The sequence below is a fragment of the Sphingomonas lutea genome, from assembly GCF_014396785.1.
GTDB lineage: Bacteria > Pseudomonadota > Alphaproteobacteria > Sphingomonadales > Sphingomonadaceae > Sphingomicrobium > Sphingomicrobium luteum.
In genome coordinates, this window is the sequence record NZ_CP060718.1 from 1453594 (window position 1) to 1508359 (window position 54766).

General features: G+C 64.6%; 59 protein-coding genes, 2 tRNA genes and 3 pseudogenes (2 of these 64 running past the window's edge). 30 read left to right on the forward strand and 34 right to left on the reverse strand.

Translation table 11 applies throughout. The features are described 5' to 3' along the window. Together H9L13_RS07490 and H9L13_RS07495 are read left to right on the forward strand one after the other, a co-directional pair. Positions 1 to 714: the 3' portion of a methyl-accepting chemotaxis protein gene (locus H9L13_RS07490; protein ID WP_187537148.1), read on the forward strand. It extends 684 nt beyond the left edge of the window; only the last 714 of its 1398 coding nucleotides appear in the window; its start codon lies beyond the left edge, outside the window; the stop codon is at positions 712 to 714. Positions 715 to 823: 109 nt separating this feature from the next. Continuing rightward, entirely contained in the window at positions 824 to 1495 is a 672-nt protein-coding gene (locus H9L13_RS07495) for a DUF6975 family protein (RefSeq protein ID WP_187537149.1), read from the forward strand. On the opposite strand, the gene H9L13_RS07500 is transcribed toward H9L13_RS07495, so the two are convergent. Next, positions 1492 to 1800 carry a PspC domain-containing protein gene (locus H9L13_RS07500; RefSeq protein WP_187537150.1) on the reverse strand — a complete coding sequence of 103 codons (309 nt, stop codon included), beginning with the start codon at positions 1798 to 1800 and terminating at the stop codon, positions 1492 to 1494. The genes H9L13_RS07495 and H9L13_RS07500 overlap by 4 nt on opposite strands. Before the next feature lie 263 nt (positions 1801 to 2063). Here H9L13_RS07500 and panD point away from each other — a divergent pair, with 263 nt between their 5' ends. The 3 genes from panD (at position 2064) to H9L13_RS07515 (ending at position 4683) form a co-directional block, all read left to right on the forward strand. After that, the gene (gene panD, locus H9L13_RS07505) at positions 2064 to 2486 is read left to right on the forward strand and encodes an aspartate 1-decarboxylase (RefSeq protein WP_235091312.1); all 423 of its coding nucleotides are present in this window, start codon (positions 2064 to 2066) and stop codon (positions 2484 to 2486) included. Further along, the gene (locus H9L13_RS07510) at positions 2464 to 3375 is read left to right on the forward strand and encodes a S1C family serine protease (RefSeq protein WP_244954799.1); all 912 of its coding nucleotides are present in this window, start codon (positions 2464 to 2466) and stop codon (positions 3373 to 3375) included. Before panD ends, H9L13_RS07510 begins: the two co-directional genes overlap by 23 nt. A 291-nt stretch (positions 3376 to 3666) precedes the next feature. Then, positions 3667 to 4683 carry a hypothetical protein gene (locus H9L13_RS07515; protein WP_187537152.1) on the forward strand — a complete coding sequence of 339 codons (1017 nt, stop codon included), beginning with the start codon at positions 3667 to 3669 and terminating at the stop codon, positions 4681 to 4683. 6 nt (positions 4684 to 4689) lie between these two features. Here the strand turns inward: H9L13_RS07515 and H9L13_RS07520 are convergent, their stop codons facing one another. Next, positions 4690 to 4977 carry a hypothetical protein gene (locus H9L13_RS07520; protein WP_187537153.1) on the reverse strand — a complete coding sequence of 96 codons (288 nt, stop codon included), beginning with the start codon at positions 4975 to 4977 and terminating at the stop codon, positions 4690 to 4692. 258 nt (positions 4978 to 5235) lie between these two features. Here H9L13_RS07520 and H9L13_RS12755 point away from each other — a divergent pair. Both H9L13_RS12755 and H9L13_RS07530 read left to right on the forward strand, forming a co-directional pair. Further along, positions 5236 to 5439 (forward strand): annotated as a pseudogene (locus H9L13_RS12755) (cold-shock protein); the annotation flags it as partial. 68 nt (positions 5440 to 5507) lie between these two features. Then, positions 5508 to 5732 (forward strand): hypothetical protein, encoded by a 225-nt coding sequence (locus tag H9L13_RS07530; protein WP_187537155.1) that lies wholly within the window; start codon positions 5508 to 5510, stop codon positions 5730 to 5732. 16 nt (positions 5733 to 5748) lie between these two features. Here the strand turns inward: H9L13_RS07530 and H9L13_RS07535 are convergent, their stop codons facing one another. Continuing rightward, positions 5749 to 6348, reverse strand: coding sequence for a hypothetical protein (locus H9L13_RS07535; protein WP_187537156.1), 600 nt, complete (start codon positions 6346 to 6348; stop codon positions 5749 to 5751). Positions 6349 to 6881: 533 nt separating this feature from the next. Here H9L13_RS07535 and H9L13_RS07540 point away from each other — a divergent pair. Next, positions 6882 to 7634, forward strand: coding sequence for a hypothetical protein (locus tag H9L13_RS07540; RefSeq protein WP_187537157.1), 753 nt, complete (start codon positions 6882 to 6884; stop codon positions 7632 to 7634). A gap of 161 nt (positions 7635 to 7795) precedes the next feature. Here H9L13_RS07540 and H9L13_RS07545 read toward each other — a convergent pair whose 3' ends face one another. From H9L13_RS07545 to H9L13_RS07560, 4 genes are all read right to left on the reverse strand, one after another. Continuing rightward, on the reverse strand, positions 7796 to 8005 hold the full coding sequence (locus tag H9L13_RS07545; RefSeq protein ID WP_187537158.1) for a dodecin: 210 nt from the start codon (positions 8003 to 8005) through the stop codon (positions 7796 to 7798). A 158-nt stretch (positions 8006 to 8163) separates the two neighbouring features. Then, positions 8164 to 9084, reverse strand: a complete 921-nt coding sequence (locus H9L13_RS07550) for a hypothetical protein (protein WP_187537159.1) — start codon at positions 9082 to 9084, stop codon at positions 8164 to 8166. Between the two features lie 58 nt (positions 9085 to 9142). Further along, positions 9143 to 9841 (reverse strand): CPBP family intramembrane glutamic endopeptidase, encoded by a 699-nt coding sequence (locus H9L13_RS07555; protein WP_187537160.1) that lies wholly within the window; start codon positions 9839 to 9841, stop codon positions 9143 to 9145. 40 nt (positions 9842 to 9881) lie between these two features. After that, positions 9882 to 10244, reverse strand: coding sequence for a DoxX family protein (locus H9L13_RS07560; protein ID WP_187537161.1), 363 nt, complete (start codon positions 10242 to 10244; stop codon positions 9882 to 9884). A 106-nt stretch (positions 10245 to 10350) separates the two neighbouring features. Here H9L13_RS07560 and H9L13_RS07565 point away from each other — a divergent pair, with 106 nt between their 5' ends. Beyond that, positions 10351 to 10872: a PadR family transcriptional regulator gene (locus tag H9L13_RS07565; protein WP_187537162.1), complete on the forward strand. Its 522-nt coding sequence runs from the start codon at positions 10351 to 10353 to the stop codon at positions 10870 to 10872. A 48-nt stretch (positions 10873 to 10920) separates the two neighbouring features. Here the strand turns inward: H9L13_RS07565 and rpoD are convergent, their stop codons facing one another. The 4 genes from rpoD to H9L13_RS07585 form a co-directional block, all read right to left on the reverse strand. Beyond that, positions 10921 to 12966: an RNA polymerase sigma factor RpoD gene (rpoD, locus tag H9L13_RS07570; protein WP_187537163.1), complete on the reverse strand. Its 2046-nt coding sequence runs from the start codon at positions 12964 to 12966 to the stop codon at positions 10921 to 10923. A 28-nt stretch (positions 12967 to 12994) separates the two neighbouring features. Beyond that, positions 12995 to 14830, reverse strand: a complete 1836-nt coding sequence (gene dnaG / locus H9L13_RS07575) for a DNA primase (RefSeq protein ID WP_187537164.1) — start codon at positions 14828 to 14830, stop codon at positions 12995 to 12997. Next, positions 14827 to 15255, reverse strand: a complete 429-nt coding sequence (locus H9L13_RS07580) for a GIY-YIG nuclease family protein (protein ID WP_187537165.1) — start codon at positions 15253 to 15255, stop codon at positions 14827 to 14829. Before H9L13_RS07580 ends, dnaG begins: the two co-directional genes overlap by 4 nt. Before the next feature lie 155 nt (positions 15256 to 15410). After that, a complete protein-coding gene (locus H9L13_RS07585; protein WP_187537166.1) occupies positions 15411 to 15866 on the reverse strand; it encodes a GatB/YqeY domain-containing protein in 456 nt (151 codons plus the stop codon). 140 nt (positions 15867 to 16006) lie between these two features. Between H9L13_RS07585 and carA the strand changes: the two genes are divergently transcribed. Together carA and H9L13_RS07595 are read left to right on the forward strand one after the other, a co-directional pair. Further along, positions 16007 to 17278, forward strand: coding sequence for a glutamine-hydrolyzing carbamoyl-phosphate synthase small subunit (gene carA, locus H9L13_RS07590; protein ID WP_187537167.1), 1272 nt, complete (start codon positions 16007 to 16009; stop codon positions 17276 to 17278). After that, entirely contained in the window at positions 17275 to 17547 is a 273-nt protein-coding gene (locus tag H9L13_RS07595) for a hypothetical protein (protein ID WP_187537168.1), read from the forward strand. The genes carA and H9L13_RS07595 overlap by 4 nt, the downstream gene beginning before the upstream one ends. Positions 17548 to 17597: 50 nt before the next feature. Here H9L13_RS07595 and H9L13_RS07600 read toward each other — a convergent pair whose 3' ends face one another. Next, complete coding sequence (locus H9L13_RS07600) at positions 17598 to 17918, reverse strand: endonuclease domain-containing protein (protein ID WP_235090758.1); 321 nt, start codon at positions 17916 to 17918, stop codon at positions 17598 to 17600. A gap of 118 nt (positions 17919 to 18036) precedes the next feature. Here H9L13_RS07600 and carB point away from each other — a divergent pair, with 118 nt between their 5' ends. The 3 genes from carB (at position 18037) to H9L13_RS07615 (ending at position 22663) form a co-directional block, all read left to right on the forward strand. Next, positions 18037 to 21399 carry a carbamoyl-phosphate synthase large subunit gene (gene carB / locus H9L13_RS07605; protein ID WP_187537170.1) on the forward strand — a complete coding sequence of 1121 codons (3363 nt, stop codon included), beginning with the start codon at positions 18037 to 18039 and terminating at the stop codon, positions 21397 to 21399. A gap of 75 nt (positions 21400 to 21474) precedes the next feature. Continuing rightward, positions 21475 to 21951, forward strand: a complete 477-nt coding sequence (greA, locus tag H9L13_RS07610; protein ID WP_187537171.1) for a transcription elongation factor GreA — start codon at positions 21475 to 21477, stop codon at positions 21949 to 21951. Positions 21952 to 22033: 82 nt separating this feature from the next. Next, a complete protein-coding gene (locus H9L13_RS07615; RefSeq protein WP_187537172.1) occupies positions 22034 to 22663 on the forward strand; it encodes a rhomboid family intramembrane serine protease in 630 nt (209 codons plus the stop codon). On the opposite strand, the gene H9L13_RS07620 is transcribed toward H9L13_RS07615, so the two are convergent. The 6 genes from H9L13_RS07620 to H9L13_RS07645 form a co-directional block, all read right to left on the reverse strand. Further along, the gene (locus tag H9L13_RS07620) at positions 22660 to 22893 is read right to left on the reverse strand and encodes a DUF4170 domain-containing protein (protein ID WP_187537173.1); all 234 of its coding nucleotides are present in this window, start codon (positions 22891 to 22893) and stop codon (positions 22660 to 22662) included. The genes H9L13_RS07615 and H9L13_RS07620 overlap by 4 nt on opposite strands. A gap of 42 nt (positions 22894 to 22935) precedes the next feature. After that, on the reverse strand, positions 22936 to 23118 hold the full coding sequence (locus H9L13_RS07625) for a hypothetical protein (protein WP_187537174.1): 183 nt from the start codon (positions 23116 to 23118) through the stop codon (positions 22936 to 22938). Between the two features lie 62 nt (positions 23119 to 23180). Next, positions 23181 to 23366 carry a hypothetical protein gene (locus H9L13_RS07630; RefSeq protein WP_187537175.1) on the reverse strand — a complete coding sequence of 62 codons (186 nt, stop codon included), beginning with the start codon at positions 23364 to 23366 and terminating at the stop codon, positions 23181 to 23183. Beyond that, positions 23363 to 23731, reverse strand: a complete 369-nt coding sequence (locus tag H9L13_RS07635; RefSeq protein WP_187537176.1) for a DUF3618 domain-containing protein — start codon at positions 23729 to 23731, stop codon at positions 23363 to 23365. The genes H9L13_RS07630 and H9L13_RS07635 overlap by 4 nt, the downstream gene beginning before the upstream one ends. Beyond that, positions 23728 to 24072: a phage holin family protein gene (locus H9L13_RS07640; RefSeq protein ID WP_187537177.1), complete on the reverse strand. Its 345-nt coding sequence runs from the start codon at positions 24070 to 24072 to the stop codon at positions 23728 to 23730. Before H9L13_RS07640 ends, H9L13_RS07635 begins: the two co-directional genes overlap by 4 nt. Next, positions 24072 to 24629 carry a hypothetical protein gene (locus H9L13_RS07645; protein WP_187537178.1) on the reverse strand — a complete coding sequence of 186 codons (558 nt, stop codon included), beginning with the start codon at positions 24627 to 24629 and terminating at the stop codon, positions 24072 to 24074. Before H9L13_RS07645 ends, H9L13_RS07640 begins: the two co-directional genes overlap by 1 nt. Positions 24630 to 24774: 145 nt before the next feature. On the opposite strand from H9L13_RS07645, the gene eno reads away from it, so the two are divergent. The 5 genes from eno (at position 24775) to H9L13_RS07670 (ending at position 29747) form a co-directional block, all read left to right on the forward strand. Next, entirely contained in the window at positions 24775 to 26088 is a 1314-nt protein-coding gene (gene eno, locus H9L13_RS07650) for a phosphopyruvate hydratase (protein ID WP_187537179.1), read from the forward strand. Positions 26089 to 26171: 83 nt separating this feature from the next. Continuing rightward, a complete protein-coding gene (locus H9L13_RS07655) occupies positions 26172 to 26483 on the forward strand; it encodes an FtsB family cell division protein (protein ID WP_187537180.1) in 312 nt (103 codons plus the stop codon). Between the two features lie 78 nt (positions 26484 to 26561). Then, positions 26562 to 27608 carry a pyruvate dehydrogenase (acetyl-transferring) E1 component subunit alpha gene (gene pdhA / locus H9L13_RS07660; protein WP_187537181.1) on the forward strand — a complete coding sequence of 349 codons (1047 nt, stop codon included), beginning with the start codon at positions 26562 to 26564 and terminating at the stop codon, positions 27606 to 27608. Then, positions 27608 to 29074 carry a pyruvate dehydrogenase complex E1 component subunit beta gene (locus H9L13_RS07665; RefSeq protein WP_187537182.1) on the forward strand — a complete coding sequence of 489 codons (1467 nt, stop codon included), beginning with the start codon at positions 27608 to 27610 and terminating at the stop codon, positions 29072 to 29074. Before pdhA ends, H9L13_RS07665 begins: the two co-directional genes overlap by 1 nt. Before the next feature lie 40 nt (positions 29075 to 29114). Further along, positions 29115 to 29747 (forward strand): hypothetical protein, encoded by a 633-nt coding sequence (locus H9L13_RS07670; RefSeq protein ID WP_223176438.1) that lies wholly within the window; start codon positions 29115 to 29117, stop codon positions 29745 to 29747. A gap of 1 nt (position 29748) precedes the next feature. Here the strand turns inward: H9L13_RS07670 and H9L13_RS07675 are convergent, their stop codons facing one another. Both H9L13_RS07675 and H9L13_RS07680 read right to left on the reverse strand, forming a co-directional pair. Continuing rightward, positions 29749 to 30672 carry a hypothetical protein gene (locus H9L13_RS07675; RefSeq protein WP_187537184.1) on the reverse strand — a complete coding sequence of 308 codons (924 nt, stop codon included), beginning with the start codon at positions 30670 to 30672 and terminating at the stop codon, positions 29749 to 29751. Then, positions 30672 to 31598 carry a hypothetical protein gene (locus H9L13_RS07680; RefSeq protein ID WP_187537185.1) on the reverse strand — a complete coding sequence of 309 codons (927 nt, stop codon included), beginning with the start codon at positions 31596 to 31598 and terminating at the stop codon, positions 30672 to 30674. The genes H9L13_RS07675 and H9L13_RS07680 overlap by 1 nt, the downstream gene beginning before the upstream one ends. A gap of 201 nt (positions 31599 to 31799) precedes the next feature. On the opposite strand from H9L13_RS07680, the gene H9L13_RS07685 reads away from it, so the two are divergent. After that, the gene (locus H9L13_RS07685; RefSeq protein WP_187537186.1) at positions 31800 to 32237 is read left to right on the forward strand and encodes an EF-hand domain-containing protein; all 438 of its coding nucleotides are present in this window, start codon (positions 31800 to 31802) and stop codon (positions 32235 to 32237) included. A gap of 46 nt (positions 32238 to 32283) precedes the next feature. Then, on the forward strand, positions 32284 to 32700 hold the full coding sequence (locus tag H9L13_RS07690; protein WP_187537187.1) for a BLUF domain-containing protein: 417 nt from the start codon (positions 32284 to 32286) through the stop codon (positions 32698 to 32700). Here H9L13_RS07690 and trmFO read toward each other — a convergent pair. Then, positions 32697 to 34052 carry a methylenetetrahydrofolate--tRNA-(uracil(54)-C(5))-methyltransferase (FADH(2)-oxidizing) TrmFO gene (gene trmFO / locus H9L13_RS07695; RefSeq protein ID WP_187537188.1) on the reverse strand — a complete coding sequence of 452 codons (1356 nt, stop codon included), beginning with the start codon at positions 34050 to 34052 and terminating at the stop codon, positions 32697 to 32699. The genes H9L13_RS07690 and trmFO overlap by 4 nt on opposite strands. 40 nt (positions 34053 to 34092) lie before the next feature. Here trmFO and H9L13_RS07700 point away from each other — a divergent pair, with 40 nt between their 5' ends. The 4 genes from H9L13_RS07700 to H9L13_RS07715 all read left to right on the forward strand — a co-directional run bounded on the left by H9L13_RS07700 (position 34093) and on the right by H9L13_RS07715 (position 35690). After that, entirely contained in the window at positions 34093 to 34482 is a 390-nt protein-coding gene (locus H9L13_RS07700; protein ID WP_187537189.1) for a VOC family protein, read from the forward strand. Next, complete coding sequence (locus tag H9L13_RS07705) at positions 34479 to 34910, forward strand: DUF488 domain-containing protein (RefSeq protein WP_187537190.1); 432 nt, start codon at positions 34479 to 34481, stop codon at positions 34908 to 34910. The genes H9L13_RS07700 and H9L13_RS07705 overlap by 4 nt, the downstream gene beginning before the upstream one ends. Before the next feature lie 85 nt (positions 34911 to 34995). Continuing rightward, the gene (locus tag H9L13_RS07710; RefSeq protein ID WP_187537191.1) at positions 34996 to 35508 is read left to right on the forward strand and encodes a hypothetical protein; all 513 of its coding nucleotides are present in this window, start codon (positions 34996 to 34998) and stop codon (positions 35506 to 35508) included. Next, positions 35457 to 35690: a hypothetical protein gene (locus tag H9L13_RS07715; protein WP_187537192.1), complete on the forward strand. Its 234-nt coding sequence runs from the start codon at positions 35457 to 35459 to the stop codon at positions 35688 to 35690. Before H9L13_RS07710 ends, H9L13_RS07715 begins: the two co-directional genes overlap by 52 nt. Here the strand turns inward: H9L13_RS07715 and H9L13_RS07720 are convergent. Next, on the reverse strand, positions 35687 to 36154 hold the full coding sequence (locus tag H9L13_RS07720) for a host attachment family protein (protein WP_187537193.1): 468 nt from the start codon (positions 36152 to 36154) through the stop codon (positions 35687 to 35689). The genes H9L13_RS07715 and H9L13_RS07720 overlap by 4 nt on opposite strands. Positions 36155 to 36236: 82 nt before the next feature. After that, positions 36237 to 38968 (reverse strand): annotated as a pseudogene (gene gyrA / locus H9L13_RS07725) (DNA gyrase subunit A). 332 nt (positions 38969 to 39300) lie between these two features. Between gyrA and H9L13_RS07730 the strand changes: the two are divergent. From H9L13_RS07730 to H9L13_RS07740, 3 genes are all read left to right on the forward strand, one after another. Beyond that, a complete protein-coding gene (locus H9L13_RS07730) occupies positions 39301 to 40500 on the forward strand; it encodes a tetratricopeptide repeat protein (RefSeq protein ID WP_187537194.1) in 1200 nt (399 codons plus the stop codon). A 182-nt stretch (positions 40501 to 40682) separates the two neighbouring features. Then, positions 40683 to 42245 carry a sensor histidine kinase gene (locus H9L13_RS07735; RefSeq protein ID WP_187537195.1) on the forward strand — a complete coding sequence of 521 codons (1563 nt, stop codon included), beginning with the start codon at positions 40683 to 40685 and terminating at the stop codon, positions 42243 to 42245. 45 nt (positions 42246 to 42290) lie between these two features. Further along, positions 42291 to 42365 (forward strand) — tRNA-Ile (locus tag H9L13_RS07740). A 682-nt stretch (positions 42366 to 43047) separates the two neighbouring features. Here the strand turns inward: H9L13_RS07740 and H9L13_RS07745 are convergent. The 4 genes from H9L13_RS07745 to H9L13_RS07760 form a co-directional block, all read right to left on the reverse strand. Next, a complete protein-coding gene (locus H9L13_RS07745; protein WP_187537196.1) occupies positions 43048 to 43848 on the reverse strand; it encodes a hypothetical protein in 801 nt (266 codons plus the stop codon). Positions 43849 to 43910: 62 nt separating this feature from the next. Beyond that, positions 43911 to 45728 carry an ATP-binding protein gene (locus H9L13_RS07750; RefSeq protein WP_187537197.1) on the reverse strand — a complete coding sequence of 606 codons (1818 nt, stop codon included), beginning with the start codon at positions 45726 to 45728 and terminating at the stop codon, positions 43911 to 43913. A gap of 125 nt (positions 45729 to 45853) precedes the next feature. Continuing rightward, positions 45854 to 46168, reverse strand: coding sequence for a hypothetical protein (locus H9L13_RS07755; protein ID WP_187537198.1), 315 nt, complete (start codon positions 46166 to 46168; stop codon positions 45854 to 45856). A gap of 122 nt (positions 46169 to 46290) precedes the next feature. Further along, entirely contained in the window at positions 46291 to 47214 is a 924-nt protein-coding gene (locus H9L13_RS07760) for an SMP-30/gluconolactonase/LRE family protein (protein ID WP_187537199.1), read from the reverse strand. A 439-nt stretch (positions 47215 to 47653) separates the two neighbouring features. On the opposite strand from H9L13_RS07760, the gene H9L13_RS07765 reads away from it, so the two are divergent. Continuing rightward, positions 47654 to 48463, forward strand: a complete 810-nt coding sequence (locus H9L13_RS07765; RefSeq protein WP_244954837.1) for a YDG/SRA domain-containing protein — start codon at positions 47654 to 47656, stop codon at positions 48461 to 48463. A 280-nt stretch (positions 48464 to 48743) separates the two neighbouring features. Here the strand turns inward: H9L13_RS07765 and H9L13_RS07770 are convergent, their stop codons facing one another. From H9L13_RS07770 to H9L13_RS07780, 3 genes are all read right to left on the reverse strand, one after another. After that, positions 48744 to 49244 carry a hypothetical protein gene (locus tag H9L13_RS07770; RefSeq protein WP_187537201.1) on the reverse strand — a complete coding sequence of 167 codons (501 nt, stop codon included), beginning with the start codon at positions 49242 to 49244 and terminating at the stop codon, positions 48744 to 48746. Further along, positions 49244 to 49519 carry a helix-turn-helix transcriptional regulator gene (locus H9L13_RS13060; protein WP_408022107.1) on the reverse strand — a complete coding sequence of 92 codons (276 nt, stop codon included), beginning with the start codon at positions 49517 to 49519 and terminating at the stop codon, positions 49244 to 49246. Before H9L13_RS13060 ends, H9L13_RS07770 begins: the two co-directional genes overlap by 1 nt. Before the next feature lie 96 nt (positions 49520 to 49615). After that, the gene (locus tag H9L13_RS07780) at positions 49616 to 50839 is read right to left on the reverse strand and encodes a tyrosine-type recombinase/integrase (protein WP_187537203.1); all 1224 of its coding nucleotides are present in this window, start codon (positions 50837 to 50839) and stop codon (positions 49616 to 49618) included. Between the two features lie 122 nt (positions 50840 to 50961). Between H9L13_RS07780 and H9L13_RS07785 the strand changes: the two genes are divergently transcribed. Continuing rightward, positions 50962 to 51038: transfer RNA gene (locus H9L13_RS07785), tRNA-Pro, on the forward strand. 54 nt (positions 51039 to 51092) lie between these two features. Here the strand turns inward: H9L13_RS07785 and H9L13_RS07790 are convergent. From H9L13_RS07790 to H9L13_RS07805, 4 genes and pseudogenes are all read right to left on the reverse strand, one after another. Next, positions 51093 to 51344, reverse strand: coding sequence for a hypothetical protein (locus H9L13_RS07790; protein WP_187537204.1), 252 nt, complete (start codon positions 51342 to 51344; stop codon positions 51093 to 51095). A gap of 28 nt (positions 51345 to 51372) precedes the next feature. Then, a pseudogene (locus tag H9L13_RS07795) lies at positions 51373 to 52751 on the reverse strand (M28 family peptidase). A gap of 35 nt (positions 52752 to 52786) precedes the next feature. Further along, complete coding sequence (locus tag H9L13_RS07800; protein WP_187537205.1) at positions 52787 to 53857, reverse strand: PA0069 family radical SAM protein; 1071 nt, start codon at positions 53855 to 53857, stop codon at positions 52787 to 52789. Positions 53858 to 53899: 42 nt separating this feature from the next. Further along, positions 53900 to 54766 carry the 3' portion of a lytic transglycosylase domain-containing protein gene (locus tag H9L13_RS07805; protein ID WP_187537206.1) on the reverse strand. 405 nt of this gene lie beyond the right edge of the window, so the window shows 867 of its 1272 coding nt (coding positions 406–1272); its start codon lies off the right edge, out of view; it ends in the stop codon at positions 53900 to 53902.

The window sequence follows — 54766 nt, forward strand, 5'->3', positions numbered from 1 at the left end:
CGCCAGACCGAAGGCATCGCCCATTCGACCAGCATGATCCAGACCAGCGTCGACCGGGTGAAAGCAGGGCTGACCGATTTTGCCGGCGATGCACGGGCCAATGGCGCCGAACTGTCATCGGCGGAAAAGCGCCTGGCGCACCTCGAGATGCTGTCCAACACCATGCTCGACACGCTTGCCAATTCGGGCGCGGAAATCGACGACACGCCCTTCATTCTCAAGGCGCAGGAGGCCGCACGCCAAATCATGGCGACGGTCGATCGCGCCATCGACGAAGGCGATGTCACCGTCGATGACGTGTTCGACCGCGATTATCAGCTCGTCGAGGGCAGTAACCCCGTCCAGTATGATGTCCGCTTCAACGCCGCCGCCGATCGTTACGTCCGCCCCATCCTTGATCGGATCAAGATGTCCGACGGGCGGATCATCGGGTCGGCCATCGGGGACATGAACGGTTATCTGCCGACGCACCTTAGCGAACGCAGCCACCCGCAGGGCCCGGACCCCGTGTGGAACGATGAGCATTGCCGCAACCGGCGGATCCTGATCGACGACACCACGCGGGCCGCGCTGGAAAGCGACCGTCCGGCGACCTTAGCGACCTACCGCATGGAGCTGGGCGACAAATTCATCCCGGTGAAGAATGTGTTCGTCCCCTTGTGGTTCAAGGGCCGGCGCTGGGGAAATTACGAGCTCGCCTACCGCGACGACTGATTGCACGGCCGCGCAAAAAATGTCGCGGACATAAACCTCGTCTTTACGCCCTTGCTTTAGGGCGGGGTGCTTAGACCACGGGCAAGTCCCGGACTTTTAGAGGGGAAGCATGGCGGCCAATCGTTCGCTCGATCCGAAATCGGTCGGCCTCGCGGAAGCCCAGCTTGCGCGAGTGGCAACCGAAGGTTGTGCGCGTCACCCCCACCTCAAAACTCTTCTTGAAGCGGTCGGGCCGAATTGCGGCCGCGACCTTGCCGACGCCGTGCACCTTCTGTGTCACCTGCACGGACGCTATCCGGGATTGATCGAAGTCGCGCTGCAACGCGCACCCTCGTCTGCGGCGCAGGCCTGGCTGCAGCAAGCCAGTGACGGCTTTGAACGCGAACGACTTTACCTGGTTCGCCTCACCGCTAGCGTCGGCCCACTGCCGAGCACCCCGGGTGCGGCCGAAACCGAAGCCAGTCTTTCATCCGCCCGCAACGCGCTGGAGACACTGGCGACATCCGAACGGATGGGTTGCGCGCTGGGCGCGGCAACCGCGCTGGTTGGCGACTGGTGGCCGATCCGCCGAATGCTTGATCGGGCTGCGTCGCGCGCGGGCCTCGACTGCCCGGCTCCATCGCTGCCTAATGAAGCCTCGATCGTCGAGGTCATTCACCGCGCGTCCGAGACCCCGGCGAGCGAACGTGCTCTGGCCTTTGGCGGGGAGCAATTGCTGCTTCAGCACCGCGGCTTGTTCGACTTGCTCGAAGCCCGCACCGAAGCCCGCTCGGGCTATTAGGCCGCGATCGACAGGTCGTCCTGCTTGGCGGGATCGTTCGCGGGCACGATTTGCGAAGTGGCTTGTGCATCGGCCGATACGACGCCGCTCTTGGCTTTCGGGAACAGCAGGCGCGACGCAAGGACCGCAACGCCGAGGCCGAAATAGACGGCAATCGCGATCATCGGGCTGAACAGCACCGACGCCGCGAACGGGATACGCAGCCAGTTCGGATTGAAACCGAAGTCCTCACCGATCGCCTCGAACACGCCCAGAATCGTATGAGCGCGGAAAGGAAGGGCGGTCTGGTCGTCGTGCGCTTGCATGTCTTACTCCATTGGCGAAGCCTGTGCCGACAAGATCAGCAAGACCCATGCCAAAAACGAAGACCCTGTCTTCTCAGCACCTTGGTGCGTTAGTCCCAGTGGCGCCTTGGGACATTTTGCCAAGGCGCGCCCCGCAAAGTTGGGACTTTCCACCGCATGCTGCAAGTGCGATATTGCATCGCAGCACTTGAACAGTGCCTATTCATCGACAATCTGCTAGAGCGCGCGCCGCCTTGCGTGCCCTCAAGGAGCAGAACCCCGTGATGCGGATCATGATGAAGTCCAAGATCCACCGCGCGACGGTGACTCAGGCCGACCTTGATTATGTCGGGTCGGTCACGATCGATGCCGACCTGTTGGACGCCGCCGATCTCTACGAGGGCGAGCAGGTGGCCATCGTCGACAATACAAATGGCGCGAGGATCGAGACCTATGTCATCGCTGGTCCGCGGGGCAGCGGCATCATCGGTATCAATGGCGCTGCGGCGCATTTGGTCCACCCCGGCGACCTCGTCATCATCATGAGCTACGCGATGATGGACGATGCGCAGGCGCGGGCTTTGGATCCAACCGTGGTCCATGTTGACGAGCGCAACCGGGTGGTGAAGATCGGCAACGACGCGGCCGAACCGGTGCCGGGGCAGGCGAACCAGCGTCGCGGGGATGCGGTCGAGGCGGCGGCTTAAACGCAGTTCGGAACGCAGACTGCAAGCACGGCGTATTGAAGCCATGCAAGCAACTCGCCGAAACTCGTTCTTTCTCCTTATCGCCATCCTCATGGCCGCAGTGATTGGCGGCATCGTCGCGCGCCTCCTACCCATCGCGGGTTCCACGCCGCCATTGCCGGCGGCCGGACAACCCCTGACGGGCACGACGGACTTGCCCGCGCTGGTGAAGCGAACCGCCTCGGCCGTCGTCAACATCGCGGTGTTGCAGCCTTCGCCTGCGGAGCAGAACCCACTGCTGCGCGATCCCTTTTTTCGCCAGTATCTTGGCGTTCCCGACAGCGCTTTGCGGCCGGCAATTTCCGCCGGGTCGGGCGTGATCGTCGATTCCGAGCGGGGCCTGGTGGTCACCAACTTCCACGTTGTGCAGAATGCGCGGGCGGTCGAGATCGGGCTGACGGACGGGCGCCAGCTGGCGGCGGAGCCGGTGGCATTTGCGCCGAACTTAGACCTCGCCATCCTGCGTATTCGCGGACGCAACCTGGCGGCGTTGCCGCTGGGGGACAGCGCACAGCTTCAGGTCGGCCAGCCCGTCGTCGCGATTGGCAATCCGTTCGGGCTTGGGCAGACGGTCACGGCGGGGATCGTTAGCGCCACCGACCGCGCGGTCGGCGAGGGCGACGAGCGCCGCTTCATCCAGACCGATGCGCCGATCAATCCCGGTAATTCCGGTGGACCACTGATCGACTCGGCAGGCCGGATCATCGGCATCAATTCCGCGCTGTTCAGCCCTAATCCGCGCAGCCAGGGCAATGTCGGGATCGGCTTTGCGATTCCCAGCGACGTGGTGAAGCGGGTCGTCGCCCAAGCTGCCCGAGCCCCGCAAGGCGGCGGCGCGGCAGCGAATTGACCTCAGGAAGGGATGGCTGCGTGGAAGCCCCGCCTGCTGGGGAGGGAGGGGGGTGAGGCGGGGCTTCGATCGCAAGATGGTGCAGCGCCACCCGAGCTCGCTAAAGATGGAGCGACGCTGCGAAGCCATGATTAACCGCGCGCTTGTTAGCGGTGGATGAGGGAATATGGTTGATGCCGCCTTTCCCTTGAAAAGCCAGCAGGTGCGAAGCCCCGGGGTAATCGGCCTTAACTTTCGTCAATAAAGCAAATCTGCTAGTATCCGCGAGTGCCGACCTCAGTGGAGGTGGTGATGCGTCGAATTTCCATCATCCTCATCGTGGCGTTGCTATGTTCCGCCAGCGAATGCGGGCGACGAACTGTGGTTCGGAACCAGAGCGTGACCCTGGAGCCGTCATTCGTTAGGGATTACTATCCATCGGTTGAGATTTTCCCGGCCAACTCGACATATTGGCCGTGCGGCCCGTTCTTCCCGACATTCGATACGTCGGGAACCGGGAAGGTCCCCGGACTGCTGGTCGGGTATACACGCTCGTACAAATCGGGGACGCAGCCGTTTCCCTGCGACAGGCAAAATAACGGCATCTACTGGTTCGGTGTCCAGTTTGACCTTTCCGCCCTGAAGCGCGATCCGCCGCCGTTCATTGTTTCAGCGCGACTGAGCTTCGACAAGATCCGCCTCAGCGGCGATGCCGAATGCGAGGACAAGGTTTACGCAGCAACCGCGCCTCTTCCGGTGGATTTGAAGTCAATTCCGTTGGCCGAGGAAGTTTTCGAGCTTCCGGTTCCCTTGTTGAGCAGCGCCGGGTGCAAAGGCAGTCGCTGCACGATGGAAGTGCGCGGGCAAGTCGACCTGTTTGTGCGCGAACTGATGCCCAATCACGGCTTCGTCTTCAATCCCGTCAACACCAGCTTGTACGTCAAGGAGAACAAGAGCTGTGTGAATGAGTATCGCAACCTCCGGCTCGAGGTCGACACGGCCTTCGGCGTCCTGGCACCGGTGCCGATCCGCAAACCGGGTGTGCCGATCGTCATCCCGGATCTTAAAGCGCCGCCCACCACTGCGAAGATCGTCCTCACAGTTCGTAAGATCGATGCGCCCACCGGTCGGCAGTACCAGTTGGAATGGACTGGCGCCCCGCCCGGCACGCCGCTCGATCTTTACCGCAACGGAGCGAGGTTCGCGACGGTGGGATCGGGGGTCGCCTTCCTTGACGCGGGTGCGGCAGGATCGGGGCCGGTTACTTATCAGGTCTGCGTGAGCGGTGCGAAAACGACCTGTTCGGACGTCGTGCCTGCCCCCTTGTGACGCTGGTCAGTCCCGCCGCGAGGTTTCGCCGCCGCAGGTCAGTTCCGTGACCGCGCCGGCGCCTGGCGGCACCTGCTCGAACGTCGGAACTTGGCCGCGAGCAACGATGCGACCGCTGCCGATCCCCGTTGGCGAGGGCGTTTCGAGCTGGACGACGCAGTAATCGCCGGCCGCCACGCCGTGGGCAATGCGCTGATCCCAAGGGTAGCGCGTCGGATCGACTTGGCCCGGTCCCGGGGTCCAGCAAGCGCCAAGAAGCAGCGGAACCAGGAACGCCGAATAGCGGATCGTCATCTTCCTTTGCATCGTCTTCCGTCGCACTTCGCAAAATCTATCCCGCAATAGTCCGAAAAGACTTAAGGAATGCCAGCGCGGGCGGATGTGGGCTGACATCCGGCAGGAGGGGTGGCGGGATGACGCCAAAAGGCGCATAGTGGGGCGGCTACTAGTCGCAAACGACGGTCTTTGGTGCTTTGCGGCTCCTCATTCCTTCTCTTGTCACTCCTAGCGGGAAGCGGGCGCACTCGGCGCTCGCCACGAAAGGAATGAAGTATGCCCATCGGCACCGTGAAATTTTTCAACGACAGCAAGGGTTACGGCTTTATCGCGCCGGAAACCGGGGGCAACGATGCCTTCGTACACATCAGCGCGGTCGAGAAGAGCGGCATGCGCACGCTGCGCGAGAACCAGCGCGTCAGCTACGAGCTGCAGGAAGACCGCCGCGGCAAGATGGCCGCGGTGAACCTGCAGGACGCCAGTGACACGGTGCCGGTCGACCAGGCCGCGGGCGAGCAGGCGGAGGCTGGCGACCAGCCGGCCGCCGAATGAGCGCGGGCGCCCCGATCGCCCGGGGCTCCAACCTCGACTTCTTCCTCGCCCGAGCCGCGCAGGCGCGGGCCGAGGGCGAAGCGACGACCTTGATCCACGTGCGCGAACGGTGCGAGCGATCGGCTGCGGCATGGCAGGCGCTGGCCGACAAGGCCAAGCGCAGCGAACGGCTTCGCTTGGAAGAGGCGCAGCGCAAGGCAGAAGCGGGATTGGTCAGCTAGGACGCCGGGCGCCCGGCTAGTTGACCCGCTGCGCGACGCCGCGGCGGATGGCTTCTTCGACGAGGGCGCGGAATTGCGGCTTGGCCAGCTCGGCCAGGCGCGACTGCTCGCGGCCAAGCTCGGCCTGGCGCGCGCCGAGCGCGGCCTGCTGCTTGCCCAGTTCCGACTGGCGGGCGCCGAGCGCGCTCATCTCCCGGCCCAGTTCGGCCATCTGGCGCGGCGTCGAATCGGCCATGCGTGCGCCGAGCTGGCCCTGCTGCCCGCCGAGCGCGCCCTGGCGCCGGCCAAGCTCGCCCTGCTGGTCGCCAAGCGCGCCCTGGCGGCGGCCAAGCTCCATCTGCGGGGCCATGATCGCCTGCGCGCGGGCGAGGATCGCGGGGTCGCGGATCACGAAGGACTGGCCGTCCTGCCGGACGTAGAGCATCGGCCCGCCACTGGCGCGATGCTTCCGCGCGGCATAGAAATCGTCGAGGTCGCCGCTGGCCATGCTGCTGTTGCTGCCGTCGGTGAAGAGCACGTAGCTCATCCGGTCGGAGTCGCCGCCGTCGTGCTCAGGATTGGCGTGCAGCGCCGCGACCGGCGTGGTGGCGAGAAGAAGCAGGACAATCCAACGCATAAGCACCTCCGTAGTACGAAGCGGCATAGCTACAAATGTAGCGTAGCGCAAGCCCCAGAGGCTAGGCGAAGCGGAGCGCGAGCGAGCGCCGCATGGCCGATAGAGGGCGCGCGCCGGCCAGCCTGCCGCGCCAGCGGACAGGACTGACGTCACGGGATTCACTCCCGTGACGCCCCGCGACGGCGCCGAAAAACCGCCCCCGAACCCCCAAAACGCCGCGGAAGGTCACAAAAGGTCGCACTCGCTACGCGCGCGAGCGAACGACCCTCGCCCCGCCGGGCTGATACTGCGATCGGCCAAACTTCCCAACCTTCGCGCGCCTACGTGCGCGCGCACGGACAGCCTGCGAAGGTTCGCAATCTTCCCGTTGACGAAGGCGCACAGGGCGGATCGGCGCGGCGACTGTGTTTGGATGAAGCTGCATCGCGCATCTTAAGTCACAATTGGCGCGCTGTAGGAAAGGCATTTCCCCCGATCCCTTGCGCTCGGGCGCCGATTGCGGGATTCTCGGCAGCCGTCAGGGGGGCAGTCTGATGCGGCTCAACTTGCGGCCGGCCAAGGGCTGGCGGGCGTTTGCCGGGGAAGTGGGCGTGATCGTGCTCGGCGTGGTCATCGCGCTCGCCGCGCAGGAAGCGGTCGAGGCGGTCAACGAGCGTCGCGAGGCGGCCGAGACGCGCGCGACGCTGACCGCCGAAATCCGCGAGAGCCTGGCGGTGCTCGAACTGCGCCGCGCGGCACAGCCGTGCATCGACCGGCGGCTCGGCGAGCTGCGGGCGATCGTCAACGATTGGGGCCGCACGGGTACCTTCACGACCCCGCGCTGGGTCAGCCAGGCGACCTGGTTCGCGTTCGACACCGCGCGGTTCGAGGCGGCGCAGTCTGCCGGCCAGCTCGCGCTGCTGCCGAGCGAGGAGCAATATCGCTTCGGCTTCATCACCACCAATTTGCAGACCTTCCGCGACATCCAGCAGCGCGAGGCCGACGCCTGGGCGCAGCTGCGCATGCTGCAAAGCGGTCCCGACGTACTGTCGGCAAGCGACCGCACCGCGGTGCGCGTCGCGCTGCAGGAAGCCGCGATGCTCAACCATTTCGCGCAGATCCGCGTCGGCCAGACGCTACCCGAAGCGGCCGCGTTCGGCTGGCGCCCCGACATGCGGCGGGTGCGGCAGCGCATGGGGCTGGCGTATAAAGGCGGCCGGTTCCACCCGTCGGTGTGCATCGGCATCAATACGCCGGCGGACCAGGCGCATCGCGAAGCGGGGTTGATTTATGAACTGCCGGAATGACTTGAGCGCCCGAGCGTAAGGGAAACTTTGCGCAAGCAAAGGCGAGCTTACGTCGAAGAGAGCGCGAAAGCCGGCCAGCCTGCCGTCCTGAGCCAGTCGAAGGGCGGACAGGACTGACGTCACGAGATTTACTCCCGTGACGGCCACCACCACCCACGCCGCTATTCCTTGACGGTGAAGCCGACCTTGATGGTCACCTGATAATGCGAGACCTTGCCGCCCTCGACGTGGCCGCGTGTCTCGAGCACCTCGAACCAGCGGATGTTGTCGACCGTCGAGGAGGCGCGGGCGATCGCGCTTTGGATCGCGTCCTCCATGCTTGTCGGCGACGAGCCGACCAGCTCGACGATCTTGTAGACGTGGTCGGTCATAGCGCGAATTCCCGAGACGAAGTGAAGCGGATGCTCAGCATACTCTCGCTTGGGAGAAGAGTGAATGAGCGTCGGACGGCCTGCGCCAAAGGCGACAGTACCGACGTCGCGAAGGCCGGCGACGCTTCGCGTCGGCGTCGCTGCGGTCGAGCGCTCGGCTACAAACACTCGCCCGCACCCCGCCTAAGATCCGTCCCAGCGTAGCAGGGCGGGCCGAGCGCGGCGTCGAGGGCGGGGCGATGGATCATCAGGTGGCTTGCGCCGAAGACGACGAGGACGCTCTCGCGCTTGTTGAGATGCGCGACGATCAGTTCGTGCAGGTAGGCGGCACGTTCACGCGAGATGGCGGCGGCGATGCGGTTGCTGCCAAACTTACCGTCGGCGAGCGGCCCCGCCTCCTCCGTGACGAAATCGGCGCCGATTGGCCTGCCGTTGATCCGGGCGTACCAGGCCGACCAGGATTCAAAGTCGGGCAGAATGGTCGCCGGCAGCTGCAGCGTCGCGCGGTCGCGATCCAGCGCGACATCGATCAGCGGGCGGAGGCGCGGATCGCCGGCCTGGTGGATCTTCTTCTCACGGATCCACTGCGGGATGTTGCGCAGCGCGTAGAAGCCGAGCAGGTCCTCGACCGCGACGCCGCTGAGGACGAGCCGCGCCTTGACCGCCAGGTCGTGCGCCTCTCCGCCCCACAGCTTCGCACCTTGAGCCTGGGCGCCGATCGCGGTCGGGTACAGCTCACCCGCCTCGACGAAGCCGTCGGCGCGCGGGCCGTTGTCGGCAACATATTGCAGTGTGCGCGCCGGGTTGGGCCCGCGGGCGGTCGGGAAGCCCTCGGCGATCACGGTGTCGAAGCGGAAATGCGCGAAGGCGTCGGCGATCAGTTTGAAGGTCGGGCTGCCGGTGCGGTTGGCGTGCTGGGCAGCGAGGAAAACGAGATGCTCGTCGCCGACCTTGTAGACGGCGGCGAACGCGCCTTCCGGTTGCTGCGCCCGCAGTGCGGTGGTCCAGGGGGCGAGCCTGGCGGGCGCAGGCGCGAGCGGTTGGGCGGCGGCCGCGAAGAGGGCGCTGAGGGCGGGCAAGACTGGATGCATGGTCATCACTCCTTCCGCCGATAATCCTACGGCTGCGCGGCGCGGGTCATCGTGCCAGCGCGAGCCAGGGTTGAGCAACCGCGACTATGAGGATGTGGCCCAGTACCGCGGGGAGCAAGCTGCCGCGCCCGCTTCTCACAGCCCAGGCGTAGAAGCTGCCGAGGATGAAGGTGCCGAACAGGGGCGACACAGCCGCCCACCCGTGCCCGGCGTAGCCGATATGGATCGCGGCGAACAGCAGGCCCGAGAATAGGATCTGCGCAAGTCCAGGGATGTTGGCGCGCGCAAGGCGGAACAGGACGTAGCCGCGAAAGAACATCTCCTGGCTCCAGCCGTCGGCCGCGGGGATGAGCGAGAGAAGCAGGTTGAGCGACGAGGCCTCGGCGACGCGCTGCGGCTGGGGGAGGACGACGAAGAGAACGGTGCCGAGGTGGATCATCGTCGCGGCGAAGGCGATGCTCCATGCCTTGAGCGGCGCCGGCGCGAAGGTCCTGCCGATCGCCCGCCGCAGGTCGATCGAGCGCAAGAGGTACGCGCCCGCAAGGACGAGCAGCAGCTGGGTTGTTGCCCCGACCAGGAACCCGCTGCCAACCTTCCGTTCCGCCGCCGACCAGCTGTCGGAAAAGAGCATCGAAAGGTCGAGGTAACGGACCGCGGCGAGGCTGATCGCAATGTAGGCGCACGCCGCAATCGCGGTTTCGGCCAGCGCGCGGAGACCGTCACGTGCGCGGGGGCGGGGATCCAAGGGCGGCGCGGTAGGATCGGGGTGTCGTGGCAGCGGAGCTTCAGGCATCGGCCGCCTCGACAGGCGGCGGGCAGGACGCACGGGCGACATAAGCGGCCAGCACGGCGAGCACCATAGCGGGCAGCGCCCGTCCGGGCGGTTCGCTACGCAAGTGGAGTATGGTCGCGACGAGCATCATCATTGCCAGCAGCGCGGCCCCGAAGACCCGCGTTCGCGGGTGCAGGACAAGCATCGCGGCGCCGACCAGTTCACAAGCCCCGGTGACGGTGATGAACCAGACCGGGAGCGCGAGCGAGGCAAATTGCGCTGTGAACATCGCTGGGTTCACCAGCTTGGCCATGCCTGCCGCGCCGAAGATGAGGGCGAGCAGCATGCGGGCCGAACGTGATATGAATCTAGTCACTACGACCTCCTAAGGAGATTGCGCGGTATTACATAATAGAATACCGGTCAACAGGATGGACGCGTGAAGGATGGGTAGCGAGACCTAAGGCATGCAGCAGCCACGAATGATCGTCTTGTCGTTGATCGGCACCGGACTGCGCTACGGGTTCGAGATGGAGGAGTTTGCTCAGCGCACCAACATGCGGCGCTGGGCGAAGATCGGCATGTCCACCATCTACAAAGCGCTGGGTGACCTCGAGCGGGACGGCGCAATCAGGGTCGAGATCGAGGACAGCGACAAGGGACCGGCGCGCAAGGCCTTCACGTTGACGGCCGCGGGGCGGACGCAAATGATCGCCTTGATCGGCGAAGCCCTGGCGTCGGCCAAGCCAGTCTATTCCGAACGAATTGCGGGCTTGGTGTTCGCGCCGCTGATGGGCGCGGAACGCGCGCAGAAGGCAATCATGGCGTCGATCGAGGTGATCGAGGCGGCTGACGTCTCTCTGGGCAAGAGCGCTGGCGCGCCCGGCATGGACAAAATCGGGCTCGCGGTGGTCGGCTATTATCGCGCGGTTTATGCCGCCGAACGGGTGGCGATGGAGCGCGTGATCGAGATCATCAACGAGGATTTCTCAAGCAAACCCTGACTTGTCGGTCGCGTTGACGGACATCTCCCGACCAAGCCCGGCGGCTCGTTACTGGTCCAAGAAGCTCCGCATCTTCCGTGACCGACTCGGATGCTTCAGCTTCCGCAGAGCCTTAGCCTCAATCTGCCGAATCCGCTCGCGCGTCACCGAGAACTGCTGCCCGACCTCCTCCAGCGTATGATCGGTGTTCATCCCGATCCCGAAGCGCATGCGCAGCACGCGCTCCTCGCGCGGGGTTAGTGACGCCAGCACGCGCGTGACGGTTTCCTTGAGGTTGCTCTGGATCGCGGCGTCGACCGGGATGACGGCGTTCTTGTCCTCGATGAAATCGCCCAGGTGGCTGTCTTCCTCGTCGCCGATGGGGGTTTCGAGGCTGATCGGCTCCTTGGCGATTTTCATCACCTTGCGGACCTTCTCGAGCGGCATGCTCAAGCGCTCGGCGAGCTCCTCCGGGGTCGCTTCGCGGCCGGTTTCGTGGAGGAACTGGCGGCCGGTGCGGACCAGCTTGTTGATCGTTTCGATCATGTGCACCGGGATGCGGATGGTGCGCGCCTGGTCGGCGATCGAGCGGGTGATCGCCTGGCGGATCCACCAGGTGGCGTAGGTGCTGAATTTGTAGCCGCGGCGATATTCGAACTTATCGACCGCCTTCATCAGGCCGATATTGCCTTCCTGGATGAGGTCGAGGAACTGCAGGCCGCGGTTGGTGTATTTCTTGGCGATGGAGATGACGAGGCGGAGATTCGCTTCGACCATTTCCTTCTTGGCGATGCGCGCTTCGCGTTCGCCCTTTTGCACCATGTTGACGATGCGCCGGAACTCCCCGAGCGAAGTGCCGGTGGACTGCGCGATTTCCGAAATCTGGGCGCGGATGCGCTCGACGCTGTCGCTTTCGGCGGCGGCGAAGGCGGCCCATTTCTTGTCCTGCGCCGACGCCTGGGCAAGCCAGGTCTCGTCAAGTTCCCGCCCGACATAGGATTCGAGGAAGGACTTGCGCGGCACGCGGTGGCGTTCGGCAAGGCGCAGCATCTGGCCGCCGAGCGCGGTCAGCTTGCGGTTGTAGCTGTACAGCTGCTCGACCAGATATTCGATCTTGCTGCCGTGGAACTGGACGCTCTCCACCTCCGCGGTGAGCTGTTCGCGCAGCTTCTGGTACTTCTTCTCCTCGGCCGCCGGGAAGTCCGCGACGGCGGCGAACGCCTCCATGCGCACCGCCTGGATCTTGGAGAATTTCTTGAACAGCGAGGTGATGGTCGCGAACTTCTCGAGCGCGGCGGGCTTGAGCGTCTCTTCCATCTGGGCGAGCGACAAGGTGTTGTCCTCGTCCTCTTCCTCGGCCTGCGGCTTGGTGCGCCGGTCGACCATGTCCTCGTCGTCTTCGTTCTTGCCCTCTTCGGGCTCGTCCTCGACCTCTTCCTCTTCCTTGATCGAGGGGCCGGCGACCTTCTCGCTGATCTCGCCCTCGCCCTCGGCGCCTTCCTCCTCGGTCGCGGCGATCTGCTCCGCGGTCGGGCCCTTGGACAGCATCGCTTCGAGATCGAGGATCTCGCGCAGCTGCATGGTGCCGGCGTTGAGGTTGTTCGACCATTCGATGATCGCGTTGAAGGTGATCGGGCTTTCGCACAGGCCCCAGATCATCGTGTCGCGGCCGGCCTCGATGCGCTTGGCGATGGCGATCTCGCCCTCGCGGCTGAGCAGCTCGACCGCGCCCATTTCGCGCAGGTACATGCGCACCGGATCGTCGGTGCGGTCGACGGCTTCCTTCTTGACCGCCGCCGCCGGGCGGGCGCCGCCGTCGTCGAGCGGGTCGACCTCGTCCTCGAGCGGGCTTTCGGGCTCCTTGTCCTCGTCCTCGTCGTCGCCGCTGTCTTCATTTTCGACGACGGTCACGCCGCGCTCGGACAGGCGCGACATGATGTCCTCGATCATCTCATTCTGGTCGGCGGGGATGGCCGCGTTGATCTCGTCGATCGTGATCGTCCCGCGCTTTTCGGCGCGGGCCATCATCTTCTTGATCGACGCATCGTTGAGGTCGATGAGCGGCGCGTCGCCGTCTTCGCCGGTGTCGATGTCCTGTGCTTCGTTCTTCGCCATGGGTTCCCGTATTCTCTTTGGCCGCCGCTTAGTCGGTGCCGGCGAGGGACGCCAGCCTCTGTCTCAAACCGTTCCGCGCAATGATCAGGCGCTGCTGTTCCTCCAGGGCCTCGGCGGTGAAATCCCGCTTCAGCCGTTCGGTTGCATCGTCGAGCGCCCGGTCCACTTCCTCGCGCGCCGAGATGATCTCCACCGCAGCCGCGAGATCGCTTCGGGCACGCGCGGGATCGCTGTCGCGGCGGGTGAAGGAAAAGCCCAAAGCGCGAGGGGCTTTCGCTCCCGTTGCTCCAGCGTCATTCAAGATAGTGTCCAGCGCGTCGCGATCAAGCGCGCCACCGGAGAAGGCGGCATTGACGAGGGCATCGCGCATCAGCGCGGTGCCCGGCTCCGTGATCGGCAGCTGGGCGAGTTGTTCGCAATGGGCGGGCAGTTCTTCGGGGAAGTAAGCGAAGCCAAGGACCAGGGCGCGGGCGGTGGGTGCATCGATGCCGTCGGCGGCGATGGCGCGCGCCCGGCTTCCCACCGGCGGCTGCGGCGGGGTGTAGCGGCCCGGCTTGAACGACGAGCGCGGGGCGAAGGGGCGGGGACCGGACGACCCCTCGGGACGGCGCAGCGCATAGAAGCGCTTGAGCCAATCCTCGCGATAGAGGCGCGACAGGTCGGGATGGCCGATGGTCGCCGCATGGGCGACGAGGCGCTGCTTGAGGCTCGCCCAGGCTTCGGGCGTGGAAAGCGGCTCGGCCTCCAGCTCGTGCCGCCACAGCCGAGCGTCGAGCGGCTCGGGCGCGGCGAGGAGGGCTTCGAACGCCTCACGGCCGCCGCCATTCACGACATCGTCGGGGTCCTGGCCCGCGGGGAGCTCGACGAAGCGCAGGGTGCGCTCGGGGCCGATGTGGGGGAGGGCGCGCAAGGCGGCGCGGATCGCGGCCTTGCGCCCCGCGCTGTCGCCGTCGAAGCAGAGGATCGGCGCGGGGTCGAGCCGCCACATGCGCTCGAGCTGCGCCTCGGTCACCGCAGTCCCGTTGGGGGCGACGACCTCGGCGATCCCGGCGCGGTCGAGCGCGATGACGTCCATATAGCCTTCGACGACGATCAGCCGCCGCGCGGTGCGGCTGGCGGGCCCGGCGCGGTCGATATTGTAGAGCGTGCGCCCCTTGTCGAAGAGCGGCGTGTCGGGCGAGTTGAGATATTTGGGCTCGCCGTCGCCCATGATGCGGCCGCCAAACGCAATCACCCGACCGCGCGGATCGCGGATCGGGATCATCAGGCGATTGCGGAAGCGATCGTAACTCGCCCGGTCGCCATCCTCGGGCTGGATGAGCATGCCGGTCTCGACCAGCTTGTCCTCGCCGAGATGGGCAAGCGCGCTCTTGAGCTTGCCCCGGCCATCGGGCGCGAAGCCGATGCCGAAGCGCGCCACGGTCTCCGGGCCGATGCCGCGCTTCTGCAAATAGTCGCGCACGGGGGCGCCATCGATGCCCTGCAATTGCTCGGCGAACCATCTGGCGACGTCGCCCATGACATCGGTTAGCGACGTCGTGCGCTCGGCGCGTTCCTGGGCGCGAGGGTCGGGCGCGGGCACGTCGAGCCCGGCCTTCTGCGCCAGCTCCTTGACCGCATCCATGAACATCATGCCGCGATTGTCGGTCAGGAAGCGGATCGCATCGCCGTGCGCGCCGCAGCCGAAGCAATGGTAGAAGCCCTTGTCGTCGTTGACGGTGAAGCTGGGCGTCTTCTCATTGTGGAACGGGCAACAGGCCTTCCACTCGCGGCCGGCGCGGGTGAGCTTGACGGTGGGGGCGATGATTGCGCTCAGCGTCGTGCGTGCGCGCAGTTCGTCGAGCCAGGCGGGGGAGAGGGTCACTTGAGCCCCCGCCCGCTTGCGGGAGCGGGTTGGTCAGTCGCTTGTGAGGGCGTGTCTCGACTGCGCTTTGCTCCGCTCGACACGAGCGGATTTTTTGTGATGCCCCGCCCATCTCCGTTTGTCCCGAGCGAAGTCGAGGGACGTTCCTTGGGTGGCTTGGCAAAGTAAGAGAGCGCAGCCCAGTCGCCCCGGATTAAGGCCTCCTTCTTGGCGCGTGACCAAGGTTTGATGCGCCGTTCGGCATCGAGCGCTTCGGCGCGGGTGGTGAATTCCTGCGACCACACGAGTTCGACCGGGAGGCGTCGCGAGGTGAAATCGCAGAATCCTCCGGTTTGATGCTCTGCGATGCGGCGTTCAAGATTGTCGGTATGTCCGGTGTAGTACCGACCATCGCTGCATCGAAGGATATACGCCCAAAAGGCCAAGCCTGCGTCCTTGCACTCGTCCCTCGACTTCGCTCGGGACGAACGGTTGAGTGTGGCACTGCGCGTCCTTCGACTTCGCTCAGGACGAACGAACTTTGTGGCTTGGCATTGCGAATCGGGGGTCAGCAAGCGCGACGGGCGACTTATCCACAGTCTCAGCGGGTGAGCGCCGCCTTCACCAGCGCACTCGCCCGCGCGGGTTCGATCGCGCCGCCGAGGCGCTCCTTCACCAGCGCCATGACGCGGCCCATGTCCTTCATCGAACTTGCGCCGGTCTCGCTGACAATCGCCTTGATGGCCGCTTCAGCTTCGGCGTCGCTCATTTGCGCGGGCAGGAAGCGTTCTATGACTGCAATCTCCGCCTCCTCGACTGCGGCGCGGTCTTCGCGGCCGTTGGTGCGGTAGATGTCGGCGCTTTCGCGGCGCTGCTTGACCATTTTCTGGAGGACTTCGGTGACCAGCACATCGTCGTCGTCGGGCGCCTTGCCGGTGCGCGCTTCGATATCGCGGTTCTTGATCGCCGCCTGGACCAGGCGCAGCGTGCCCGTCGTGTCCTTGTCGCCGCCTTTCATCGCGGTCACCAACGCAGCCTTGATATCGTCGCGGATCATCGCTTCATCTCTTCGCGGAAACGACCAGCCCTAGCGGGGCATTTTCGGCCTGACCAGCCGTTGACCCGGCGGGCCAAAGCGCATAGCGGCAACGCCTTAGCGACATCGTTGAAAATCCACACGGAAGGCTTTCCCCGCCCATGGCCGACTCACGACCCCTGTCCGCGGGATTGGCGCCCGCGTCCCAGCCCGAGGGCGCGACGGGAGTCATCGTGTTCGCCGACGGGCGCGTGGTGTGGGGCCACGGCTTCGGCGCGGAAGGCGAAGCGGTGGGCGAGCTGTGCTTCAATACAGCGATGACGGGCTATCAAGAGGTCATGACCGACCCGTCCTACGCCAAGCAGGTCATCGCCTTCACCTTCCCGCACATCGGCAATGTCGGCGCCAATGACGAGGATGTCGAAGCGGCCGAGGCGCATGCGCTGGGCGCGATCGTGCGCGAGCCGGTGACCCAGCCGAGCAATTACCGCGCCAACTATGGCTTTGCCGACTGGATGCGGAAGTGGGGGCGGATCGGCATCTGCGGGGTCGATACGCGCGCGCTGACCAAGCTGGTGCGGCGCGAAGGCCCGCCGAACATCGCCATCGCGCACCGGGCGGATGGGGTGTTCGATGTGGCGGCGCTGCAGAAGATGGCGGCGGACTGGCCGGGGCTCGAGGGCATGGACCTGGCCAAGGAGGTCAGCCGGTTGCAGGTCGAGCGCTGGACCGGCGGGAAGTGGGCTTGGGGGCAGGGGTATGAAGTCGGTCCCTCGACTTCGCTCGGGACAGGTCCCTCGACTTCGCTCGGGAAGAGCGGAGAGGGGGGCAGGGAATCAAAACCGCTTGTGCCGAGCGACGTCGAGGCACGCATCCCCCACGTCGTCGCCATCGATTATGGCTCCAAGCGCAACATTTTCCGCAACTTGGCCGAAGCCGGCGCGCGCGTCACCGTTGTCCCCGCGCAGGCGACGTTCGACGAAATCATGGCGCACGAGCCCGACGGCTTTTTCCTCTCGAACGGGCCGGGCGATCCGGCGGCGACGGGCGAATATGCAGTGCCGGTGATCAAGCAATTGCTGGAGACCAAGAAGCCCCTGTTCGGCATCTGCCTTGGCCATCAGATGCTCGCGCTGGCGGTTGGCGGCATGACGTCAAAGATGTTCCAGGGCCACCGCGGCGCCAACCACCCGGTCAAGCGGTTGTCCGACGGCCGCGTCGAGATCACCAGCATGAACCACGGCTTCGCGGTGCTGCGCGAGGGGTTGCCGGAGAATGTCCGCGAAACGCACGTCAGCCTGTTCGACGACAGCAATTGCGGGATCGAGCTGACCGACCGGCCGGCGTTCAGCGTGCAGTATCATCCTGAGGCGAGCCCGGGGCCGCAGGACAGTTTTTACCTGTTCGAGAAGTTCGTTGGGGCGATGAAATGAGGGCGGTCGCGTGCATGGGCGCGCTTGCCCTCTCCGCCTGCGCGACGACCGCGCGGCTGCACAGCCAGGACGAGCTCAACCTCATCGGGCAGCGCTGCGGGGTGCAGCTCGGCGAGATTTTCCAGGACGAGAGCGAGAAACGGCTGCTGTTCCTGTTCAAGCCCGGCGCGACGCGCGAGCAGCGCGGCTGCGTCAGCCGCTGGGCCCGCCGCAACGGCCTCAAGACCGTATTCGTCGACAATATCGCATTTCCGGAGACGGGGTCGTGAGGGGCGGCGCAAAAGCTCCCTCTCCCCTTTGCGGGAGAGGGTGGCCCGCGTCAGCGGGACGGGTGAGGGGGCGTGGTCTCCAACGCCAACTCCAGAATTGTCCAAACGCCTTCAAGATTTTGAAGAATATCGTCGTTCCAGAAACGAACGATGCGAAAGCCCAGACTTTCGAGGATGGCGGTGCGACGCGCGTCCCGCTCTGGAATATGCTGCCCGCCATCAACCTCGACGATGAGGCGCCGCTCAGCACAGAGAAAGTCGACAATGTAGCCTCCAATCTCGACCTGCTTGCGAAATTTCAGCCCATGGAATTGGCGGCTGCGGAGAGCGCTCCAAAGCTTGTTCTCAGCTTCCGTCGCGTTCTTGCGCAAGGCCCGCGATCTGCTCGTCAGAAAATGGTGCCTCGCCACGACGCCCCCTCACCCCGGCGCTCCGCGCCGACCCTCTCCCGCTGTGGGGAGAGGGTAATATTCGAGCATCGCCAAATCCATGCCCAAACGTACTGACATTTCCTCGATCCTCATCATCGGCGCGGGTCCGATCGTCATCGGGCAGGCGGCCGAGTTTGATTATTCGGGGAGCCAGGCGGTCAAGGCGCTGAAGGCCGAGGGTTATCGGGTGATCGTCGTCAATTCGAACCCGGCGACGATCATGACCGATCCCGAGCTCGCCGACGCGACCTATGTCGAGCCGATTACGCCGGCGATTGTCGCCAAGATTTGCGAGAAGGAGCGGCCGGACGCTTTGCTGCCGACGATGGGCGGGCAGACCGCGCTCAATACCGCGCTCGCACTTTACAAGGACGGGACTTTGGACAAGCTTGGGATCGAGCTGATCGGGGCCAATGCCGACGCCATCGAAAAGGCCGAAGACCGGCTCAAATTCCGCGACGCGATGGACAAGATCGGGCTCGAAAGCCCGCGCTCGGCGATTGCCCACAGCCTGGCCGAGGCGCTCGACGCGCTCGAGCATATCGGATTGCCGGCGATCATCCGCCCCAGTTTCACGCTTGGTGGCACGGGCGGGGGCATTGCCTACAACCGCGACGAATTCGTCCAGATCGTCTCGGGCGGGATCGAGGCCAGCCCGACCGACGAGGTGCTGATCGAGGAATCGGTGCTCGGCTGGAAGGAATATGAGATGGAAGTCGTGCGCGACCGCGCCGACAACGCCATCATCATCTGCTCGATCGAGAATGTCGACCCGATGGGGGTGCATACCGGCGACAGCATCACCGTTGCCCCGGCGCTGACGCTGACCGACAAGGAATATCAGCGCATGCGCTCGGCGAGCATCGCGGTGCTGCGCGAAATCGGTGTCGAAACAGGCGGTTCCAACGTCCAGTTCGCAGTCGATCCCAAGACCGGGCGGATGGTGGTGATCGAGATGAACCCGCGCGTGTCGCGGTCGTCGGCGCTGGCGTCCAAGGCCACGGGCTTCCCGATCGCCAAGGTCGCGGCGCGGCTGGCGGTGGGGTATACGCTCGACGAGATCGCCAACGACATCACCGGCGGCGCGACCCCGGCAAGCTTCGAACCGACGATCGATTATGTCGTGACCAAGATCCCGCGCTTCGCCTTCGAGAAGTTCCGCGGGGCGGAAGCGTTGCTCAGCACGTCGATGAAGTCGGTGGGCGAAGTGATGGCGATCGGGCGGAGCTTCGCCGAGAGCCTGCAAAAGGCGCTGCGCGGGCTGGAGATCGGGCTGACCGGGCTCGACCGGGTGCGCGAGCTGGAAAGTGCCGACCCGGCGACGATCGAGAGCCAGCTGGCGCGGGCGACGCCCGACCGGCTGCTGATCGCCGCCGAAGCGCTGCGCCAGGGTTTTACCGTGCAGCGGATCCACGACATCGCCGGGTTCGACCCATGGTTCCTCGAGCGGCTGCGCGAGATCGTCGAGGCGGAAGAGGAAGTGCGCGTGAGCGGGCTTCCGCGCGATGAGATGGGGATGCGGCGCTTAAAGGCGATGGGCTTTTCGGATGCGCGGCTGGCGCAGCTCGCGCTGCGGTCTGCGCATGTCGACCGCGAGATGAGCGAAGCGGTCGCCGCGGGCGGATCGGGCGTGGTGCACAGCGCGCTTCGGGCAATGACCGGGGGCGTGACCGAGGCCGAAGTGCGCAAGGCGCGGCTGAAGCTCGGCATCCGCCCGGTGTTCAAGAGGATCGACAGCTGCGCGGCGGAGTTCGATGCGGCGACGCCCTACCTTTATTCGACCTACGAGGCGCCGCTGTTCGGGGCGCCCGAGGACGAGGCCGACGTCAGCGACCGGCGCAAGGTGATGATCCTTGGTGGCGGGCCCAACCGGATCGGGCAGGGGATCGAGTTCGATTATTGCTGCTGCCACGCCGCCTTCGCACTCGGCCGCGACCGTGAGGGGCAGCAGGGCGCGGGCTTCGAAGTCATCATGGTCAATTGCAATCCGGAGACAGTGTCGACCGACCCGGAGACCAGCGACCGCCTTTATTTCGAGCCGCTGACCGCCGAGGACGTGCTCGAAATCGTCGCGCGCGAGCAGGAGAGCGGCGAATTGCTGGGCGTGATCGTCCAGCTGGGCGGGCAAACCCCGCTCAAGCTGGCGGCGGAGCTGCAGGCGGCGGGCGTGCCGATCCTCGGCACCAGCCCCGACAGCATCGACCTCGCCGAGGATCGCGAGCGCTTCGCGGCGCTCGTGTCGCGCCTCGGGCTCAAGCAGCCTGCCAATGGGCTCGCGCGCAGCCGCGAGGAAGCGCTGACCGTGGCGGAGCGGATTGGCTATCCGGTGCTTCTGCGGCCGTCTTACGTACTCGGCGGGCGGGGGATGGAGATCGTCGACGGGCCGCAGCAGCTCGAACATTATATCGCGACCGCAGTGCAGGTGTCGGGCCGTTCCCCGGTGCTGATCGACCGTTATTTGCGCGACGCGATCGAGGTCGATGTCGATGCGATCTGCGACGGCGCCGAGGTCGCGGTGTGCGGCGTGCTGCAGCATATCGAGGAAGCCGGCGTCCATTCGGGCGACAGCGCCTGCGCGATCCCGCCACACAGCCTTGATGCCGCGGTGGTCGCCGAGATCGAGCGCCAGACGCGCGAGCTGGCGCTGGCGCTCAAGGTCAAGGGGCTGATGAACATCCAGTTCGCGGTCCAGGGCACGGAAGTGTTCCTGATCGAGGTCAATCCGCGCGCCAGCCGGACCGTGCCGTTCGTCGCCAAGGCGACCGGCAACCCGATTGCCAAGATCGCGGCCCGAGTGATGGCCGGCGAAACCTTGAGCAATCTCGGCAGCCTCGCCCATGCGCTCGATTATGTCGCGGTCAAGGAATCGGTGTTCCCGTTCGCGCGCTTCCCGGGCACCGATCCGGTGCTTGGACCGGAAATGAAGAGTACCGGCGAAGTCATGGGAATCGATCGCACTTTCGACATCGCCTTCGCCAAGGCGCTGATCGGGGCGGGGATGGGCCTGCCGCAGAGCGGGACGGTGTTCGTGTCGGTCAAGGACGCCGACAAGGACAATATCGTGCCCGCGGTTGAAAAGCTGCTCGAGCTCGGCTTCGCGATCATTGCCACCAGCGGGACGGCGGCGCATTTGCAGGGCAAGGGCTTGCCGGTGGTGACGGTCAACAAGGTCGCGCAGGGGCGGCCGCACATCGTCGACCGCTTGCTCGACGGCGACGTCGCTTTGGTGTTCAATACGACCGAGGGGTGGCAGTCGTTGAAGGACAGCCATTCGATCCGCGCCACTGCGCTGAACAAGAAAGTGCCCTATTTCACCACTGCGGCGGCAAGCTACGCCGCGGCCCATTCGATCGAGGCGGTGCGCGGCCATACGCTTGAAGTCGCGTCGCTCCAGTCCTATTATTCCGCCTCCGCGACCTGAGCCTCCAGCACAATTTGGTTTTTCAGAGCGGGCCGCTTGGCCCGCCGCGGCAGGTTTTTGAAAAGGGTTTTGACGATGGCGAGTGCCGAAAAAGTCCCGATGCTCGAGGAGGGGCACCGCAAGCTCAGCGACGAGCTCAAGCGTTTGAAGGCCGAGCGCCCCGAGATCGTCGAGGCGATCGAGGTCGCGCGCGCGCACGGCGACCTCAGCGAGAATGCCGAATATCACGCCGCCAAGGAGCGCCAGGGCCAGGTCGAGGCGACGATCGCCGACCTCGAGGACAAGCTTAGCCGCGCGATGGTCATCGACCCCAAGACGCTGTCGGGCGACAAGGTGGTGTTCGGGGCGACCGTCACCCTGCTCGACGAGGATGAGAAGAAGGTGAAGTACCAGCTGGTCGGGTTGGCCGAAGCCGACGCCAACCAGGGCCGCATCAGCTACAATTCGCCGCTCGGCCGCGCGCTGATCGGGCGCCAGGTGGGCGAGGATGTCGAAGTGACGACGCCGTCCGGCGACCGCTACTACCAGATCAAGAAGATCGAGTTCGTCTGATCGTGAATTCCCAACCGCTGGTATCGAGCGAAGTCGAGACACGTCCCTCGACTACGCTCGGGACGAACGGAAAGGTGGAGAGATGAACCCTGCGTTCCGAACGGCGACCGTCGCCTTGTCGGTGCTGATCGCGCTGGCCTGGCTGATCGCGTCGGTCGCGGTTCCGCATGACCGTGCGGCCCTGGCGCTGGGCTTCATCCCGGCGCGCTTGAGCGGCGCGGAAGTGCCGTGGACCGCGCTGCCCGCCGTCCTGACGCCGCTGAGCGCGACGTTCGTTCACGCCGGGTTGCTGCACATCGGCTTCAACCTGTTGATGCTCATCTTCTGCGGGCTGCAGATCGAGCGCGTGCTGGGCAAGACGGGGCTGATCGTCCTGTTTGTCGTCGGCGCCTATGCCGCCGCGCTGGCGCAATGGCTGCCCGACCGTATGGGCGTGGTGCCGATGATCGGTGCGAGCGGCGCTGTGAGCGCGGTGATCGGCGCTTATTCGCTGAGCTTCGGCCGAGCCAAGAGGATCACCGACAACCCGCGCCTCAACCGTTGGATCAACGTCGCCTGGCTGATGGCGGCCTGGGTCATGCTCCAAATGGCGATGGGTTTTCTCGCGGGCGCGCAGGGGTATTTGCTTGCTACCCCCGCGCACATCGGCGGCTTCCTGGCCGGGCTGCTGCTCCAGCGCCCGCTGCTGTTGTGGCGCTACCGGTCGGCCTAAACGGCCGGAACGGTGCTCGCATCCCCTTCGGGCTCGAGTAGCCGATGGAGGTGGACCACGACATATTTCATTTCAGCATCGTCGACGGTGCGTTGCGCCTTGCCGCGCCACGCATCTTCGGCGGCGGCGTAGCTGTCATAGACGCCGACGAGGTCGATGCTCGACAGATCGAAATCCAGGCCGCGCGGATCCTTCACGCGGCCGCCGAAAACGAGATGAAGCTTGCTCATGAACGCGCCGCTAGCAGGCTTTGACGATCATGCGAACCGGGGTCAGCGCTTGTCGCGCGCCGCGTCGAGCGCCGATTGAGCCGAGGCCTTGGCGGCGTCGGTCATGCCCTGGAACAAAGAGCGGATCGTGTCCTCGCCCTTCTCCCGCGTCAGGCCGAGGTCGTTGAGCTGCTGCGTGCCGGTGTCGCGCGCGGCCTGGTAAGCCGCCTTGGCGCTGCTTTTCACGCGGCGCGCGGTCGGGCGGACGAGGCGCGTCTCGCTTTCGGTGCGGGGCAGGAGCGCGGCGATCAGTGCGCCCGCGGCAATGCCCCGGCAAGCGCGATCAGCGGGGCTTGGCCGAGGGTGTCGGCAGCGCGGCGACCGGCGCCGGACACGCTGTCACGCGCGCTGGCGTAGGTGTCGATGGCGCGCTGGCGGGCGGTTCCGCCGCGGCTCTGCTGTTCGGCGGGGTTGGACGTGCGGTTGTCGGTCATGGGACGTTCTCCGTATCCTTGGGGGTCTTCGAATTCTTCTTCGCGGTCGTATTCCTGGCTTTTCTTTCCGCGCGCTTCGAGGAAACGCCGCCGGCGAGCTTTTGGGCCAGGTTGATCAGCGGTTCGCGCGCCAGGAACAATGTCAGCGCGGCGACCAGTCCGCCGGCCGCGACGGGCCGAGCGCGGACGGCATCGACCGCTTCCTCGGCAAGGTCGGCGCCCTTGATCTTGGCCCCTTCCCACGCGCCCCGGGCGAGCGTCTTGGGACTCAGCCGATCCTGCAGCTCGGTCGCCGTGCCCATCAGGCGGGCGCGGCTGCGCTCGGCCTCGATCCGCGCGGCGGCGATGGCGGGCGTGTCCTTCACAGGTCGCGCTTCAGCCGATGCACGGCGTACCAGGCGAGGGCGCCGGCAAGCGCGCTGAAGATGAGGAACGCCACCAGTCCGGCGAGGATCGGCCCGAACGCCCAATAGAGCGCGGCGAAGACGCCCACCGCCAGCGCGGTGATGGCGGCTTGGACCAGCGCAAACGCCGCGCCGAACAGCCCCGCGGGCAAAGCCAGCGCGCGTGCCTTGGCCGCGGCGACGGCCTTGGCGACGCCAAGTTCGGCGCGCGCATAGGCCTTGCCGCCCTCGATCAGGTCGTGGACGACCTCACCGACCGGGCGCTCGGGCGGTTGCTGCTGCGGGTCAGCCGGCTTGAGCATCAAGCCTCGTTATCGGTCCCGTCGTCGGCGCCGAGCCCGCTCTTCACCAGGCGGGCGACGACGAAGCCGACGACCGCCGCGCCGGCAAGCGCGATGCCGGGGCTGTTGCGAACGAAATTGCGCGTGTCCTCGATCAATTCGTCCGGATCCTTGGACGCCAGGCTGTTCGCGGCACTTTCGATCGAACCGGCGGCGCGGCGGGCGTAATCGCCATATTCTGCGCCCAGCCGCTCTTCGATCCCGTCGGCGGTGTCGCCGACCATGCGCGACACATTGGCAAGCGCTTCGGCGGTGCGCTCGAGGCCCTGCGTGACGAGGCCGCGCGCCTTCTCACCAGCCTGGTTGCCGATGCGCCCGCGGCCGTCCCGCAAGCGCTCCGACAGCGAACCATGCTGCGCCGCGCCGGTGGTCGGCGCCAGCTCGTCGGCGTCGCTTGCCACTTCGGTATCGCCGGGGGTCGGCGTTTCGGTGGTCGAACCGCCGATGATCACGGTGTCGGTGCCTTCGGGCAAAGTGCCAGTGTCCTTGGGCAAAGTGCCGGTGTTTTCGTCTGCCATCGCGAGTCTCCTTGTTCGCCCTATCAACCCGTCTTCGTCGGCCTTCGTTCCGGGCCGCGAAGGCGAAAGTTGCACGCTTGAGCGCCGCGCTTATACGGCCTTGGCTCACCCGCCATATGATTACGCCGGCTCAAGAAAGAAGACCATGACCGCGATTATCGACGTCCATGCCCGCCAGATCCTCGACAGCCGGGGCAACCCCACGGTCGAGGTCGACGTCACGCTTGAAGACGGCAGCATGGGCCGCGCGGCAGTGCCCTCGGGCGCTTCGACCGGGGCGCACGAAGCGGTCGAGCTGCGCGACGGCGACAAGGGCAAATGGGGCGGGAAGGGCGTCGGCAAGGCGATCCAGGCCGCGAACGGCGAGATTGCCGAAGCGATCATCGGCCTCGATGCCGAGGACCAGCAGGCGATCGACGCGGAAATGATCGCGCTCGACGGCAGCGCGAACAAGGCGCGGCTTGGCGCGAACGCGATCCTCGGCGTCAGCCTGGCGACCGCGAGGGCTGCGGCCGAAGCGCTGGGTCTGCCGCTCTACCGCTACGTCGGCGGGATCGACGCGACCTTGCTGCCGGTGCCGATGATGAACATCCTCAATGGCGGCGCGCATGCCGACAATGGGATCGATTTCCAGGAATTCATGATCGTGCCGGTGGGGGCGCACGACTTCGCCGAGGCGCTGCGCTGCGGCGCGGAGATCTTCCATGCGCTGAAGAGCGCGCTCCACGCCAAGGGCTTGTCGACGGCGGTGGGCGATGAAGGCGGCTTTGCGCCCGACATCGGTTCCGCGCGCCAAGCGCTCGACCTGATCGGCGAGGCCGTGGGCGAGGCCGGCTACACGCTAGGCGACGACGTCCTGTTCGCGCTCGATCCGGCGGCGAGCGAATTCTTCGCGGACGGGGAATATCGCCTGGGACAGAAGAACGGCCGGACAGGCGGCGACGCGCGCAACCTCAGCCCGGAGCAAATGGCCGAATTCTGGACCGAGCTCGCCCGCGATTATCCGATCGCCTCGATCGAGGACGGCATGGCCGAGGACGATATGGCGGGCTGGAAGGCAATGACCGAGCGGCTTGGCGGCCGCATCCAGCTGGTCGGCGACGATCTGTTCGTGACCAACGAGAAGCGCCTGCGCCAGGGGATCGAGGACGGCATCGCCAATTCGATCCTGGTCAAGGTCAACCAGATCGGCACGCTGAGCGAGACAATTGCGGCGGTGCGCCTGGCGCAATCGTCAGGCTACACCGCGGTGATGTCGCACCGCTCGGGCGAGACCGAGGATTCGACCATTGCCGACCTAGCGGTTGCGCTGTCATGCGGTCAGATCAAAACCGGCAGCCTCGCCCGCGCCGACCGCACGGCGAAGTACAACCAGCTGCTGCGGATCGAGGAAGAGCTGGGCGACGCGGCGCGCTATCCGGGGCGGGCGGCGATCAAGGCGTATCGGCCGGAATTATAATCCACATCCTTATCCCCGATTTATCAACCGCTTCATCCAAATAGCTCTTGCCTTGACGACTCCTCTGTGATTCTCTCGAATCGATGGGGGGAGCGACGCGTAGCCTTGGTCTTATTCGCCGGTCGGCGCTGCCGGCGCTGGCGCTGATCGTCGTCGGCACCTTTGCCGGCCATGCGGTCGCGGGGCAGAATGGGTTGCTCGCGTGGGGCGGCTATCATCGTGCGCTCAAGGAACGCCAGGCTGAGCTTGCCGACCTTGAGGCGCAGCGGGCGCAGATGCGGCACCGCTCGGCACTGCTCGACCCGCGCAAGGCCGATCCCGACATCGCCGACGAACTGGTGCGCAAGGACCTTGGGCTGGTGCGCCCCGACGAAGTGATCATCCCGCTCGAATAGGTGCCAAGCGGTTGCCGCTTGGCCGCAGCTTTCTTATAGGGGCGGCCCGCTTCTGAAAGCTCTTCGAAAGGCTTGCCCTTGGCGCGTTCCGCGAAGAAATCCGCCGTTGCTTCGACCCCGTCCACCAACGCGCGGCCGCCCGAGCCCAAGCGCTACGAGGCGACCAAGGACGAACTGCTCCAATTCTATCGCGAAATGCTGCTCATCCGCCGCTTCGAGGAGCGCGCGGGACAGCTGTACGGGCTGGGGCTGATCGGCGGCTTCTGTCACCTCTACATCGGCCAGGAAGCGGTCGGCGTCGGCCTGCAGAGCGCGATGACGGTCGGCAAGGACAGCGTCATCACCGGCTATCGCGACCACGGCCACATGCTCGCCTACGGCATCGACCCCAAGGTCATCATGGCCGAGCTGACGGGGCGCGCCGCGGGCATTTCGAAGGGCAAGGGCGGGTCGATGCACATGTTCAGCGTCGAGCATGGCTTTTACGGCGGCCACGGCATTGTCGGCGCGCAGGCGGCCCTCGGTGCGGGCCTCGCCTTCAAGCATAGATATGCCGAAGATGGCGGGGTGTGCCTGACCTACATGGGCGACGGCGCCGTCAACCAGGGCCAGGTGTTCGAAAGCTTCAACATGGCGAAGCTGTGGGACCTGCCGGTCATCTTCGCGATCGAGAATAACCAATATGCGATGGGCACGAGCCTGAAGCGCGCGCACAGCGAGCCCGACTTGTTTCGGAAGGGCGAGAGCTTCCGCATCCCGGGCCTCCGCGTCGACGGGCAGGACGTGCTCGCCGTGCGCGGCGCGGCCGAGGTTGCGCTGGAGTGGACGCGCAGCGGCAACGGACCGATCGTCCTCGAGCTGATGACCTATCGCTATCGCGGCCATTCGATGTCCGACCCTGCCAAGTACCGCACGCGCGAGGAAGTGCAGGATTATCGCGAGCACAAGGACCCGATCGACCATGCCTCGCGCGACCTCCAGGCGATGGGCGTCAAGGAAGACGAGCTGAAAGCGATCGACAAGGAAATCAAGGACATCGTCGTGGCTGCTGCTAAGTTTGCTGAAGAGGCGCCGGAGCCCGAGGCGGCTGAGCTCGCAACCGACGTGCTGGTGGAGAGCTACTGATGGGGATCGAGCTCAAGATGCCGGCGCTGTCGCCGACGATGGAAGAAGGCACGCTCGCCAAGTGGCTGGTCAAGGAAGGCGATAGTGTGTCCTCGGGCGACATCCTCGCCGAGATCGAGACCGACAAGGCGACGATGGAGTTCGAGGCGGTCGACGAAGGCACGATCTCGAAGATCCTGGTTCCCGAGGGGACCGACGGGGTGAAGGTCGGCCAGCCGATCGCGATTCTGGCTGGTGAAGGGGAAGAGGCGGATAATTCTCAACCCGTCCAGGCTGAGCCTGTCGAAGCCCTGTCCTCGCCTCCGTCCGAAGAGAAGGGCAGCCCTTCGACAAGCTCAGGGCAGTCGGCGGGGGGTGTGACTCAACCTGCTTCCCAGCAGGCCGAGGCGACGCCGACCCCGCACAAGATGGAGACCGCGGCGCGCGACCTGGTCGAGGATGCGGCGGAAAATCCGACGGCGCCCGAAGTGCCCGAAGGTACGGCGCTGGTCAGCACCACGGTGCGCGAGGCGCTGCGCGATGCCATGGCCGAGGAGATGCGCAAGGACGAGCGCGTCTTCGTGATGGGCGAGGAAGTCGCCGAATATCAGGGCGCCTACAAGGTCACGCAGGGGCTGCTGCAGGAGTTTGGCGCGAAGCGCGTGGTCGACACGCCGATCACCGAATATGGCTTTGCCGGGCTCGGCGCGGGCGCGGCGATGGGCGGATTGAAGCCGATCGTCGAGTTCATGACCTTCAACTTCGCGATGCAGGCGATCGACCACATCATCAATTCGGCGGCGAAGACGAACTACATGTCGGGCGGGCAGATGCGCTGCCCGATCGTGTTCCGCGGCCCCAATGGCGCAGCGGCGCGCGTCGCGGCGCAGCACAGCCAGAATTACGCGCCCTGGTACGCCAGCGTGCCGGGCTTGGTAGTGATCGCGCCCTATAGCGCGGCCGACGCCAAGGGCCTGCTCAAAGCCGCGATCCGCAGCGACGATCCGGTCGTCTTCCTCGAAAATGAACTGCTCTACGGCCAGCATTTCGACGTGCCCGAGCTTGACGATTACGTGCTTCCGATCGGCAAGGCGCGGGTCGTTCGTCCGGGCAAGGACGTGACCATCGTCAGCTACTCGATCGGCGTCGGCGTCGCGCTGGAAGCCGCGCAGGACTTGATGGGCGAGGGGATCAACGCCGAGGTCATCGACCTGCGGACGCTGCGCCCGCTCGACAAGGCGACGGTGCTGGCCAGCCTCAAGCGCACCAACCGCATGGTGGTCGTCGAGGAAGGGTGGCCGACCTGCTCGATCGCCAGCGAGATCATCGCCATCTGCATGACCGAGGGCTTCGACGATCTCGACGCGCCGGTGATGCGCGTGACCGACGCCGACGTGCCGCTGCCCTATGCCGCGAACCTCGAGAAGCTGGCGCTGATCAAGTCCGCCGACGTCGTCGCGGCGGTGAAGGCCGTCTGCTACCGCTGACGTGGGCCTCAGCCCCGACAAAAGGCTGGCCTTCGCCTATGTGCCCGCGCGTCACCGCGGCCCGATCGAGGCCGTGTTCGCGATCGACGGCGCAATGGGCGACGTGCTTCGCTCGACGTCCGATCCAATGCTCGGCCGGATTCGGCTCGCCTGGTGGCGCGAGCGGCTCGAGGACCTCGATCAGGGCAAAGCCACGCCAGGTGAGCCGCGGCTCGAGGCTGTCGCGCACGCGCTGATACCTCGCGGCGTTCGCGGGCACGACCTGGCGGCGCTCGAGGATGGCTGGCTGCGGTTGCTCGATGACTTTCCGTGGGACGCGGGCACTGCCGAGGCGATCTGGTTTCGCGGGCGGCTGCTATTCGCGCTCGGCGCGCAAATGCTCGGCCGCACAAACGACGAAATCGAAGGCGCGGGCGGGTTGTGGGCACTGGTCGATGCGGCGCGCCATTGCAGCGACGCGCCGTCGCGCGACATGCTTGTGAGCCAAGCGCGGACATTTGCGCGGGGGCTGGGCGGCGTGCGCTTTCCCGTTGCCCTGCGTCCGCTGTCGATGCTGGCAGCGCTGGCCGCGCGCGATTGTCGCGCGCCGGGGCATTTCGAGCGCGAAGGGACGGCACGGCGCGCCGCGGCGCTGCTGCGTCATCGCGTGACGGGGCGAATTCCGCGCGCTTGAACTAGTTGGCGGCGGTTTCCTTGATCATCTGCCCGACCAATGTGCGCTGCTGCTGATCGGCCTTGCGGTCGAGCGTGATCTTGTACAGCCCCTTGAGGAACGCCTCGTCCCTACCGCTCAGCGCCTTGGGCGCCGCTGCCGGCTTGAACAGCGACAGGATCGAACCGTCCGGGGCCGCGCCGTTGCGAATCTCGGCAAGTCCGACCAGCGCGGCATAATCGATGATCGAGGCGAGCGATGCGCCGCTTGCGCGTTCGACATCGACCACGACCGTCGCCGAAGTGATCCCGCGCACCGTCAACGTGCTCACCAGGCTGCTGTTATATTGCGCGATCACGCTGGTGCGGTCGTTGATCGGAGGGTCGGCGCGATTGCCGCTGGCATCGGCGAAGGCGGCGCCGGGCGGGCTGAGCGGAACCGAGCCCGCGCCGTCGCTCGACTGGGTGCTGATGTTGTACCACCAGCGCACCGGCTGATCGCCGTTCTTGATGCGGTCCGCCTCGCTTGCGGACACGCGCGCGACGGGTGACAAATCCATCTTCGAGATCTTCCGCGCGACGGCCTTTCCGTCATCGGTGAAGGCGATGATGAGGTTGCCCCGGCAGCCTTCGCGGGCAAGCGGCACGCTGGCTCCCGTTGCAATATCGCGGATGCGCCGTTCAACCAATTTGGCGTGTTCGGGCCGGATGCCGATCACGTGGGGGCAGACGCCGCCGATCCACCGTGCCGCCTGCGTATGGCCGTTGGCGACGCCCAATTGGCGGATATAGGCCTGTGCCTGCCGCTCGGCCTGCTTGCGCGTTTCGCCGGTGACGACGATTTCGCCGTCGGGCACCTGGGTCAATGTCGCGGCGGCGGCGGTGGGCAAGAAGAACGCCGCGGTCGCGGCGAGGACGATGACGTTTCTCACATGCAGCCCTTTCATTACTGCGCCCGGCGGGCCTCGGCTTCGAGATCGGTCTTGAGGATGCGGTTGACGAGCGTGCGCCGCTGCTGCTCGGCGCGGCGGTCGAGGTGAATTCGGTAGAGCCCGGTAAGCATCGCGACGTCGCGCTTGCTAAGCTCGCTGACCGGCGCCTGCGGATCGAACATCGACAGGATCGACCGCTGCGGCGATGCACCGAATTTGATTTCGGCAAGGCCGACGAGCGCGGCATAATCGGTAATCGCGCGCAGGCTGTTGCCCTTGGCGCGCAGGACATCGACGATCACCGTCGCATGCTTGATCGTGCGCACCGATTGCGACGCGATGTGGCTGGACCCTTTGACGTTGAGAAGACCGTCGTCCCCGTAGCGGATGGCTGGGCCTTCGGGCTGGCCGCTGACGGCCGTTAGCAAGGCGGGATTGACGACGTCGGACGATCCCATGCCTTCGCGCGAGCGTACGTCGGTCTGATAGAACCAGCGGATCGGCGCCGCGCCCGTCCGGATCTCCTGCGCGACCGAGGCCGGCATGCCGCGAAGCAGCGCGCTGCCTTTCTGGGTCATCCGGGCAACGACCGCTTCGGGCCCATCGGTGAAGACGACGAGGAGGTTGGCGGCGCAATCCTCGCGGCCCAGCGGCGCGCCGACCTGGCGAACGAGTTCGCGGATCTGCCGGCGGACGATCACTTCCTTGTCGGGTGCAAGGCCAATTGCCTTGGGGCAGATCGGGTCGACCCAGCGCGCCGTCGGCCGCTCCCCCGCCGCAATGCCCACTTCGTTGACGTAGATTTGCGCCTGCTTCTGCGCTTCCTTCATGGTTTCGCCGACAACCACGATTTCGTCTTCGCGATTGGGTTGCGTGACGGTCGCCGCGACGGCGGCGCAGCTCCACCATGCAAGCGGCGCGGCCAGAAGATACAATCGCATGACGCCTCCTACGCGGGGAGAGCCGGTGGCGCGTGCGTCCAGCATTCCCCTGATCGTCCAAGACAAGGCCGCCGGCACTTCCCGTAACGAACGTTCGCGGACCCGCGCACAACGTCGCCTATCGCGCCCCGCGTTGACAAGCGGCATCCGACCGAAGAGCATTGCCCGCGCCGAATCTCCCATTCCTTGGGGGTTTCCCGAATGTTGCGTTTTCTTGCCGGGGCCGCGTCCTGCTTCCTGATGATGACCGGCGCCTTCCTGATCTGGCAGTCCCATGCGCAGGAGGCGCCGAGCCTGCCGCAGGCGCCACCGGTCACCGACGTTCCGTCGATGTCGACCGCACCTGCCCCACTGCAAGCGCCCGAGGCCACGCCGAAAAGCCGTGAGGAGCGACGCTTCTCGCGCGCCGACAAGGACAAGAACGGCCGGATCGAACGCGAGGAGCAGATGGCGCCGCGCCGCAAGGCTTTCGCCAAGCTCGACAAGAACGGCAACGGCACCTTGTCGTTCGACGAATGGGCGGTGAAGAGCATCGACAAATTCGCCGGCGCCGACCGCGACCGATCCGGCTGGCTGACACCGGCGGAGTTCGCGACCACGGCGCCTAAGCCGCCCAAGAAGAAACGGTGCGCGTGTTGAGGCGGCTTCGTTTGCTTCCGTCCCAATGCGTGATAACAGGGGCGAAATGAGCCTGAAATCACTGACTTACACCAGCCTGGCAAGGCTCGACTTGGATGCCGACGATCTCGAGAACATCCATCGCAGCGCGCGCGATTCGAATGTCATCGAGGGCATCACGGGCTTGTTGATCTTCAATGGCACGCACTTCCTCCAGATCGTCGAGGGCGCCCCACACGCGATCGACGACTTGGTCGAGCGCTTGCGCCGCGACCCGCGGCATAGCGCGATCGAGATCAGGGAAGAGCGCGAGATCGAGGAGCGCTGCTTCCCCGATTGGTCGATGGAGCTGGTGCGGGTCAGCGGAAGCTATCTGGAGGCGAAGGAGACGATCTCCGACCGCTTGCCGGAGGCCATTGCCCAACCGGTGCGCGAGCGGTTGATCCGGATGACCGAGGCGATTTCCGGGACCGTCAGCCTCTAGGCCGGCTCGGCGACCTTCGACCCTTCTTTCCATGCCGCAAAGGCTGCCCTAGCGCGGCTCGTGTACATCTTCTTACGGTCGCCTTTCTTGGCACGGGGCCCTTCCAGCGGGGGCATGAGGCCAAAATTGACGTTCATCGGCTGGAAGGTCTCGGCGTCGGCGCCGCCGGTGATGTGCCCGAGGAGGGCGCCCATCGCAGTCTCGACCGGCGGCGGGGCAAGCGTCTCGCCGCGGAGCTCGGCGGCGGCGAAGCGGGCGGCGAGGATGCCGACTGCAGCGCTTTCGACATAGCCTTCGCAACCCGTGATCTGCCCGGCGAAGCGGATGTTCGGTTTCGACTTCAATCGCAGTTGCGCATCGAGCAGGCGGGGCGAGTTGATGAAGCTGTTGCGATGGATGCCGCCTAATCGCGCGAACTCGGCGTTTTCGAGGCCCGGGATGGTACGGAAGATGCGCACCTGCTCGCCATGCTTCAGCTTGGTCTGGAAGCCGACCATGTTCCACAAGGTGCCGAGCGCATTGTCCTGGCGAAGTTGGACGCAAGCGTAGGGCCAGCGACCGTTCGGATGATCTGGGGTCGCGGTGTGCGGATTGTCGAGGCCGACGCCCTTCATCGGGCCGAATCGCAAGGTCTCGACCCCGCGCTCGGCCATGACCTCGATCGGCATGCAGCCTTCGAAGTAGGGCGTGTCCTTTTCCCACTCCTTGAATTCGGTTTTCTCACCCGCGTTAAGCGCGGCGACGAACGCCTGATATTGTTCGCGGTCGAGTGGGCAATTGACGTAATCCTTGCCGCCCTTGTCCCAGCGCGCGGCCATCCACGCGACGTCCATGTCGATGCTGTCCTTGTGGACGATCGGCGCGATGGCGTCGAAGAAGGCGAGGGCGTCCTGGCCCGTTTCCGCTGCAATCGCCGCGGCGAGGCCCGAGCCGGTGAGCGGGCCGGTGGCGATGATCGTCGGATGGACGGGGAGCGCGTCGATACGCTCTCGGACGACAGTGATGTTGGGATGGCTTTCGACCGCCTGCGTGACTTCCGCGGCGAAGGCGTCGCGGTCGACCGCGAGCGCCGAGCCGGCGGGAACGCGATGCTTGTCCGCCGCGCGCATGATGAGCGAGCCCATGTCGCGCATTTCGCGATGCAGGAGGCCAACCGCATTTTTCTCGGCATCGTCAGAGCGGAAGCTGTTCGAGCAGACCATTTCGGCGAGGCGGTCGGTGTCGTGCGCGGGGGTCGTATCGCCGCCGCCGCGCATCTCGCTGAGGCGCACGTGGAGGCCCGCTTCCGCCAGCTGCCAGGCGGCTTCGCTTCCCGCGAGGCCGCCGCCGATGATGTGAACCTGCTGCGTCATGTGCGCGTTCTCCTAGTCCCGCTGAAGAGGAGCGCAAAGCATGATCGACCACATGGGTATTGCCGTTTCGAACATCGAGCGGTCGAGGACATTCTACGAAGCTGCCCTGGGCGCCCTCGGCATGTCGGTACAGATGGAAGCGACGCCTGAGCAGACCGAAAGCGGCGGGACGGCGCTGGGCTTTGGCGTGCCTGGAGAAAAGATCTTCTGGATCGCCGATGAGGAGCGCCCGGGCGAAGGCACCCACGTTGCGTTCAGAGCCGACACGCGTGCGCAAGTCGATGCTTTTCACGCGCGCGGGCTGGAGGCAGGCGGCCGAGACAATGGTACACCGGGTCTGCGTCCGCATTACGGGCCGAACTATTATGCGGCGTTTGTCTACGACCCCGACGGCGCGAACATCGAAGCAGTCTGTTACGCCGCCGAATGAAGATTTTCACCATCGGCTACGAGGGCGCCACGGTGCCTGACTTTGTCGCGGCGCTACAACGGGCCGGAGTCGTCCGTGTAATCGATGTCCGCGCGGTACCCAACTCTCGCCGGCCCGGCTTTTCCAAGACGCCGCTTCGCAATGCCCTGGCGGAGGCGGGTATCGATTACGTGCACTTACGTGCGCTCGGCACGCCCGCAGAGGGCCGTGCCGCAGCGCGGGCGGGCCGCCATGCCGACCTTGAACGGATCTATGCCGGGCAACTCGAACTGCCAGAAGCCATCGCTCAAGGTGCGCAGATGCTTGAGCTTGCGCGCGAGGAACCTGCGGCCCTGCTGTGTTTCGAGCGAGAGCCGGCGCATTGCCACCGAACAATGCTGATCGACGCTATCGCGGCGGGCGCGGAGGTCGAACACCTCTTCGCCTGATACGCTCGTCGATGCCAATGCAGGACTCGTCGAATAGGGCAAAACGCATATTTCGCCACGGTTCGGCGCGCACTATGACCGCGCCATGTCCATGAGCATCGCCACGCCGCTGGCGGCGGGTAGCACGCCTAGTCGCCGCATCCTCCTTCTGACCGTCCTGTTCGGACTCTTCAGCTACGCTTTCCTCGCAATGCGCGGGGCGATGGTCGAAGAGGAATGGGCCATGTTGCTCAGCCTCCGCCGCGCCATTGCGGTGGCCGCGGGTGCTGGCGCCTATTGGATGGTGCTTAAGAAGCTCGAGACGCTCGAGCGGATCGAATTGGGCAAGGTGATTGGCTGGATCATCATGGCAACGCTGGCGATCCTGGTTGTCCGGCTGGCGACGACCAATTTTCGTCCGACCCATTGCCGCCGCTGCGCAACATCCGCTGGACGCTCGCGTGGAGCGGCTATTTCGGGCTGTGGGTCATGGGCGCGATCGCTTTTTGGGGCGGTACAGCACGCCATGTTGAAACCCCCGTCATGGAACGCGCCGCAAGTGGCACCATGGCCCGCGTCGTCCAGCCGGCGGCTGAGCCGATCCAGCCAGCCGATCTAGACTGGCTGATCGATAGCATCGCGGCCGAGACCGGCGGACTGAGCTATTCCGCGCGGCGCGAGGCCGCGGCGCGCATCTTCAATGCGGCCGGATATGAATGTGCTGACGACCCTGATGCGGCGCGCAACAACGCGCGCGTGCGCCTGGCGAGCCGGGTGGCTGCCGGGCTGGTGCGCGGCTAGACTTCGCTGGGCGCGGTCGCGGCGGTTTCGGCCTCGAGCAATGCTTCGATGTCGGGGATGGGCCGGTCGGTCATTTCCTTGTTGACCGTGCACAGGATGCGCCGCTCGACCTCCTTGTGCAGTTCCTTGCGCAGGACGCCGAGCGCCTTGGGCGGCGCAACGATGACCAGCGAATCGAAGTCGTTGCGCAGCGCGCGCGCCTTGAGCGTGTCTGCCGCGTCCTTCACCCAGCGGTCCTCTTCCTGCTGGTGGAAGTCGGTTTCCTCATAGGTCGAGCGGCCGTAGCCGAAGCTCTGCTGCTGCGTGCCCGGCGCATCGGTCTTCATGTCGGAATCCTTGCGGTCCTCCCGCTCGTCATGAGCCTCGGTCCTGAGGTCGATCTGGTTCTCATCGCCATGATTGCGGAAGAACAGGACCTTGCGGCCGTCAGCGACCAGAACGAGGGCATGATGGGGAAGGGGCATGAATCGTTTCTCCTTTAGTCTCCCTTGAAGAACGGCCCGCGACCAGCACGGTTGCGGTCACTCGTCGCACGCGCGGCGCGCCCTAAGCCTCCGGATCGGGATCGGCGGGCCGTTCCAGCTCGCTTTCGTCGACAACGGCACCGTCATCGGGCGCCAGTTCGGCATCCTCGCCGTCGAGCTCGTCATCCTCACTCTCGTCGATCTTGGCAACGCCGACAACATGTTCGTTGTCGGCGACGCGGAAGATGGTGACGCCCTGCGTATTGCGGCCGGCGATCCGGATGTCGGCGACCGTGGTGCGGATGACCTTGGCCTGGTCGGTGACCAGCATCAGCTGCTCGCCCTGGCGGACGGGGAAGCTGGCGACGACTTGGCCATTGCGTTCCGACGTATCGATATTGGTGATGCCCTGGCCGCCGCGATTGGTGCGGCGATATTCGTAGGCCGAGGAGCGCTTGCCGTAGCCGTTTTCGGTCACGGTCAGGATGAACTGCTCGCGTTCGGCCATTTCCGCGAAGCGGTCGCCATCAAGCGCGCATTCACCCTCCTTCTCCCCTTCCACGGGGCAAAGCGAAGATATGCCTCGCGCTCTTCCTGCGTGGTGCCGATGCGGCGCAGGATCGACATCGAGATGACCTCGTCATCGCCGAGCAGGCGCATGCCGCGCACGCCAGTGGAGGTGCGCGACTGGAATTCGCGCACATCGGTCGAGCGGAAGCGGATCGCCTTGCCCTTGCGCGTCGCGAGCAGGACGTCGTCCTCCTCGGTCAGCAGGGACACGCCGATCAGGCGGTCGCTGGTGTCGCTCTGCTCGTCACTGTCGTCGCCGTCCGAGTCCTCGCTGGTGCCGGCACCGAAGCGCATCGCGATCTTGCCCGCGGTCGGGATGTTGGTGAAGGCCGCCATGCTGTTGCGGCGCACCGTGCCGTGCGCGGTCGCGAACATGATGTGCAGGCCGCCCCATTCGGCTTCGTCCTCGGGCAGTGGCAGGACGGTCGAGATGACCTCGCCCTCCGCCAGCGGCAGCAGGTTGACCATCGGCCGGCCCTTGGCGGTGGGGCCGCCTTCGGGCAGGCGCCACACCTTCTTGCGATAGACGCGGCCGAGGTTGGAGAAGAACAGCACCGGATTGTGCGTCGACGTGACGAACAGGTTGGTGATCGCATCCTCGTCCTTGGTCGACATGCCCGAACGGCCCTTGCCGCCGCGCTTTTGCTCGCGGAAGACCGCCAGCGGGGTGCGCTTGATGTAGCCGGTCATGGTCACGGTCACGACCATGTCCTCGCGCTCGATCAGGTCCTCGTCCTCGATCCCGTCGGCGGCAGGCGCGATCTCGGCCACGCGCGGGGTCGCGAATTCGGCTTCGACTTCGTCGAACTCGGCGCGCATCACTTCGTAAAGGCGCACGCGATTGGCCAGGATTTCAAGCAGTTCGCCGATGCTTTTGGCGAGTTCTGCCAACTCGCCGCCAATCTCGTCGCGGCCCAGCGCGGTCAGTCGGTGGAGGCGCAGTTCAAGGATCGCCTTCACCTGCGTTTCGGACAGGCGATAGGCCGCGCCGCCCGATTGCGGTTCGACCGCCTCGACCAGCGCGATGTAGGACCGGATCTCGTCCATCGGCCAGTCGCGGGCGAGCAGCTTCTCGCGCGCTTCGGCCGGGCTTGCCGAGCCGCGGATCAGCTTGACTACCTCATCGAGGTTGGTGACCGCGACGACTAGCCCGAGCAGGATGTGGGCGCGTTCGCGGGCCTTCATCAGCTCGAACTTGGAGCGCCGCGTGATCACCTCTTCGCGGAACTTGACGAAGCTTTCGATGATGTCGCGCAGGGTCAGCGTCTCGGGACGGCCGCTGCGGATCGCCAGCATGTTCGCCGGGAAGGACGATTGCGCCGGCGTGTGGCGCCAGAGCTGGTTGAGCACCACGTCGGGGGTCGCATCGCGCTTCAGGTCGATGACGATGCGCACGCCTTCGCGGTTGGATTCGTCGCGAATGTCGGACACGCCCTCGATGCGCTTGTCCTTGGCGGCCTCGGCGATCTTCTCGACCAGCCCCGACTTGCCGACCTGGTAGGGGATTGCGGTCAGCACGATCGAGCGACGGTCGCCGCGGCCTTCCTCGACCGTATAGCGTGATCGCATGAGGATCGACCCGCGCCCGGTCGTGTAGGCGCTGCGGATGCCGGCCATGCCGAGGATGAAGCCGCCGGTCGGGAAGTCCGGCCCCTTCACATGTTCCATCAGGCCTTCGATGGTGATCGCCGGATCGTCCATATAGGCTTTGCAGGCGGCGAGGACCTCGCCCAAATTATGCGGCGGGATGTTGGTCGCCATGCCGACCGCAATGCCGCCCGCGCCGTTGACGAGCAGGTTGGGGAAGCGCGCGGGCAGGACCTGCGGCTCGCGCTCCTGCGCATCGTAATTGGGCTGGAAGTTGACAGTGTCCTTGTCGATGTCCGCAAGGAGGAAGTTGGCAACCTTGCCGAGGCGCGCTTCGGTATAGCGCATGGCGGCGGGCGGATCGGGATCCATCGAGCCGAAATTGCCCTGGCCGTCGATCAGTGGAACGCGCAGCGACCAGGGCTGCACCATGCGGGCGAGGGCGTCGTAGATCGCGCTGTCGCCGTGCGGGTGATATTTACCCATGACGTCGCCGACGATGCGGCTCGACTTGCGATAGGGCCGGCCGGCGACATAGCCCGCTTCCTGGCAGGCGTAGAGAATGCGGCGATGCACCGGCTTCAGGCCGTCGCGGACATCGGGCAGCGCGCGGCTGACGATGACGCTCATCGCGTAATCGAGGTAGCTGGTCTTCATCTCCTCGACGATGGAGATGGGCGCGATGTCGGGGTCGCCGCCCGAAGGCGGAATGCTGTCGGAGCGGTCGTCGACCGGCGGTTCGGAAGCCAAGGAAAATCCTGTCGTCTATGGGTGTACTGGGGACTGGAAGGCGGAACGCCGCCCCGCTGGACGTTGTAGGACATCCGCCGGGCGAGCGCCACCCCGCGCGCGTGTACACGCGCGCGAGGGCGGGATATTCAAAGGGAGTTCAGGCACCCTGGCGCAAAGGGTTGGCGTGCCCGCGCCGCGGGACTATCAGCCCCACGACTTTCTCCGCCTGCGGGATGCGGGCCTAAAGGAGCGATTTGATGAGCTTTTCCCTGCGCGCGTTGACCGCGCTTCTTCTTTCCGCCGCTGCCGTCCCCGCCATCGCGCAAGCCCCCGCAGCCGCAGCACCAGCGCAGGTGAAGCCGTCCAAGCAGGCGCTGAAGGCCATCGCCGAGCTGCAGGCCGCGACCAACGGCACCGACGTCGCGCTGATCAAGGCCAAGGTGGCCGAAGCGCAGGCCGTCGCCGCGACGAAGGAAGACCGTTATCTGATCGGCCAGATGCAGGTGAAGGCCGCGCTGGCGACCAATGACATGACGCTTGGCGCAAGCGGGCTCGATGCAATTGCCGCGTCGGGCTATCTCGACAACAGCAAGGTCGCGTCGCTCTACACCAGCCTTGGCGTCAAGGCTTATAACGCCAAGAACCTGCCGCAGGCCGAGCAGCTTTTCACGCGCGCCGCCGCGCTGGATGCCCGCAATGTCGAGGCGTTGAGCTTCCTTGGCGAGGCAAAGTTGGCGCAAGGCCAGAAGCCGCAGGCGGTGGCCGCTTTCCAGCGAGCGATCCAGGCGTCCGGCGCGCAGCCCAAGGAAGCGCTGCTGAAGCGTGCGCTCGGCGCCGCTTATGAGGCGCGCTTGCCGGTGGCGGCGGACATCGGCCGTCAGTGGATCACGCTCTATCCGGGGCCGGAGAGCTGGCGCACTGCCCTTGCGATCTATCGCAACACGTCCAAGCCCGATGCCGAAACCACCCTCGACGTGCTGCGCCTGATGCGTTCGGCGGGGGCGCTGACCACGCCGGCGGACTTCACGCTCTACGCCAGCGTGCTGACCGACCAGTCCAACTTCATCGAAGCGCAGAACGCGCTCGACCAGGCAATCACCGCCAAGCGGATCGATGCCACCAACGTGCAGATCTCGGGCATTGCCGGCACGCTCAAGGCGAGGCCGAAACCGACAGCAGCCGAGCTGGATGCCGCGGCGAAGAGTGCGCAAAGTGGCATGGCGCTGCTGCGCATCGGCGACCGTTTCTACGGCCTGGGCGACTTTGCAAAGGCGGCCGCGCTGTACAAGCAGGCGGCGTCGAAGGGCGCGGATGCGAACCTGGTGAACATGCGTGTCGGCGTTGCTCTTGCTGCAGCCGGCGACAAGGCCGGGGCGACGGCGGCGTTCAATTCGGTGACGGGTGCGCGCGCGGACCTGGCCAAATTCTGGCTGCTGCACCTGCAGACCCGCGCCTAGCAGCGATCTGCCGAGAGCGGGAAAGAGGGCGTCGGTGGAAGTCACCGGCGCCCTTTTTGCGTTGCGTATCCATGCCTTGTGGTGACCGTATCATCCCGGGACGGTCATTTCTCGCTGCCTAGCGCGGTGCGACCGCCTCCATCAATCGTCGGTTCACCTGTCTTCGCAGCTACGGGATTCACGTGCGTTTCGACGATCGCCTGCTCACTGTCCTGAACCAGCCGGCCGGCGACCGCCACGATGCTGCGGTGCGCTGGCGCCAGCTGGTCGACCTTGTCGCGCGCGCGGGGCAAGGCGGCGCGAGCCCGGTCGTCAGCCAGGCGCTCGATTCCATTCGCGCCGAAGCGGACACGGTTGACGAACATTTGCGTGCGGCGGCTGCACGGGCCGTCGCCGCCTTGCCGCTTCCGCCCGGCCTCCTCGAATATTTTGCGTCAGACCGATTGTCGGTTTCCGCCCCGGTGCTGGCTGCGGCCAAGCTGGACACCGTGCAGTGGCGTGCGCTGCTGGGCGTGGCGGATGACGAGACACGGCGTTTCATCGAAACGCTCCACCCGGAGCTTGGCGCGCCCGAAGCCGATCTGACCGAAGCGCTTGTCGAGCACCCGGAGCCCAAGCCGACGCCAGCGCTGGAGCGGGAGCCGGACCCGCAAGAACAATCCGCCGGCCCGTCGCTGCACGATGTGGTGGCGCGGATCGAGCGCCGCCGCCGCGGCCGCGCCGGTTCTGCGTCACCGATCGGGCCGGCGGTCGCGGCACCCGCCGGTGCGCCGACACTGTTCCGTTGGGAATGCGACCCGAGCGGGGAGATCGTCTGGGTCGAAGGTGCGCCGCGCGGCGCCCTGATCGGGCGATCGATCGCGCGGCCCCAGGAGATCGAGGGCGACCGGATGGACGGCGAGGTGGTGCGCGCCTTCGCCATGCGCGCGCCATTCCGCGACAGCGGGATGACGATCGGCGGTGAGGGATATGCGGCAGGAGACTGGAAGATCAGCGGCGTTCCCGCCTTCGAGCCTGCGGACGGACGCTTTGCGGGGTATCGCGGAGTCGCGCTGCGGGAAGTCCCCGCCGATCTGCCGGTCGAGACGCGCGATGCCGGTCCCGACCCGGATTCGCTGCGCGAGCTGGTGCACGAGATCAAAACCCCGCTGACCGCGATCATCGGCTTCGCGCAGATCATCGATGGGCAGTTCTTGGGTCCGGCTGACCGCCGCTATCGCCAACGGGCGGGAGACATCGTCGAGCAGGCGCAGCTGCTGCTCGGTGCAATCGACGACCTCGACTTTGCCGCGAAGGTGCATTCCGGCGGCGGCGGGGGGCGGGTCGATCTCGCCGAATTGCTCGAGCGGACCGCCGAATCCGTGCGCGAGTTGTCGTTGGAGCGGCAAGTCCAGCTGGAAGTTCCGCGCGCCCAGCGCATCGCGCCCGCGGCGGTCGAACCCGAATTGGCCGACCGTCTGATGTTCCGGCTCTGCACGTCGATCATCGAAGCGTCGCAAGCGGGGGAACGGCTCCGCCTGTCGGTCGACGAAAGCGGCGGTCGTTGCCGCTTTTCGATCAGCCGGCCCAACCTGCTGCGCGGGATCGGGAATTCGGAACTGTTCGACGCTGCAACCGCACCCGCCGACGATGAGGTCGCAAGGGCGGCATTCTCGCTCCGCCTCATTCGCGGCCTGGCGCGGGTTGCCGGAGGCGAGCTGGCCGCCTCCGCAGCAGGGTTCGCCTTGCTCTTTCCGGTCGGCTGACTTGGCGGCCCCGCCTGTCCGGTTTATCCGGGGTGACGCCGGGGAGGGCCTGTAGCTCAACGGTAGAGCCGGCCGCTCATAACGGCTAGGTTGCGGGTTCGAATCCTGCCGGGCCCACCAAGGTTTCGATCAAAGCGATACTTTGGTCGTCTTGTCCCCGGGCCAAAGTGCGACTTTTGGCCGATTTCGTGCCGAGTAGCGTGAAGCGCGGCTTCGGCGAAGGCATGCCACGGATTTACTCCGTGACGGCCCCACCGTAAGCGGCGTCGGCACGTCGGGGAGTGGCGCAGTCTGGTAGCGCATCTGCTTTGGGAGCAGAAAGTGCAATTTAAAAAAACCTAGGATAGACAATACTTTAGGTATTGTTCACGTCCAAGCGTTGGCTCTCTAGCAAGCACCCAGCAAGCACGGGCAGGAATGTCGATTATTGATCGCTCCTTACGGGCGCCACCGATTCTCGCTCTTGAACCGATGCGGCGGTATCCACCCATCGTCTTCTAAGGGGTGCTCAGATGCCGCGACGCTGGCTCCAGCGCGCTTAATCGCAGCAAACTCGGCTCGTCGCGGCATCGAAGCCATTCCCATGTGTCCGCGATCTATCCTTTGCTTCGGCTGCCCGCTTCAAAATTCCTAGCGCGAAGCCGAAGACGCCCCAAATAGGGTTAGATCAGGGAGGACGCTGCGCCGCCAAGCGCGCTCCAGCAAGAATAAAGTTGTGCTTTTCTGCCTCGTTGCAAAGCGAAGCCGTCGCACGTCGATTATGATCGGTGACCTTATTGATAAGGTCCCAATCATGTGCGGATCAGGTCGCGCCAGGCTTCAAGTGGATCCCAACATTGAACCCGTGAAACAGCGTCAGATGAGCGTCGAGGATGCACGCGGCGGCGACTGACGCCTGAGCGATAGGATTTTCGAAACGCTCCCGAATTTCTTTTGTAGTCCGAGGATCGATGCGGGCAGCCAAGTTGATGAGCGTCGTTAGACGTTTTAGGTTCGCCTCCACGCTGCCTGCCCGCTCGGGTAGTCGACTCTCTGCAAGTTCCGGCGCGTTGCGGATCGACCGTTTAAATTCGGTTCCCTCTCGTGAATAAACGTAGCCCACGGACGCGTTGGCTTCGAACGATACCCAGTGTTGCTTCGTCTCATTGGGCAAGGATATGTCCTTTGGAGAAAATAGGGCAGTCGCTTCATCGACAATCCGTCTCGAGAGGAACGCGCGGTTGAGCGCGGCCGTGTTTGGCACCTGGCTCGTCACGTAGAGGACTTCCTCACCGCTGTTTTGCAGACGCTGTAAGGCTTTGTGCTGGCGATACTTGGCTTTTTTTAGAAGGTGCATCCGGTAGATGGGGCGACTGCTAAGCCGGAAATCTGGCCGTGCGAACTCCGTTGCCAGCTGTGAACGAACCACGAAGCTGCGCTTGAACTGGAAGTAGACGGGTGTGGCCCCGTCAAGAATGCCAACATCATAGCCCTTATCCGCTTCCGCAGCCTGCGTGATGAAGTCGGGCGCGGCAGGAAAGTAGCCACCCCTAGTGTAATAACGTTCAAACTCACGCAAGAAAGCGAAGCCGAAGGTAAGTTCGGAAAATTCGGGTAGCGGCATTTCTTCCCCCAGTTGAACAGCGCGCTAGAACGAGGCGCTAGAACGGGACGTCATCGTCTAAATCATGCGCGGGTCCGTCCTTGTGCTTCCGGGGCATCAGCAGCCCCCTGGACACCGGCAGCGGCTTCTCCTGGCGCTGCCGCTCGTGGAAGAGGCGGCGGGGGGTGAGCGGCACGAAATGCATCTAGAAACGCTTCGCGATCATTCACCCGGATCATCACCGGGTTAGATGAGGAGGATGCCTTGCCAAAGAAAACGGCATGCCGCTGCGGCAATGTCGGCAGAACCTGCGCGTAGTCCCGACCGATGTAGTTCGAGAGAAACTCTCTGCTCGTCTCGTCGAACGATCGAAGTGCGAAAACCGTATTGCATTGATTGAGGATGCTCTTGGTCACGTTAGCGGTGCGCTGCGTGATGAGCAGGCAACCTAATCCATACTTTCGACCTTGCAGGATTGCTCGCGCACTAGCGGCGGTTGCCTGCTTGTCACCATCGGCGGCGACCGAATTCCACTCTGGAACGAGCGTGTGGGCTTCCTCATAGACAAGGCACAGTCGAGCATCGTCCGTCATGCCCATTTCCTGGCATGCCGTCAGTGCTTCCTCGGAGAATATTGCAGTAATCTCAGCAGCGGTGAGCGTCGCCATCGCGGCATTGCCGGCATACGGCTTTGAGTCTTGCCGGCTCACTTCAAACTGGGAGGGATTGAGTATGCGAAGGTTCCGACCGGAGGCAGGGTCCAGAAAAGCCTTCAGCTGCTCTCTCACCTTCGCCCGGAAAGCTGGTCGGCTACCACCCGCTTCAACGTCCGGCTTCACCTGCCGACCTTCGCCCGCGGCTCGAAGCTGCTCATCAAGCTTCTTCTCGTGATCAGCGTCGAGAAATGCCGCGAGTTGGACGGCGTATTGATTGGTCAGGTCAAGGCAGAGGACCTTGATTCCAGCGGCAAGCATCCGCTCGACAAGTTCCAACGCCAGGAAGGATTTGCCCACGCCCAAAATGCCTAGAATGGCCGTGTTGTGCGTCACGCCATCTGATGGCGAATAAGCCATATGATAGGTCGTATCGGGGAAATGGCCGACTGCCTCTGGTTCAACCGGCGCGTCCTCCTTTTGCCTTAGGAATACGGGTGAATTGATCGGGGGCAGCCAAGCAACTGGGCGGAAGCGGCCGGCGTCCGCGTCCCATGTGCCAATCTTTCGTGCTGCCGCTCGCACGTAACCGTATTTGTTCTTCTGCTGGACAATCTCGTCACGAGTGACGCCCTGGATGATCTGATAGAGAACCGTAGCCGTGCCGATCGAAGCTTCGACGAGCCGGCCCTCTGCAAGTTCTTGGCCGTCGATCACTTCCATCTGAAGCGTCAGTAGATCTGTGTCGGTGTCGACAATCCCGCAAAGGCTGGTGATCTGCGAGAGGATTGGAACGGCCGCCCGTTGTTCCTCGGTAAAGGCGACAACCTGCGCCGTTCCCGGCTTCCCTACGGGAGCCACATGTCCTTCAGGGAACGGCTGGCTCAGCACTCGGACTAGATTCCCTTCATCCCTCCCAACTTCGTTAAGCACGACGCCAGCAGTAGACGGCCCATACTCATCTGACAGCAAAAGCACCGTGCCGCATGATAGCGGCCGGTTGTCGGTTTGCCGCAACAGCACGATACCCGGCGACTGATAAGCGCAAAGGTGGCCCACGATGTCTCTAGGAGGGAGTGTCGGTCGGTTGCCGACCCAACGGATTAAGTCGAACAGATGTTCGATTGGTCTAAGCGAGATAACAAGCCAAGCACCCAATATCGCAAACACCTGGTTCGGGCTTTGGCGATGGAAAAGCCAAACTACCGCAACGATTACTACCGTGTAGATGACGGTGGCATTTCCCAAGCCTCTTACGATCCTCTCGATCGCGAGGAGCCAAGTCCGCGTCTCCTCATTGCCTGGCCGTCGCATCAGTAGGATCGCGACTCCTACGGCAAACACGATAGCCGTCCATGCGAGCGCGATGCTGACTACGATCTGATCTGTGGTGGTGGGGGAGGATTGGCCGAAGTTAATAGAGGGACGGTGACGAGCATCGTCGCAAGTGAGAAGAAGGCGTTAACTGCCGCATCGTCCGTTGGCGTGTAGTGAGGATTTAGAACACGGCTGGCGAAAACTAGGCTGGCTAAGCCGCTGAATAGCCAGATGTCGTTGTCATCCACCTTGAAGGAATGGTCGATTACGAAATACTGCACGGCGAGTAGGGCGACGACGTAGCCAAGCGCCGCCCACAACCGTGAGCGTCGTTGTGCTTCGCCAGCGCTCGTTTGGCTGCCTTTGCTCACGACTTCTTGCAATTCTGAATAACGCCGAGCATCAAACGGGATAGCACGGTCTCTTCGCCTTGCAAGCTGTCGCCTCGAAGCATTTTGCTACATATATGTTTCGCAGGCCTCTGCCCGTGTCATCATGTTATCTCTTCCAGCATAGGGCAAACCATTACGACGCTGGCTCCGATGATACGCTTCTGGTTTCGCTTCCAATCGGTCGAGATACCCACCAATTTAGGCTTCGCCCAAGGCCGCACTCCATCTAAGCCCATCAGCGGCATTCCGAAGATCGCGCCTCCGCTTTTCCCGATCGGATCGCGGACGATCACATGGCCTTCTGAACGATCCCAGGCTCCGTCTTTCTTGTCGAAATCGACTGAGACAAAGCCGCCAAGTTGCTCACGACCTGTATTTGAATAGACTTCCATCGGTGTATCGAGCGTCAACTTGTCCGTGCGCTTCGATGCCGTGTGCGGATAGCCGACTACGCTTGCGTAGAAGCGACCGTCCGGCGCGGCCACAGGGCCGAGTTGATCCTCGTCGAGGAAAGGGACGTGAGACAACGCTTCGACGCTCTCTGAATCGAGCGCAACGGCGGCCAGATCGTGCGCTTCGGCAATTATGAAAGTGCCAGCCAGCTGCCGCGCGTAACCGTCGGCGCCGAAGTAGAACAATGGCCGATCGGCATTTCGGCTGAGGACGTGGTTGGCAGTCACAAGGCACTTCCGGCCGTGATAAGTCAGGGCGACTGCGCTTCCCTCCAGGAACGGTCGATCCGACTTTGATCGGATAACGGGAATGACGCAGTGGCGAACATGCTCGTTCCCCGCGTCGACCGCAGCACGTGAGATAGCGTTGATCGGGATTTTGGCGGTGAGACGGGCTTGATTGCCGCGATGTCTTAGTCGGAAGTGCATCAAAGATTTGAACGCGCTGGTGACTGTAATGTCGCATCGTAAAATGCTGTTGCGTTGTGGAATGTGGCACAGGGCGCTGATGAGCGTGCCGGATGGAGGATCTGGGGCAGCGCTGCCGTCCTGGTGGAACAGCCAATGGTCCATCTACCTCTGCTCCGCTTTCTCGCCGTCATCTGCTGGGCATTGGCACAGGGCATGGCGTTCCCGATCCACAGAACGCCCATAGTTATTTAAGGCTCGGGGATCGGCGCTGAGCCGTGATCCGGTTTGGCGGCGCGACGCGCACGAGGCGGTCTTTGCTTAGCTTTCGCCTGCACTTTTTCTCAGGTTCAGTCGGAGTGCCTTTGCAAATGGGGCTGATCGAATTTGCACCGCTGTCCTGAGAATTAGCTTGTATGGAACCGCTGGATCGGATGCCCGGTCGCCTGCACCACGTGTGGGGGCATGATGCTCCATTCGCGAAGACTTGCTCTTCGGCCTCCGTTTTTTCACATTCATCCGTTCAACCTTGCGGGGGGACGTTGTGGCGTTCGGGGCGATTGCAGGAATACCCGTAGGAACTCACTTCGAGCGTCGTGCTGATGTGGCCGCGGCTGGAGTGCATCGGGCTTTGATAGGCGGCATTGTGGGCCGGCCGGACGCCGGCGCTGAGTCGATCGTCGCCTCAGGCGGTTACGAGGACGATGAGGACCTTGGTGATGTAATCATCTACACAGGGCAGGGCGGGCGTAATCCGGAGACTGGGCGGCAAGTTGCCCACCAAAGCTTCACACGGGGCAATGCAGCGCTCGTCACTAGCTGTCTGCGGGGCATTCCGGTCCGCGTGGTCCGAGGCTCTACCAATGCGGGCTACACTTACGCCGGCCTCTTCCGGGTCGACGAATACTGGATGGAGCAAGGCCGCGCCGGTTTTCAGATTTGCCGGTTTCGCATGGTTGCGGAAGAAGAAGCAGGCGAGGACCGCGTAACGCCACCACAGCCGGCAAAACGGATTGCGACCACTGTTCTGCGTATCGTCCGCGACACCAAGGTGAGCCAGCAGGTTAAGGCACTAAACGACTTCACCTGCCAAGTCTGCGGAACGCGGTTGATGTGTGTCGGCGGTCCTTATGCTGAGGGTGCGCACATCAGACCGCTTGGAAAGCCTCACAACGGGCCTGATGTCCTCGAGAATCTTCTATGCTTGTGCGCGAACCATCACGTTCTCTTCGATCACGGCGGCTTTGTCATCGACGAGGGTTATCTGGTGCTGGGTCTAGGTGAACCGACGCCACTATTGGGGATGACTAAGCCCGGCCAGCAGTTCCTGGCATATCACCGCAGTCTCTGGCAGCAGACTTCTATTCTGACATCCGAGAACAGCCTGATGCTGGTGAAAGAATGGGAAGAATAGCAGCGCAGTGGGCGCGGGGCTGCGCCCTTATTGCCGTCGGACGGTGAATCGGACGCCGCCAGAATCGGGGGGCGCGTCTTGAGTCGGATTGGGATGGTTCACGTTCAAATTGATGGGCTACCTCGTCCAATAGCCTGCATGGAACCGTCAGAAGCGATGCCCCGTCGCCTGCACCACGTATCCCCCTTTGGTGCGTGACAGCCCCCTGAGAAGCCGCCCACTGCGTGGTATACTATATGTGGATCAATTATCGCGCCTGCGACGCTTGTGAAAAAGTGGGTCAACGGGCCACAATTTCAGCCTCGTCCCAGTCCATGAGGAGATGCGATGGCTCAGTAATCGCGCCCGTCATGGCCGATTTTTGCACACGTCTTTTGTCTTCCTTCGGCGCCCAGTGCTTAAAGTCGCGGCTGGCTGGCTCGTCGTTGTGCGAGTGCTGAGTCAGGACATAGGTCGTCGCTCGCCGCGTCTTAACGCTGAAGCTACCCTTGGCCTTAATCCGAAGAAACCCACGATCCGCTAGTTCTTCGATGTAGCCGGCAGCGGTCGTGTGGCTCGTCACACCCACGCGATCGGCCGCGTCCCGTTGCGACAGGAACAGCTTACCGTTGTTCGCGCCGTTATAGAGGCGATTAAACTCGACCAACATTGCTCGCGCCCCAGGCGACAGGCTGCGATAAGCGGGCGTTTCCAGCAGATTGAAGTCCAGCTTCACGAAGCGATCCGGACGCGTGCTGCGGCCCGTAGCGTCAACATGGTTCTTCCTGCGTTTTCGGCCCATCACTGCACCCCCACGCTGCTGGTGCTGAAGTGCGCGTTGCTGTCGAGCCAGTCACGAAGATCGCAGTAGCTATAGCCCACGCGCCGGCGCATCTTGCGGAACCTAGGACCGTCACCCCGAACCCGGCACTTGTCGAGGAAACTCTTGCTTACCCCTAGATACTCGGCAGCCTGCTGCGGCGTCAGCAGCGGGGGCGGGAGCGGTGTCGGTTGCTGTTGGACTTGCGTGGTCATGGCCATCCCTCGTTGGAAGATGGCCACTTCAAATACCCGCATAAGCTACTGTCGCAACAAGTCTTTTATAATATGATTCGCCCGATTTTTTCAGAGAGCTGACCGATTTTTTAAATTTTCTGAGGACACTTGACTCGGCTAGGCAGCCTCGCGAACCGCGTCGGGTTTTTTGCTTACGAGCGCCGTAATATGATCGGCCCATCGCTGCGCGGCACGCTGCATTTCAGCACGGTAGTCGTGGCGCTGGTAAACAGCCGCCACACCCTCTCGCACGGCGCGGTTGGCCAATGCCTCGACTACATCCCGATGTTCCCCGAGACGCTGCATTCCCGTGTGGACCGAGCGCCGCAGGTCGTGGACCTTCCAAGGGAGAGGCGGCGGCAGCTTGGTGACGGCCAGTTCCGCCGCGAACAGCTTGTCGATCTTTCGCTTCCAGTAGGACCAATTCTGAATTGGGCCGTTTCCTGACGCAGTGAACAGATAGCCCTTCTTCGTTCCCGTCGCCTTCAGAAGGGTGATCACTTGCGTCGAGAGCGGCACGATGTGCGACTTCCCGTTCTTCGTGCGCGTCGCAGGAATGGTCCATTGCGCCTCATTCAAGTCAACTTCCGTCCAAACCATATCGGCCACTTCATCACGCCGCTGGCCCGTGAAAATTAGCGTGCGAACTGCGCGGCTGTAAGGATGATCCAGCTTCTCTGTCGCCCGATAAAGCGCCGCCAACTCGTGGTCGTTAAGGTAGCGCTCGCGCGCCGCTGGTGCCTTCGGAAGTGCAATGCGGTCCATCGGTGAGTGATCAAGTTCACCGCGCTCGACGGCCCAGTTGAGCAGCTTCCGAAGGACGGTGCTGGTGTTTTTTGCGATTCCCGGCCGATTCTTCAGCTTATCGAAGAGCGCCGTCACATCCCGTTTGGCGATCGATGGCAATGGCGTTGACCGAAAATGTGGCACCACCTCCCTTCGGAGCAGGCGTGCGCCCTCGTTCTGCCAACGCTGCCAATTTTGGGGCAAATACTCTTTGATGAAACGCTCGGCATATTTGTCGAAGGCGAGCGTGACTGCATCGTTCCGGCCCTGCTGCTTTACGGCTTGAGGATCGATACCCTGCTGCTTCACCGCGAACGCGTGACGCTCAGCCTCATCCCGGGCTGTGTCGGGTGTCCAAGGCGACCCGTGCTTTCCAATGCTGATCCGCTTTGGAGTCACACCACGCCCGCCGAGCCGGTATTGGTAAAGGTAAGTCTTCGTCCCCGTTGGCTCGATCTTCAGTCCAAACCCCTTCAACTGGGTGTCCCAAATGAAGGTTGCCTTGACTGCCGGTTTCGCCTCATCCACCACGCGCTTGGTCAGTTTTGCCCGCATCAACAATCACCCTTCCGTAAGCACGCAGTAAGCACCGGACGGGTAATTGGGTCAATGACTGTCCAAAGCAGTGCTATGGGTAGCAAACCTAAAGCACGAAAAACGTGGACTATTTTTTACGTCGGGGAGTGGCGCAGTCTGGTAGCGCATCTGCTTTGGGAGCAGAGGGTCGCAGGTTCGAATCCTGTCTCCCCGACCATCGCGCATCTCGCCCTGTCCGGGGGACAGGGCGAAGGGCGCGATCGGCTGCTAGCTACTGGTTGTTGGTCTCGACGTTGGCATCCACGTCGACGTCGATGTCGGTGTTCTGCACCTTGTCGGCGGTATCCTGGACGTCGTTGGCGATCTTCCCGCCGACATCTTCGGCGAAGTTGCCGACGTCCGCGACCGCATTTTCGGCCGCGTTCTGGTCATATTGGACGGTCATCGAATCATTCGCGTCGTCGCTGCTGACGTTGCAGGCAGCCAGCGCCAGGACAATCGGCAGTGCAAGCATGATGCGCATCGAGTCGTTCCTTTCGAATGGATTGGGTTTAACGCCGCGAACGCCTTTTCGGCTCCGGCCCAATGCCTCCGCTTAGCACGGCGAGCATCGTGGTCCATGCGGCGACATTCTGCTGCAAATCCTTCTTGTCGATCTTGTCGAGCGTGTCGTCCTGCGTGTGGTGCAGGTCGAAATAGTGCGTTCCATCCTGCTGCAGTTCGACGCCGGGGAGGCCGTCCGCAAGCATCGGGCCGATGTCGGAGCCGCCCGCGCTGTCGAGCTCACCGGGCACGATCCCGAGGGGGCGAGGGCCCTTTGCAGCGCCTGCGCTTCGGCCTTGCGCGCCGGCCCAAGATTGCTGTTGACGCGGTAGATGCGGCCCGCGCCGAAATCGCTTTCGGCCAACGCATAATGCAGCTGCTTGCCGTATTTGGCGCGATAATCGAGCCCGCCGAACAGGCCGACCTCCTCCGCGCCGAACCAGACGATACGGATCGGGCGGAGCGGACGCCCGGCGTTCATGATGCGCTTGGCGGCCGCGGCGACGATCGCGCAGCCGGCGCCGTCGTCAACCGCGCCGGTGCCGAGGTCCCAGCTGTCGAGGTGGCAGGCGACGAGCACCGGAGGCGCGTTGGGATCGCGACCCGGGACGTCGGCGATGACGTTGCCCGACTGGCCTTGCGTCATCCGGTTCTGCAGGTTGAGACGCAAGGTGACCGGCTGCCCACGCTTGAGGATGCGCTGAAGCTGCTCGGCATCGGGAAGTGAGAGCGCCGCGGCGGGGATCGGCGTCGCGCCGTCCGCCCAGGTCTGTACGCCGGTATGCGGATTGCGGTGATAATCGGTACCGATCGAGCGGATGACGATCGCCAGCGCGCCCTTGCGGCTGGCGACCGACGGGCCTTCGCGGCGCGGGCGGCCGAAGGCGCCGTAGCTCGACCCGTCCTGGGTGCGCGGCATGGCGTGCGAGACGAAGACGATCTTGCCGCGCACGCTGGCGTCAGGCGCGGCGATGAGGTCGTCGATCGTATCGAAACCGACGACCTCGCCCTGGATTCCGCCGAGCGGGGTGGCGGCGCTGTTGCCCAGCGCCGTGACCGCAAGCGGCTGTGGGAAGGGGGCGACGACGGCCGCGCTTTCGCTGTCGATGTCGCGCGACCAGACGGGCATCGGGAAGGTGTCGACGCGGACATTGGCGAAGCCGAGCGCGGTGAGCTTGCGCACCGACCAGTCGCGGGCGCGGGCCTCGGCGGCGGTGCCGGCAAGGCGCGGGCCGACTTCGGTGGTCAGGCCTTCGACGATGTCCCAGGCAGTGTCGTCGTCGAGCGCCGCATCGCGCAAGGCGGCGACCTTGGGGTCGACGGGGGTCTGGGCGAGCAGCGGGGTGGCGGCAGCCATAAACAGGGCCGCGAAGGCGGAGCGAGTCATGTGCAGCGCCTAGGGAGCGCTGCCGGCAAAGACAATCACAGAAGGCGCATCTGCGCGCCTTCGGGTGGGCGGAAGAGGTCGGTGCGCAGCGGGAATTTGGCGTGGCGCAGGCCGTGCTTCTTGGTCGCCAGTTCGAACCGCGTGCGCAGCAGGTCCGCCCACGGCCCTTGCCCGCGCATGCGCGAGAAGAAATTGGGATCGTTGTCCTTGCCGCCACGCAGCGAGCGGATGGTCGCCATCACTTTGCCAGCGCGGTCGGGGAAATGTTCGTCGAGCCAGTCGCGGAACAGCGGCGCGACTTCGAGCGGAAGGCGGACGGGTAGATAGAAGCCGCCCGGCGCGCCCGCGGCGGCGGCGGCCTCGACGATCTGTTCGAGTTCGTGATCGGTGATCTGCGGCACGACGGGGGCGATGGCGACGTAGCAGGGCACGCCCGCGGCGTTGAGCGCCTTGACTGCGGCGAGGCGTTTGCGCGGTTGCGGCGCGCGCGGTTCGAGCGTTCGTGCGATCTTCGGGTCGAGCGAAGTGACCGACATGGCGACGCAGGCCAGGCCAAGGTCGGCGGCGGGCTTGAGCAAATCGAGGTCGCGCAGCACGCGGTCGGACTTGGTGGTGATGGTGAAGGGATGGCGCGTTTCGAGCAGCAGCTCGATCAGCGCGCGGGTGATCCGCCAGCGTTCCTCGATCGGCTGATAGGGATCGGTGTTGGTGCCCATCGCGATCGGGCGGCATTCGTACCCCGGTCGCGACAGCGCGGCGTGGAGCAGTTGCGGCGCGGTCGGCTTGGCGAACAACCGGCTTTCGAAATCGATTCCCGGCGACAGATCGTGAAAGGCGTGGGTCGGACGCGCAAAGCAATAGATGCAGCCATGCTCGCACCCGCGATAGGCGTTGACCGAACGGTCGAACCCGATGTCGGGCGAACTGTTGCGGGTCAGGATCGCGCGTGGATGTTCGATCGTGACCGAGGTGCGGCGGCGCGGTACGCCGTCGAGCGCCTCGACCTGGTCGAGCCATTCGCCATCGGCCACCCGCTCCTTGAGATTGAAGCGCGTAGGCGTGGTGTTGCGGGTCGCCCCGCGGCCCTGGCTCGACTCGATCGGCATGCCCGCAGCCTATGCCGCAGGCAGGAACATATCAAAAACGTTCTAATGCGAAAGTTGCGTTTGCCCCGTCGGGAATGCAGGCCAGTGATGTTCCGCCATCGCCTTGAGCGTGGGCGTCGGCTGGCGGTTGAGACCCTGGTACACCCACATGTTTCGCAGCACCGCGGGGACGTAATAGCGCGTCTCCCAATAAGGGATGCTTTCGATCCACAGAAGCGGATCGCCCTTGTCGTTGATCGCCGCCCAGCGGCCGACCGGAAGTGGGCCGCTGTTGTACGACGCGATGACGCGCGGAAGCTGGCCGGCGGTCGCCGAGTGACGCCGCATCATCTCGATGAAGCTCTGCCCATATTCGAGATTGTAGATCGGGTTGGTCAGCGATCCGCGCGAATAGGGCAGGCCGCGGGCACGGGCGATGTCCTGCGCGGTGCCGGGGCGGACCTGCATCAAGCCGACCGCGTCGGCCGGGCTGACGGCGGCGCGGCGGAACGAGCTTTCCTGGACGATATGGCCGAATGCCAATGCGGGATCGACGCGCCAGCCGTTGAGCGGGCTCCAGCGCGGATTGGGATAGCGGTCGGCGGCATCGGCCACCGCGCCCCATTGGCCGTTATTGGCGAGCCACAGCTGCGCGGCGGGGAGGTCGAGGCGCTTGGCGAGCTGGATCAGCGCGTGATGTTCGCCCGGCGCGCCGATCTTGGCCTGGTGGCGCAGGAATTCCTCGGCGAGCGCGGCGTGGCCCATGGCAGCAAGCTCCTTGGCGCGCTGCACATTGGGCAAATGGTCGATCGGCGGATCGCGATGGACGTGCGGATCGGCGGGCAGGCGCGTGTCCATGCCCAAAGTCTCGCGCGCCAGCAGGCCGTAGAAGCTTTCGGCATTGGTCGCGGCCGCCTTGAGCAGGGGTGC

Coding starts and splice junctions, on each gene's coding strand:
- H9L13_RS07495 (WP_187537149.1), top strand. CDS start 824: ATGGCGGCCAATCGTTCGCTCGATCCGAAATCGGTCGGCCTCGCGGAA.
- H9L13_RS07500 (WP_187537150.1), bottom strand. CDS start 1,800: ATGCAAGCGCACGACGACCAGACCGCCCTTCCTTTCCGCGCTCATACG.
- panD (WP_235091312.1), top strand. CDS start 2,064: ATGCGGATCATGATGAAGTCCAAGATCCACCGCGCGACGGTGACTCAG.
- H9L13_RS07510 (WP_244954799.1), top strand. CDS start 2,464: ATGCGGTCGAGGCGGCGGCTTAAACGCAGTTCGGAACGCAGACTGCAA.
- H9L13_RS07515 (WP_187537152.1), top strand. CDS start 3,667: ATGCGTCGAATTTCCATCATCCTCATCGTGGCGTTGCTATGTTCCGCC.
- H9L13_RS07520 (WP_187537153.1), bottom strand. CDS start 4,977: ATGACGATCCGCTATTCGGCGTTCCTGGTTCCGCTGCTTCTTGGCGCT.
- H9L13_RS07530 (WP_187537155.1), top strand. CDS start 5,508: ATGAGCGCGGGCGCCCCGATCGCCCGGGGCTCCAACCTCGACTTCTTC.
- H9L13_RS07535 (WP_187537156.1), bottom strand. CDS start 6,348: ATGCGTTGGATTGTCCTGCTTCTTCTCGCCACCACGCCGGTCGCGGCG.
- H9L13_RS07540 (WP_187537157.1), top strand. CDS start 6,882: ATGCGGCTCAACTTGCGGCCGGCCAAGGGCTGGCGGGCGTTTGCCGGG.
- H9L13_RS07545 (WP_187537158.1), bottom strand. CDS start 8,005: ATGACCGACCACGTCTACAAGATCGTCGAGCTGGTCGGCTCGTCGCCG.
- H9L13_RS07565 (WP_187537162.1), top strand. CDS start 10,351: ATGATCGTCTTGTCGTTGATCGGCACCGGACTGCGCTACGGGTTCGAG.
- rpoD (WP_187537163.1), bottom strand. CDS start 12,966: ATGGCGAAGAACGAAGCACAGGACATCGACACCGGCGAAGACGGCGAC.
- H9L13_RS07585 (WP_187537166.1), bottom strand. CDS start 15,866: ATGATCCGCGACGATATCAAGGCTGCGTTGGTGACCGCGATGAAAGGC.
- carA (WP_187537167.1), top strand. CDS start 16,007: ATGGCCGACTCACGACCCCTGTCCGCGGGATTGGCGCCCGCGTCCCAG.
- H9L13_RS07595 (WP_187537168.1), top strand. CDS start 17,275: ATGAGGGCGGTCGCGTGCATGGGCGCGCTTGCCCTCTCCGCCTGCGCG.
- carB (WP_187537170.1), top strand. CDS start 18,037: ATGCCCAAACGTACTGACATTTCCTCGATCCTCATCATCGGCGCGGGT.
- greA (WP_187537171.1), top strand. CDS start 21,475: ATGGCGAGTGCCGAAAAAGTCCCGATGCTCGAGGAGGGGCACCGCAAG.
- H9L13_RS07615 (WP_187537172.1), top strand. CDS start 22,034: ATGAACCCTGCGTTCCGAACGGCGACCGTCGCCTTGTCGGTGCTGATC.
- H9L13_RS07620 (WP_187537173.1), bottom strand. CDS start 22,893: ATGAGCAAGCTTCATCTCGTTTTCGGCGGCCGCGTGAAGGATCCGCGC.
- H9L13_RS07630 (WP_187537175.1), bottom strand. CDS start 23,366: ATGACCGACAACCGCACGTCCAACCCCGCCGAACAGCAGAGCCGCGGC.
- H9L13_RS07640 (WP_187537177.1), bottom strand. CDS start 24,072: ATGCTCAAGCCGGCTGACCCGCAGCAGCAACCGCCCGAGCGCCCGGTC.
- H9L13_RS07645 (WP_187537178.1), bottom strand. CDS start 24,629: ATGGCAGACGAAAACACCGGCACTTTGCCCAAGGACACTGGCACTTTG.
- eno (WP_187537179.1), top strand. CDS start 24,775: ATGACCGCGATTATCGACGTCCATGCCCGCCAGATCCTCGACAGCCGG.
- H9L13_RS07655 (WP_187537180.1), top strand. CDS start 26,172: ATGGGGGGAGCGACGCGTAGCCTTGGTCTTATTCGCCGGTCGGCGCTG.
- H9L13_RS07665 (WP_187537182.1), top strand. CDS start 27,608: ATGGGGATCGAGCTCAAGATGCCGGCGCTGTCGCCGACGATGGAAGAA.
- H9L13_RS07675 (WP_187537184.1), bottom strand. CDS start 30,672: ATGAAAGGGCTGCATGTGAGAAACGTCATCGTCCTCGCCGCGACCGCG.
- H9L13_RS07680 (WP_187537185.1), bottom strand. CDS start 31,598: ATGCGATTGTATCTTCTGGCCGCGCCGCTTGCATGGTGGAGCTGCGCC.
- H9L13_RS07685 (WP_187537186.1), top strand. CDS start 31,800: ATGTTGCGTTTTCTTGCCGGGGCCGCGTCCTGCTTCCTGATGATGACC.
- H9L13_RS07690 (WP_187537187.1), top strand. CDS start 32,284: ATGAGCCTGAAATCACTGACTTACACCAGCCTGGCAAGGCTCGACTTG.
- trmFO (WP_187537188.1), bottom strand. CDS start 34,052: ATGACGCAGCAGGTTCACATCATCGGCGGCGGCCTCGCGGGAAGCGAA.
- H9L13_RS07700 (WP_187537189.1), top strand. CDS start 34,093: ATGATCGACCACATGGGTATTGCCGTTTCGAACATCGAGCGGTCGAGG.
- H9L13_RS07705 (WP_187537190.1), top strand. CDS start 34,479: ATGAAGATTTTCACCATCGGCTACGAGGGCGCCACGGTGCCTGACTTT.
- H9L13_RS07710 (WP_187537191.1), top strand. CDS start 34,996: ATGTCCATGAGCATCGCCACGCCGCTGGCGGCGGGTAGCACGCCTAGT.
- H9L13_RS07715 (WP_187537192.1), top strand. CDS start 35,457: ATGGCCCGCGTCGTCCAGCCGGCGGCTGAGCCGATCCAGCCAGCCGAT.
- H9L13_RS07720 (WP_187537193.1), bottom strand. CDS start 36,154: ATGCCCCTTCCCCATCATGCCCTCGTTCTGGTCGCTGACGGCCGCAAG.
- H9L13_RS07730 (WP_187537194.1), top strand. CDS start 39,301: ATGAGCTTTTCCCTGCGCGCGTTGACCGCGCTTCTTCTTTCCGCCGCT.
- H9L13_RS07745 (WP_187537196.1), bottom strand. CDS start 43,848: ATGCCGCTACCCGAATTTTCCGAACTTACCTTCGGCTTCGCTTTCTTG.
- H9L13_RS07760 (WP_187537199.1), bottom strand. CDS start 47,214: ATGGACCATTGGCTGTTCCACCAGGACGGCAGCGCTGCCCCAGATCCT.
- H9L13_RS07770 (WP_187537201.1), bottom strand. CDS start 49,244: ATGGGCCGAAAACGCAGGAAGAACCATGTTGACGCTACGGGCCGCAGC.
- H9L13_RS13060 (WP_408022107.1), bottom strand. CDS start 49,519: ATGCGGGTATTTGAAGTGGCCATCTTCCAACGAGGGATGGCCATGACC.
- H9L13_RS07780 (WP_187537203.1), bottom strand. CDS start 50,839: ATGCGGGCAAAACTGACCAAGCGCGTGGTGGATGAGGCGAAACCGGCA.
- H9L13_RS07790 (WP_187537204.1), bottom strand. CDS start 51,344: ATGCGCATCATGCTTGCACTGCCGATTGTCCTGGCGCTGGCTGCCTGC.
- H9L13_RS07800 (WP_187537205.1), bottom strand. CDS start 53,857: ATGCCGATCGAGTCGAGCCAGGGCCGCGGGGCGACCCGCAACACCACG.